The sequence below is a fragment of the Embleya sp. NPDC050154 genome (assembly GCF_044460165.1).
Lineage (GTDB): Bacteria > Actinomycetota > Actinomycetes > Streptomycetales > Streptomycetaceae > Embleya.
This window is the reverse complement of record NZ_JBITJP010000017.1, coordinates 171,683-227,563: the sequence shown is the minus strand read 5'-3', so window position 1 is coordinate 227,563 and position 55,881 is coordinate 171,683. Positions and strand designations below refer to the sequence as shown.

At 72.6% G+C, this 55,881-nt stretch carries 53 protein-coding genes and 1 pseudogene (1 of these 54 running past the window's edge); 31 read left to right on the top strand and 23 right to left on the bottom strand.

Going from position 1 to position 55,881, the window contains the following annotated elements:
- Positions 1-97: 97 nt before the first annotated feature.
- A complete protein-coding gene (locus ACIBSV_RS32040; RefSeq protein ID WP_395869233.1) occupies positions 98-385 on the top strand; it encodes a hypothetical protein in 288 nt (95 codons plus the stop codon).
- Between the two features lie 43 nt (positions 386-428).
- Here ACIBSV_RS32040 and ACIBSV_RS32035 read toward each other — a convergent pair whose 3' ends face one another.
- A complete protein-coding gene (locus ACIBSV_RS32035; RefSeq protein WP_395869231.1) occupies positions 429-827 on the bottom strand; it encodes a hypothetical protein in 399 nt (132 codons plus the stop codon).
- A gap of 273 nt (positions 828-1,100) precedes the next feature.
- On the opposite strand from ACIBSV_RS32035, the gene ACIBSV_RS32030 reads away from it, so the two are divergent.
- Together ACIBSV_RS32030 and ACIBSV_RS32025 are read left to right on the top strand one after the other, a co-directional pair.
- Positions 1,101-1,424, top strand: coding sequence for a chorismate mutase (locus ACIBSV_RS32030; protein ID WP_395869229.1), 324 nt, complete (start codon positions 1,101-1,103; stop codon positions 1,422-1,424).
- A 201-nt stretch (positions 1,425-1,625) separates the two neighbouring features.
- Positions 1,626-2,060, top strand: coding sequence for a chaplin (locus ACIBSV_RS32025; RefSeq protein ID WP_395869227.1), 435 nt, complete (start codon positions 1,626-1,628; stop codon positions 2,058-2,060).
- A 102-nt stretch (positions 2,061-2,162) separates the two neighbouring features.
- On the opposite strand, the gene ACIBSV_RS32020 is transcribed toward ACIBSV_RS32025, so the two are convergent.
- Positions 2,163-2,744: a hypothetical protein gene (locus ACIBSV_RS32020; RefSeq protein ID WP_395869225.1), complete on the bottom strand. Its 582-nt coding sequence runs from the start codon at positions 2,742-2,744 to the stop codon at positions 2,163-2,165.
- A 221-nt stretch (positions 2,745-2,965) separates the two neighbouring features.
- Here ACIBSV_RS32020 and idi point away from each other — a divergent pair, with 221 nt between their 5' ends.
- Positions 2,966-3,517 carry an isopentenyl-diphosphate Delta-isomerase gene (gene idi, locus ACIBSV_RS32015; RefSeq protein WP_395869223.1) on the top strand — a complete coding sequence of 184 codons (552 nt, stop codon included), beginning with the start codon at positions 2,966-2,968 and terminating at the stop codon, positions 3,515-3,517.
- An 84-nt stretch (positions 3,518-3,601) separates the two neighbouring features.
- On the opposite strand, the gene ACIBSV_RS32010 is transcribed toward idi, so the two are convergent.
- Complete coding sequence (locus ACIBSV_RS32010) at positions 3,602-5,977, bottom strand: transketolase-like TK C-terminal-containing protein (protein WP_395869221.1); 2,376 nt, start codon at positions 5,975-5,977, stop codon at positions 3,602-3,604.
- A gap of 188 nt (positions 5,978-6,165) precedes the next feature.
- Here ACIBSV_RS32010 and ACIBSV_RS32005 point away from each other — a divergent pair, with 188 nt between their 5' ends.
- Positions 6,166-7,083: a hypothetical protein gene (locus ACIBSV_RS32005; RefSeq protein WP_395869219.1), complete on the top strand. Its 918-nt coding sequence runs from the start codon at positions 6,166-6,168 to the stop codon at positions 7,081-7,083.
- A 141-nt stretch (positions 7,084-7,224) separates the two neighbouring features.
- On the opposite strand, the gene ACIBSV_RS32000 is transcribed toward ACIBSV_RS32005, so the two are convergent.
- A complete protein-coding gene (locus ACIBSV_RS32000) occupies positions 7,225-7,653 on the bottom strand; it encodes an SRPBCC family protein (RefSeq protein ID WP_395869217.1) in 429 nt (142 codons plus the stop codon).
- Between the two features lie 247 nt (positions 7,654-7,900).
- On the opposite strand from ACIBSV_RS32000, the gene ACIBSV_RS31995 reads away from it, so the two are divergent.
- The 5 genes from ACIBSV_RS31995 (at position 7,901) to lysA (ending at position 13,674) form a co-directional block, all read left to right on the top strand.
- Positions 7,901-8,860 carry a hypothetical protein gene (locus ACIBSV_RS31995; protein ID WP_395869215.1) on the top strand — a complete coding sequence of 320 codons (960 nt, stop codon included), beginning with the start codon at positions 7,901-7,903 and terminating at the stop codon, positions 8,858-8,860.
- A gap of 204 nt (positions 8,861-9,064) precedes the next feature.
- Positions 9,065-10,606: a class I adenylate-forming enzyme family protein gene (locus tag ACIBSV_RS31990; protein WP_395869213.1), complete on the top strand. Its 1,542-nt coding sequence runs from the start codon at positions 9,065-9,067 to the stop codon at positions 10,604-10,606.
- A 10-nt stretch (positions 10,607-10,616) separates the two neighbouring features.
- Positions 10,617-11,426 (top strand): aldose 1-epimerase, encoded by an 810-nt coding sequence (locus tag ACIBSV_RS31985; protein WP_395869211.1) that lies wholly within the window; start codon positions 10,617-10,619, stop codon positions 11,424-11,426.
- A gap of 219 nt (positions 11,427-11,645) precedes the next feature.
- The gene (locus ACIBSV_RS31980) at positions 11,646-12,311 is read left to right on the top strand and encodes an SAV_915 family protein (RefSeq protein ID WP_395869209.1); all 666 of its coding nucleotides are present in this window, start codon (positions 11,646-11,648) and stop codon (positions 12,309-12,311) included.
- Positions 12,312-12,348: 37 nt separating this feature from the next.
- On the top strand, positions 12,349-13,674 hold the full coding sequence (gene lysA, locus ACIBSV_RS31975; protein WP_395869207.1) for a diaminopimelate decarboxylase: 1,326 nt from the start codon (positions 12,349-12,351) through the stop codon (positions 13,672-13,674).
- 136 nt (positions 13,675-13,810) lie between these two features.
- On the opposite strand, the gene ACIBSV_RS31970 is transcribed toward lysA, so the two are convergent.
- A complete protein-coding gene (locus ACIBSV_RS31970; RefSeq protein ID WP_395869205.1) occupies positions 13,811-14,518 on the bottom strand; it encodes a Type 1 glutamine amidotransferase-like domain-containing protein in 708 nt (235 codons plus the stop codon).
- Positions 14,519-14,603: 85 nt separating this feature from the next.
- Positions 14,604-15,320, bottom strand: a complete 717-nt coding sequence (locus ACIBSV_RS31965; protein ID WP_395869203.1) for a DNA alkylation repair protein — start codon at positions 15,318-15,320, stop codon at positions 14,604-14,606.
- 200 nt (positions 15,321-15,520) lie between these two features.
- On the opposite strand from ACIBSV_RS31965, the gene ACIBSV_RS31960 reads away from it, so the two are divergent.
- On the top strand, positions 15,521-16,501 hold the full coding sequence (locus tag ACIBSV_RS31960) for a zinc-binding dehydrogenase (RefSeq protein ID WP_395869201.1): 981 nt from the start codon (positions 15,521-15,523) through the stop codon (positions 16,499-16,501).
- Positions 16,502-16,645: 144 nt separating this feature from the next.
- Here the strand turns inward: ACIBSV_RS31960 and ACIBSV_RS31955 are convergent, their stop codons facing one another.
- Positions 16,646-17,737, bottom strand: a complete 1,092-nt coding sequence (locus ACIBSV_RS31955) for an FAD-dependent monooxygenase (protein WP_395869199.1) — start codon at positions 17,735-17,737, stop codon at positions 16,646-16,648.
- Between the two features lie 154 nt (positions 17,738-17,891).
- Here ACIBSV_RS31955 and ACIBSV_RS31950 point away from each other — a divergent pair, with 154 nt between their 5' ends.
- A complete protein-coding gene (locus ACIBSV_RS31950) occupies positions 17,892-18,884 on the top strand; it encodes a DUF5996 family protein (RefSeq protein WP_395869197.1) in 993 nt (330 codons plus the stop codon).
- Between the two features lie 27 nt (positions 18,885-18,911).
- Here the strand turns inward: ACIBSV_RS31950 and ACIBSV_RS31945 are convergent, their stop codons facing one another.
- On the bottom strand, positions 18,912-20,372 hold the full coding sequence (locus ACIBSV_RS31945; protein ID WP_395869195.1) for an amino acid permease: 1,461 nt from the start codon (positions 20,370-20,372) through the stop codon (positions 18,912-18,914).
- 177 nt (positions 20,373-20,549) lie between these two features.
- A complete protein-coding gene (locus ACIBSV_RS31940; RefSeq protein WP_395869193.1) occupies positions 20,550-21,332 on the bottom strand; it encodes an enoyl-CoA hydratase/isomerase family protein in 783 nt (260 codons plus the stop codon).
- 246 nt (positions 21,333-21,578) lie between these two features.
- On the opposite strand from ACIBSV_RS31940, the gene ACIBSV_RS31935 reads away from it, so the two are divergent.
- Positions 21,579-22,088 (top strand): inorganic diphosphatase, encoded by a 510-nt coding sequence (locus ACIBSV_RS31935; RefSeq protein WP_395869191.1) that lies wholly within the window; start codon positions 21,579-21,581, stop codon positions 22,086-22,088.
- Between the two features lie 54 nt (positions 22,089-22,142).
- Here ACIBSV_RS31935 and ACIBSV_RS31930 read toward each other — a convergent pair whose 3' ends face one another.
- Entirely contained in the window at positions 22,143-23,135 is a 993-nt protein-coding gene (locus tag ACIBSV_RS31930) for a helix-turn-helix transcriptional regulator (protein WP_395869189.1), read from the bottom strand.
- Between the two features lie 146 nt (positions 23,136-23,281).
- Between ACIBSV_RS31930 and ACIBSV_RS31925 the strand changes: the two genes are divergently transcribed.
- Together ACIBSV_RS31925 and ACIBSV_RS31920 are read left to right on the top strand one after the other, a co-directional pair.
- A complete protein-coding gene (locus ACIBSV_RS31925; protein WP_395869187.1) occupies positions 23,282-23,782 on the top strand; it encodes a VOC family protein in 501 nt (166 codons plus the stop codon).
- 74 nt (positions 23,783-23,856) lie between these two features.
- Positions 23,857-24,516 (top strand): HAD family hydrolase, encoded by a 660-nt coding sequence (locus tag ACIBSV_RS31920; RefSeq protein WP_395869185.1) that lies wholly within the window; start codon positions 23,857-23,859, stop codon positions 24,514-24,516.
- A gap of 299 nt (positions 24,517-24,815) precedes the next feature.
- Here the strand turns inward: ACIBSV_RS31920 and ACIBSV_RS31915 are convergent, their stop codons facing one another.
- Both ACIBSV_RS31915 and ACIBSV_RS31910 read right to left on the bottom strand, forming a co-directional pair.
- Entirely contained in the window at positions 24,816-26,408 is a 1,593-nt protein-coding gene (locus ACIBSV_RS31915) for an amidohydrolase (RefSeq protein WP_395869183.1), read from the bottom strand.
- Positions 26,405-27,907 carry an APC family permease gene (locus tag ACIBSV_RS31910; RefSeq protein WP_395869181.1) on the bottom strand — a complete coding sequence of 501 codons (1,503 nt, stop codon included), beginning with the start codon at positions 27,905-27,907 and terminating at the stop codon, positions 26,405-26,407. The genes ACIBSV_RS31915 and ACIBSV_RS31910 overlap by 4 nt, the downstream gene beginning before the upstream one ends.
- Before the next feature lie 215 nt (positions 27,908-28,122).
- On the opposite strand from ACIBSV_RS31910, the gene ACIBSV_RS31905 reads away from it, so the two are divergent.
- From ACIBSV_RS31905 to ACIBSV_RS31895, 3 genes and pseudogenes are all read left to right on the top strand, one after another.
- A complete protein-coding gene (locus ACIBSV_RS31905) occupies positions 28,123-28,740 on the top strand; it encodes a TetR/AcrR family transcriptional regulator C-terminal domain-containing protein (protein ID WP_395869179.1) in 618 nt (205 codons plus the stop codon).
- Positions 28,741-28,865: 125 nt separating this feature from the next.
- Positions 28,866-29,078, top strand: a pseudogene (locus tag ACIBSV_RS31900) (urease subunit gamma); the annotation flags it as partial.
- Positions 29,079-29,235: 157 nt separating this feature from the next.
- Positions 29,236-30,270, top strand: coding sequence for an agmatine/peptidylarginine deiminase (locus ACIBSV_RS31895; protein ID WP_395869177.1), 1,035 nt, complete (start codon positions 29,236-29,238; stop codon positions 30,268-30,270).
- Positions 30,271-30,345: 75 nt separating this feature from the next.
- Here ACIBSV_RS31895 and ACIBSV_RS31890 read toward each other — a convergent pair whose 3' ends face one another.
- Together ACIBSV_RS31890 and ACIBSV_RS31885 are read right to left on the bottom strand one after the other, a co-directional pair.
- Complete coding sequence (locus ACIBSV_RS31890) at positions 30,346-30,888, bottom strand: hypothetical protein (protein ID WP_395869176.1); 543 nt, start codon at positions 30,886-30,888, stop codon at positions 30,346-30,348.
- A gap of 148 nt (positions 30,889-31,036) precedes the next feature.
- Positions 31,037-31,348 carry a 4a-hydroxytetrahydrobiopterin dehydratase gene (locus ACIBSV_RS31885; RefSeq protein WP_395869174.1) on the bottom strand — a complete coding sequence of 104 codons (312 nt, stop codon included), beginning with the start codon at positions 31,346-31,348 and terminating at the stop codon, positions 31,037-31,039.
- A 135-nt stretch (positions 31,349-31,483) separates the two neighbouring features.
- Here ACIBSV_RS31885 and ACIBSV_RS31880 point away from each other — a divergent pair, with 135 nt between their 5' ends.
- Together ACIBSV_RS31880 and ACIBSV_RS31875 are read left to right on the top strand one after the other, a co-directional pair.
- Positions 31,484-32,086: a TetR/AcrR family transcriptional regulator gene (locus ACIBSV_RS31880; protein ID WP_395869172.1), complete on the top strand. Its 603-nt coding sequence runs from the start codon at positions 31,484-31,486 to the stop codon at positions 32,084-32,086.
- A gap of 51 nt (positions 32,087-32,137) precedes the next feature.
- The gene (locus tag ACIBSV_RS31875; protein WP_395869170.1) at positions 32,138-32,827 is read left to right on the top strand and encodes a hypothetical protein; all 690 of its coding nucleotides are present in this window, start codon (positions 32,138-32,140) and stop codon (positions 32,825-32,827) included.
- Between the two features lie 57 nt (positions 32,828-32,884).
- Here ACIBSV_RS31875 and ACIBSV_RS31870 read toward each other — a convergent pair whose 3' ends face one another.
- From ACIBSV_RS31870 to ACIBSV_RS31860, 3 genes are all read right to left on the bottom strand, one after another.
- A complete protein-coding gene (locus ACIBSV_RS31870) occupies positions 32,885-34,342 on the bottom strand; it encodes a TerD family protein (protein ID WP_395869169.1) in 1,458 nt (485 codons plus the stop codon).
- 261 nt (positions 34,343-34,603) lie between these two features.
- Entirely contained in the window at positions 34,604-34,924 is a 321-nt protein-coding gene (locus tag ACIBSV_RS31865; RefSeq protein WP_395869167.1) for a DMT family transporter, read from the bottom strand.
- Positions 34,924-35,583: an FMN-dependent NADH-azoreductase gene (locus tag ACIBSV_RS31860; protein ID WP_395869165.1), complete on the bottom strand. Its 660-nt coding sequence runs from the start codon at positions 35,581-35,583 to the stop codon at positions 34,924-34,926. The genes ACIBSV_RS31865 and ACIBSV_RS31860 overlap by 1 nt, the downstream gene beginning before the upstream one ends.
- A gap of 99 nt (positions 35,584-35,682) precedes the next feature.
- Between ACIBSV_RS31860 and ACIBSV_RS31855 the strand changes: the two genes are divergently transcribed.
- Together ACIBSV_RS31855 and ACIBSV_RS31850 are read left to right on the top strand one after the other, a co-directional pair.
- Entirely contained in the window at positions 35,683-36,372 is a 690-nt protein-coding gene (locus tag ACIBSV_RS31855) for a TetR/AcrR family transcriptional regulator (RefSeq protein WP_395869163.1), read from the top strand.
- A 75-nt stretch (positions 36,373-36,447) separates the two neighbouring features.
- Positions 36,448-39,453 (top strand): NACHT domain-containing protein, encoded by a 3,006-nt coding sequence (locus ACIBSV_RS31850; protein ID WP_395869161.1) that lies wholly within the window; start codon positions 36,448-36,450, stop codon positions 39,451-39,453.
- 23 nt (positions 39,454-39,476) lie between these two features.
- Here ACIBSV_RS31850 and ACIBSV_RS31845 read toward each other — a convergent pair whose 3' ends face one another.
- On the bottom strand, positions 39,477-39,812 hold the full coding sequence (locus tag ACIBSV_RS31845) for a glyoxalase superfamily protein (RefSeq protein ID WP_395869159.1): 336 nt from the start codon (positions 39,810-39,812) through the stop codon (positions 39,477-39,479).
- Positions 39,813-39,977: 165 nt separating this feature from the next.
- Between ACIBSV_RS31845 and ACIBSV_RS31840 the strand changes: the two genes are divergently transcribed.
- Both ACIBSV_RS31840 and ACIBSV_RS31835 read left to right on the top strand, forming a co-directional pair.
- On the top strand, positions 39,978-41,357 hold the full coding sequence (locus tag ACIBSV_RS31840) for an NADP-dependent succinic semialdehyde dehydrogenase (protein ID WP_395869157.1): 1,380 nt from the start codon (positions 39,978-39,980) through the stop codon (positions 41,355-41,357).
- Between the two features lie 17 nt (positions 41,358-41,374).
- Positions 41,375-41,719, top strand: coding sequence for a YkvA family protein (locus ACIBSV_RS31835; RefSeq protein WP_395869155.1), 345 nt, complete (start codon positions 41,375-41,377; stop codon positions 41,717-41,719).
- A gap of 13 nt (positions 41,720-41,732) precedes the next feature.
- On the opposite strand, the gene ACIBSV_RS31830 is transcribed toward ACIBSV_RS31835, so the two are convergent.
- The 3 genes from ACIBSV_RS31830 to ACIBSV_RS31820 form a co-directional block, all read right to left on the bottom strand.
- Positions 41,733-42,614 (bottom strand): acyl-CoA thioesterase, encoded by an 882-nt coding sequence (locus tag ACIBSV_RS31830; RefSeq protein ID WP_395869153.1) that lies wholly within the window; start codon positions 42,612-42,614, stop codon positions 41,733-41,735.
- 16 nt (positions 42,615-42,630) lie between these two features.
- Positions 42,631-44,367, bottom strand: a complete 1,737-nt coding sequence (locus tag ACIBSV_RS31825; RefSeq protein ID WP_395869151.1) for a penicillin-binding transpeptidase domain-containing protein — start codon at positions 44,365-44,367, stop codon at positions 42,631-42,633.
- 147 nt (positions 44,368-44,514) lie between these two features.
- Positions 44,515-45,057 carry a hypothetical protein gene (locus tag ACIBSV_RS31820; RefSeq protein ID WP_395869149.1) on the bottom strand — a complete coding sequence of 181 codons (543 nt, stop codon included), beginning with the start codon at positions 45,055-45,057 and terminating at the stop codon, positions 44,515-44,517.
- 134 nt (positions 45,058-45,191) lie between these two features.
- On the opposite strand from ACIBSV_RS31820, the gene ACIBSV_RS31815 reads away from it, so the two are divergent.
- The 7 genes from ACIBSV_RS31815 (at position 45,192) to ACIBSV_RS31785 (ending at position 54,466) form a co-directional block, all read left to right on the top strand.
- On the top strand, positions 45,192-46,496 hold the full coding sequence (locus ACIBSV_RS31815; RefSeq protein WP_395869147.1) for a DUF5685 family protein: 1,305 nt from the start codon (positions 45,192-45,194) through the stop codon (positions 46,494-46,496).
- A gap of 328 nt (positions 46,497-46,824) precedes the next feature.
- Complete coding sequence (locus tag ACIBSV_RS31810; RefSeq protein WP_395869145.1) at positions 46,825-47,634, top strand: glycosyltransferase family 2 protein; 810 nt, start codon at positions 46,825-46,827, stop codon at positions 47,632-47,634.
- On the top strand, positions 47,631-49,106 hold the full coding sequence (locus ACIBSV_RS31805; RefSeq protein WP_395869143.1) for a glycosyltransferase family 2 protein: 1,476 nt from the start codon (positions 47,631-47,633) through the stop codon (positions 49,104-49,106). Before ACIBSV_RS31810 ends, ACIBSV_RS31805 begins: the two co-directional genes overlap by 4 nt.
- Entirely contained in the window at positions 49,103-50,446 is a 1,344-nt protein-coding gene (locus tag ACIBSV_RS31800; RefSeq protein WP_395869141.1) for a hypothetical protein, read from the top strand. The genes ACIBSV_RS31805 and ACIBSV_RS31800 overlap by 4 nt, the downstream gene beginning before the upstream one ends.
- The gene (locus ACIBSV_RS31795) at positions 50,443-53,289 is read left to right on the top strand and encodes a glycosyltransferase family 2 protein (protein WP_395869139.1); all 2,847 of its coding nucleotides are present in this window, start codon (positions 50,443-50,445) and stop codon (positions 53,287-53,289) included. The genes ACIBSV_RS31800 and ACIBSV_RS31795 overlap by 4 nt, the downstream gene beginning before the upstream one ends.
- Positions 53,286-53,630 (top strand): hypothetical protein, encoded by a 345-nt coding sequence (locus tag ACIBSV_RS31790; protein WP_395869137.1) that lies wholly within the window; start codon positions 53,286-53,288, stop codon positions 53,628-53,630. The genes ACIBSV_RS31795 and ACIBSV_RS31790 overlap by 4 nt, the downstream gene beginning before the upstream one ends.
- Positions 53,627-54,466, top strand: coding sequence for a polysaccharide deacetylase family protein (locus tag ACIBSV_RS31785; RefSeq protein ID WP_395869135.1), 840 nt, complete (start codon positions 53,627-53,629; stop codon positions 54,464-54,466). Before ACIBSV_RS31790 ends, ACIBSV_RS31785 begins: the two co-directional genes overlap by 4 nt.
- Before the next feature lie 37 nt (positions 54,467-54,503).
- On the opposite strand, the gene ACIBSV_RS31780 is transcribed toward ACIBSV_RS31785, so the two are convergent.
- Entirely contained in the window at positions 54,504-55,292 is a 789-nt protein-coding gene (locus tag ACIBSV_RS31780) for a family 16 glycosylhydrolase (RefSeq protein ID WP_395869133.1), read from the bottom strand.
- Between the two features lie 33 nt (positions 55,293-55,325).
- A protein-coding gene (locus tag ACIBSV_RS31775) for an ATP-grasp domain-containing protein (protein WP_395869131.1) crosses the window boundary here: on the bottom strand, positions 55,326-55,881 show its final stretch. It continues 653 nt past the right edge of the window; only the last 556 of its 1,209 coding nucleotides appear in the window; its start codon lies off the right edge, out of view — the gene reads right to left on this strand; it ends in the stop codon at positions 55,326-55,328.

Here is a 55,881-nt window from a genome sequence, read left to right as displayed (position 1 = left end):
TCGATTCCGGTGGGGGTCGCGGCATCGACGCGATCACCTCGGGTAATCGTTGGGACAGGGCCCGTCGGGGTCGCAGGCAGCACGACGAGGAGGCGCGATGACCACCACCGCTATCGCCGCATTGGTCACGTTGTCCGTCGGCGCTCTCGGCTGCCTGTGGTTGCTCACCCGGGGGCGCCGTGCCGAGCGGATGACCGCGGCCGTGCTGATGTGCATGTTCGCGTCGCTCGCGCTGGTGTTCTACTCGATCGGCCAGGGCGGGATGGGCGCGTTGGACGCCGCGCTCCTGCTCGGCGTCGCGGCGCCCGCAGGCACGCTGATGGTCGCGGCGCGCGGGCGCGGCCCGGGTCGCGCGGCCGGCGGTCGCGACCACCGGGCACGCTGACCACCGGCCGCGGCGACCGCGGCCCGCGTCGATCGGGGCGCGATCAGGTCTTGTCGCCGCCGCGGCGCAACAGGAAGGTCACGCACAACCACACCAGCGTGGTGGTGCAGCCCATGATGATCAGCGCGAAGGCGATCACCACCAGGTAGACGCCGGACGTGGTGGCCAGTGCCGCGAACACCGCCGCGAACAGCACCACCAGCAGCAGCACGTGCCATGTGCCGGAGAGCGTCGGCCGACGCATCCTGCGGCGGGCCCGCTTCGAGGCCGGCATCGAGCCCGCGCCCGGAACGACACGGCCGCGCGCGCCGGTCCGCCTGCGGTTGCGGGAAGGACGCATGGTACGAAGCGCCAGGTCCAGCTCCTGGTCCTTGCGCAGTTCGTACTCGATCTCCTCCAGCATCCGCCGCTCGCTCGGCGTTAGACGCACTTCCTCCATCATGTCGTTCGCCCCCTACTGCAGCCCCGGCCGCATCCCTCGAGCACCGCCGAACGGCCCGGGCGTCGCGGCAGGGACAGCCGACGGCGCGAGCCGTACTCAGAGGGTCCCCCGCAGGTGGCGATGTGACACCTGGCAGAACGAGAGATGACAGGTGGTGATATTTCCTTTGAGTGCTGGACGGGGCAAGCACGACGGGTGTGCGGCGGGTCGCGCCCGGGGTGCTCGAACGCCGTCCGTCCGCTCGTGCGAGGTCGCCGGGTAGGGTCACCCGTTATGGCCAACGGAACCACTGACGAAACGTCGGGCGAGGCGCCCGGCAAGCCCGCCGAGCTGCTCGACCTGCGGGACAGCATCGACAACATCGACGCGGCCCTGATCCACTTGCTCGCCGAGCGATTCAAGTGCACCCAGCGGGTGGGCGTGCTCAAGGCCGAGCACAAGCTGCCGCCGGCCGACCCGGCCCGCGAGGCGGTACAGATCCGCCGTCTGCGCGCGCTGGCCGAGAGCGCCAAGCTGGACCCCGACTTCGCGGAGAAGTTCCTCAACTTCCTGGTCGCCGAAGTGATTCACCATCACGAGGCAATCGCCCGCGCGTGATCAACCTCCGACGGGCTCGTTGAGTCGATTGCCTGCACTGCCCGAAATCCCCCTTCGGTAGCGCCGTCTGACGTTTCGTCACGCGCGGGTTGCTACTAACGGGGGAAGTTCGCGCGCCCCCCGTCACCGGTACCCCGCCCACGCGTTGGACGTCCCGGAACTTCGGTTCCACCGTCTATCGATCGATGGGAATAACTACCAGTGAACAAGCTCACCAAGGGTGCGGTCGTCACCGCCGCCATTCTCGGCGGTTCGGTTGCGATGGGGGGCCAGGCGTTCGCGTCGGCCGATGCGGACGGCGCCGCCGTGGACTCGCCCGGCGTGCTCTCCGGGAACAACGTCCAGGTGCCGGTGCACGTTCCGGTCAACATCTGCGGCAACAGCGTCAACATCATCGCGGCGCTGAACCCCACGTTCGGCAACACCTGCCTGAACGGGGACGGCATGGACCACGCCACCCCGATGCCCCCCGGGCACCAGGGTCACCCCGCTCAGCCGCCGCACCACGCCCCGCCGACCGACGACTGTCCGCCGGAGCTCCCGCCGCCGCCGCACACCCCGCCGGGCGACGACTGCCAGGACCCGACCGCCCGGGTCGGCGGCGCCCCGAACCTGGCCGGCGCGATGCTGGGCTGAACCGCCCGCCACGGCACGTCGGCCCCGGAACACCTCCCACGTGTTCCGGGGCCGCGAGCTTCCCGCGGGCATGGGCCGGCGGTGCCGGCCTCCTCGGCAGCGTCAGGCGGACACCCGATCGCGCAGCCGGCGCGGCGCCGGCTTGGGCTTGGGCGGCTTGCCGACCGCCGAGACCGCGCCCACCACCGCGATCACCAGGGAGATCGCGGTGATCGCGCCGAGCATGCCGAAGGTGCCGACCAGCGCCTCGCTGCGATCCGCGTCGCCGGTGATCAGGATCAGCAGGCCGACCAGCGCGGCGGCGATCGCCATCGCGCCCACCATCCGGGCGAACTCGGTCACCTCGTAGCGGATCCGCTCCACGCCGTGCGTCGGCGGTCGCCACGGCAACGGCCCGCCGAGAAAGTGATAGCCCACCCGCTGGTCCACCCAGCGGATCGCCCGATGGCCGAACATCACGGTGCTGCCGATGTACAACGCGGCGATCCCGTGCCGCGCGCCGGCGGTGGCGCCGCCGCGCAGGTCCACCACGGCGACCACGAGCAGGATCAGCTCCAGGAGCGGTGTGCTGAACAGGAACACGTTGCTCAGCCGGCGGCGGCGCAGCGCGTAGCGGCTCAGCAGGCCCAGGGCGATCAGCACCCAGAAGCCCACCTCGCAGACCACGATCATGGCGACGACCACGGCGATCTCCTCCTCGGAGTGGGCCGAGCGCGCACCCCGAGGGGGTCGAGGCGCCGGCGAACGGACCCCACCAGCCTCTCTCGCGCGCGCCGCCCGGGGATCGTCGGCAGGGCGGATCCCGGCGTACAGACAACGATGTAGCGGGCGCCGGCGCGGTATCGACGATCCGTGACTCGCCCGCCGGATACTGTGCAGGCAAGGCCGAACAGCAGGGAGAGCACATGGCGCAGGAGCAGCCGGACGGTCGGGTCATGGTCGAGTTGGTGGACCCACAGGGGAACACGATCGGCCTCGCGGAGAAGCTGGAGGCTCATCAGCCGCCGGGTCTGCTGCACCGCGCGTTCTCGGTCTTCCTCCTCGACGACGAGGGCCGGGTGCTGATGCAGCGCCGGGCGCTGACGAAGTACCACTCGCCGGGCCGGTGGTCCAACACGTGTTGCAGCCACCCGTTCCCCGGTGAGGAGCCCCGGGACGCGGTGCTGCGCAGACTGACCGAGGAACTCGGCGTCAAGCCCACCGTGCTCGAACCGGCCGGCCTGGTGACCTACGACGTCACCGACGAGGTCTCGGGCCTGGTCGAGAAGGAGTACAACCACCTCTTCGTCGGCATGGTCGGCGGCGAACTCGGCCTCAACCCGGAGGAGGTCGACGACGTCGCGTTCGTGCCGCTCGCCGATCTGGACGGGTGGTTGGCCGGGCACGAGCACACCGCGTGGTTGAGCGCGGTGCTCGACCCGGTCCGGGAGCCGCTCGCGGCGCTCGCCGCACGCTGAGCACACGCCGAGGGGCGGGTCCGGACGCACCGGGCCCGCCCCTCGCGTGTCCCGTCCCGATGACGGGTCGGCGGGGGCTCGCGCTCAGGCCAGCGAGAGCGCCGCGAGCGCCGCGTTGACGATCGAACCGGGCAGCAGGTCGTGCAGTTCGTACAGGTCCTCGATCCGGCCGGTCTGGCCGAACTGGTCCACGCCCAGCGGCACGCTCGGCACGCCGAGCGCCGAGCCGAGCCAGGCGAGCGTGTGCGAGGACGAGTCGTGCACGGTGACCACGGGGGCCCGGTGCGGGAACGCGGTGCGCAGCGCGCCCGGCGCGGACGGCGTGGTCGCGGTGCGCACCCCCTGGCGCAGGGTGCGCTGCCACGCGCTGTAGAGCCGGTCGGCCGAGGTGATGTCCACGACGTGCGCGGCGATCCCCTCGTCGCGCAACTCGTGTGCGGCGGTCAGCACTTCGGGCAACACGGCGCCGGAGGCGGCCAGGTACACGGTCGGTGCGCCGGGCAGGTCGGGCGCGTCCAGGAGGCGATACGCGCCGGCGAGCACCTGGCGGCGCAGCAGCGCGTCGCCGAGCCGGGTTCGCGCGGCCTCGAACGGCGCCTGGTCGATCGGGCGGGTGGTCAGCCGGAAGTAGTAGGCGCCGTTGTCCGGTTCGACGCCGTGGTCCGGACCGCCGGCGATCCGGCCCACCGCGTCGCACAGCAGCCAGTCCAGCGCGGTGCCGTAGGCGGGTTCGATCAGCGTGGTGCCGGGCAGTTCGAGCCCGATCGACGCGGTGATCGTGGACTGGTGCGCGCCGCCCTCGGGAGCGAGCGTGACGCCCGAGGGGGTGCCGGCCACGATGAACCGCGAGCCGGAGTACACGGCGTGGATGAACGCGTCCAGGCCGCGGCACACGAACGGGTCGTAGACGGTGCCGATCGGGATCAGCGGCTGGCCGGACAGGTCGCCCGCCAGGCCGAGCTGTTCCAGCAGCAGGAACAGGTTCATCTCGGAGATGCCCAGCTCGATGTGCTGCCCGCCGGGGCCCTCGATCCACTTCAGCGCGCCCTCGCCGGACCACGCGCGGCGCTCGGTGGGCGCGAACACCCCGGTGCGGTTGATGAAACCGGCCAGGTTGGTCGAGGTGGCCACGTCGGGGGCGGTGGTCACCAGGTACGGCGCCAGCGCCGGGTCGCGGGAGAGGTCGACCAGGACCCGGCCGAAGGTCTCCTGGGTGGACACCGGCTTGCTCATTCGCTGATTCGTCGAGGCGGCGACCGGGACGCCGAGCGGGCCCGGCCGGGGTGCGCGGGACAGGTGCTCGCGGCGCTGCCCGGCCAGGATGCCCTCGGGCGTGGCGGCGTCGAAGCGGTCCCACTCGGTGCGCTCGCTCAGCCCGTGCTCGGCGCGCAGCGTGGCCACCTGCTCGGTGCTCAGCAGCGCGGAGTGGTTGCGCGGGTTGCCCGCCAGCGGCAGCCCCCAGCCCTTGACGGTGTACGCGAACACCACGCTGGGTCGGTCGGTGACCTCGTCGCAGCGCCGGTAGGCGTCCAGCAGCGCGGCGATGTCGTGCCCGCCCAGATCGGTGACCAGCGCGTGCAGCTCCGCGTCCGGCACGTCGGCGACGGTGTCCGCGACGTCGGCCGGCGCGCCGTCCAGGAAGTGCGCGCGCACGTCCGCGTCGGCGAGGCCGAACAGGGCCTGGTACTGCTCGTTGGGCATCGCGTCGATCCACGCCTTGAGCGGCGCGCCGCCGGGCCGGTCGAACGCGGCCTGGAGCCGGCGGCCGTACTTCACCTCGACCACATGCCAGCCGGCCGCCTCGAACTGGCCGCGCCACTGGTCGATCCGCACTCCGGGCACGACCCGGTCCAGCGACTGCCGGTTGAAGTCGACCAGCCACATCACGTTGCCCAGGCCCTGGGTGGCCGGGTCGGCGATGGCCTCCCAGATGTTGCCCTCGTCCAACTCGGCGTCGCCCAGCAGCGCGACGAAGCGGGACGCCGGGCGCGCTCCGAAGTGCGCGTCCACGTAGCGCCGGGCGGCGGCGCCGAACAACGGCGCGGCGGCGCCCAGCCCGACCGAACCGGTGGAGAAGTCCACCCATTCGCGGTCCGGGTCCTTCGTCCGGGAGGGGTACGACTGGAGCCCGCCCTTGGCGCGCAGCGTGGTCAGGTAGGACCGGTCCAGGTTGCCGAGCAGGTACTGGATCGCGTGGAAGACCGGGGACGCGTGCGGTTTGACGCTGATCCGGTCCGGGCCGTCGAGGTGGGCGAACCACAGCGCGGTCATCGCGGACACCAAGGACGCGGAGGACGCCTGGTGGCCGCCGACCTTGATGCCGTCCGCGTTCGGCCGGTCGTGGTTGGCGGAGTCGACGATGCGTGTCGCGAGCCACAGGATGCGGCGCTGGACGGCTTCGAGGACGGGCAGGTCGATACCGAGCGCGGCCGCGGCGTGGTCCGTGTCGCTGCGATGCATGGTCGTCACCTCAAGATCGATCGGGGTGGCCGAAGCATACGGCGATCGTCTCACCATGCGATACGCGTGGACGGTCCACGGTAGCTGCACGTATCCGTCCATTGACAGCGCGTCCCGGTGCTGTTGGTCTGTTCCGAGCGCCACCGCACTCACCCGATGGATCGTCCCGACGCCTCCGGAGGCATGCCATGGCCCAGTCGACCGCGATACCCGGCGGACCGCCGCCGACCGAGACGCTCCGGTCGTACGTCACCGACAACGGGTCCGACACGGTCACCGTCCTGGACGTGGTCACCGGCACGGCGGTGGCGACCATCGACGTTCCCGGTGCGCTCGGGCCGCCCGCGGTCGCCGGCGGATCCGTGTACGTCACCTCCCCGGAGCGGGGCGTGATCACCGTGATCGACACCGAGACGCCGGTGGTGCTGGGCCGGATCGCCGCGGCCTGGCCGCGCTCGCCGGTCGCGGCCCCCGACGGCGCCGCCGTGTACTTCGCCTCCTGTCCGCCCGCCGACCACGGCTTCGCGTCGAATACCGTCGAGGTGCTCAGCCCCACGCTGAACACGGTGGTGCGCAGCCTCCCGGTGCCGCACCCGGCCACGTCGGTGACGCCGGCTCCCGACGGTGACCGGCTCTACCTGGCCGGCTTCGCCGAGGACCTGGTCACCGTGCTCGACCCGGACACCGGCGCCACGGTCGTGGGCACGGCGAAGGCGCCCCGGGCGGTGGTGTGCTCGCCGGACGGCGCGAGCGTGTACGTGGCCGGCGCCGGCGGCGTGTACATCCTCGACGCGGCCACGCTGCGCTGCCTGGGCACGATCACGATCGAGGGCGGCGCCACCGACGTCGCGGTCTCCCCGGACGGCTCCCGGCTGTACGTGGTGCCCGACGGCGCACGGGACCTGCGGATCGTGGACCCGGCCACCCGCGAGCCGATCGGGAGCGTCGACACGCCGAACGCCGCGGCGGTCCAGGTCACTTCGGGCGGAACCCGCGCCGTGGTCCTCAACGCGGGATCGGGGGACGTCGTCGTCGCGTCGATCGTGGACACGGGCAGTGACACGATCGTGCACTCGGTGCCGATCGGACGGAGTCCGTCGCCGTGATCGCCGGCAACCGGGGCAGGGTCGGTCACGACGGTGCGCGGGCGCCCGGCCGGACCCGGGGGTGACGCCGCCCCGGGCGCTCCCGACGCCCGGTCGGGGCACCCGAGGCGGTTCGCGGCCGGAACCCGCCCCGGAGCGGCGCTACGCGAAGCGCTCCCGCAGGGCGGCCAGGCCGACGCCGTAGGTGCCCTCGGCGAAGACCGCGTCGACGGTCTCCACCACGTCCGCCTCGCCCTCGTAGGCGGCCGACCAGACCACCTCGCTGCCGTCCGGGTGCGGGTGCACCGCGAGCGTGCCCACGTAGTTCGACACCGCGAGCGGGACCTGGATCAGTCGGTAGGTCATCCGGTGCGCGTCCGCGTCGTGGCTGATCAGTTCCTCGCGCGAGAGCACTTCGCCGTCGATCGCGAACGCCCGCACCGCGCCCGGGGTGTTGGCGTCGCCGCCGCCCTCGATCGTGCTCGGCGGTACCACCGGGTGCCAGTCGCCGAGGGCGCCGAAGTCGCCGATGACCGCCCAGACCTTGTCCGGTGTGGCGGCGATCACAGCGGAACGCGAGAACTCGTGCATGAAGGCACTCCTGTCGGTTCGAAATTACGCGCGTGGAGATGGGACGATGCGATTCGATTCGGTTTTCCCGCCGATTCGACCCGGGTCCGCGCGGGTCCGCAATACCACCGGGTGGTTGGTGTCGGCCGAATAAATCACCCGCCCGATGTGGCCTGTCTCCTGGACGCGGAAACCACTTGGCGCCTAGAACCGTTGCAGGGCCGAACGGGTCACGGGAGCGACGAGGCGAGAAAGGGACGGCGAGGACGTGTTGTACGGACTTGTGCTGACGGCTTTCGCGGCGGCCATTCTGGTGACCGCGCCTCGCGTCCTGCGCCGGGCCGAACGCAGCGGCTTCGGTCCGCGCCACGTACAACGCGCGTGGCGGGCCGCGGCCGGTGGTGTCCTGGCGTCGTTCGCGCTGGCCGTGCCGGTCTACACGCCCGACCTGTGGCTGGCCCCGATGCGCGCGGCCGGCTTCGCCCCCCGGATCGGCATGCCGCACGTGCCGCTGGTCGTGCAGATCGTCGTCGCCTTGCTGGCGCTGCTGATCGTCGGGTTCGGCTGGCGCCGGGGCGCGGGCGCGACCCGCGACTACCGGCGCGCGTTGCGCGTACAACTGGACCGGCTGGAGAACTGCGCCCCACTGCTGGACGAGGAGGCAGGCGGCCGGCCGCGCCTGGTGATCGTCGAGGACGACGCGCCGCGCCTGGTGCTGCTGCCGTCCCGGCCGCCGCGCGTCGAGGCCACCACCCGCGCCCTGGACCTGCTCCGCCCGGAGGAACTGAACGCGGTGCTGACCCACATGGCCGGGCACCTGCGCCGGCGGGACGCGCAGTGGATGGTCTGCGCGGACACGCTCGCCGACGCCTACCCGATGGTGCGCTTCTTCGGCGAGTGGGCCGACCACGCGGCGGAACTGTCGGAGAAGGCGGCGGACGCGGACGTACGCGGCTCGATCGCGCGGGTCAACCTGCGCCGGGCGATCGTCAAGCTGTCCGGGCCGGGGCAGGCAGGCGGGCCGTTCTGCCCGTGCTTCGCGTGGCCGCAGCAGCGCCAGGAGGAACTGGCCGTGCACCAGGCCCAGGCGACCGCGCACCCCGAGGTGGCCGTCGCGGGCGTCCGCGTGGGCGCACCGGTCGCCTCCGCGGGACTGCGGCTGCTGACGGCGGCGGCGCTGCTGGTGCCCTCGGTGATCGTGGTGTCACCGCACTTCCTGTATCTGTGAGCCTCGCGCTCGCGCGTGCCGCGTCGGACTTTTCCGACCGGTGAGTCCTGTGCCGTGCGCGATCGGCACGGGGGTGGGCGCGCCCACCCCGTCGGGCCCGGTGTTGATCACCCTGTCGGGTCGCGACCGTTCCTGATAGGTATGCGGGACGGGCGCGGCGATGCCGGCCGGGCACGGGCCGGGCGGGGCGAGGAGGGCACGACGGTGACACACACGAGCCTCTGGGCGGCCATCGAGGCGCGGGCGGCCCGAACGCCCGACGGCGAACTGCTGGTCGACGAGCACGGTCGGCGGCTGACCCACCGGGAATTCCGCGACGCGGCCGAGGCCTTCGCGGCGTTCCTGCACACCCAGGGACTGGGCCCGGGCGACACGGTCACCTGGCAGTTGCCCACCCGGCTCGAATCCGTGGTCCTGGTCGGCGCGCTGTCCCGGCTCGGCGTCGTGCAGAACCCGATGATGCCGATCCACCGCGAACGCGAACTCGCCTTCGTCACCCGACAGACCGGCGCCTCGATGCTGATCGTGCCGCCGGCGTGGCGCGGGTACGACTATCCGGAACTGGCCCGTCGGGTGCGCGACCGGGTGCCCGGTCTGGAACTGCTGATCCTGGACGGCCCGTTGCCCACCGGCGATCCGGCCCACCTGCCGCCCGCGCCGCCGGTGCCCGGCACGCCCGAGGACGCCCCGGTGCGCTGGTACTTCTACACCTCCGGGACCACCGCCGACCCCAAGGGCGCCCGGCACACCGACGCGAGCATCATGGCCGCGGGTGTCGGCATGGCGGACCGGATCGGCGCGCGCGAGGGGGACAGGGTCGCGCTGGTCTTCCCGTTCGCGCACATCGGCGGCTGTACGACCTGGCTGACCGCGGCCCTCACGCACGGCGTCACGATGATCCTGACCGAAGCCTTCCACCCCGAGGAGACGCCCGACCTGCTGCGCCGCGAGCGGGTCACGCTGGCCGGCGCGGGCACCGTCTTCCATCAGGCGTGGCTGGCCGCGCAGCGCCGCCGGCCCGCCGGCGACCCGCTCTTCCCGCAGCTGCGCAGTTGTCCCGGCGGCGGTGCGCCCAAGCCACCCGGGCTGCACGAGGCGATCAAGCGCGAACTGGGAGGCGCGGGCGTGCTGGCCGGTTGGGGGATGACCGAGGCGCCGATCCTGACCATGGCGGGCCCGGACGACCCGGACGACGCGTTGGCCCGGGCCGAGGGCCGGCCCACCCGCGGAGTCGAGGTCACCGTGGTCGGGCCGGACGGGCTGCCGGTGCCGGTCGGCGCGGAGGGCGAACTGCGGGTGCGCGGGCCGCAGGTGATGCGCGGGTACGTGGACGCGCGCCTGGACGCCGAGGCGTTCGACGAGGCCGGGCGGGTGCGTACCGGTGACCTGGGCCGAGTGGACGAGCACGGCAACGTGTACGTCACCGGGCGTCTCAAGGACGTCATCCTGCGCAAGGGCGAGACGATCAGCGCCAAGGAGGTCGAGGACCTGCTGGACGCGCATCCGGCCGTCGCCGAGGTCACCGTGATCGGTCTGCCGGATTCCGAACGCGGCGAAATGGTGTGCGCGGTGATCGTGCCGAGCGATCCGTCGATTCCACCTGATCTGCGTACTCTGCGGGATTTCCTGGGCACTCGGGAAGTGATGCGGCAGAAGTTCCCGGAGCGTATCGAGATCGTCTCGGCACTGCCGCGGAATCCGTCCGGAAAGGTGCTCAAGAAGCAGCTTCGGGAGCGCTACGCGTAATCTGCCGACCATGATCGACGGCGAAGTGTGGTTGCGTTCCGAAGGCGCCGAGGCGCTGATTCTGCCGGACGCCGGGTGCCGGCTCGGCTCGTTGCGGGTGCGCGGGCTCGAACTGCTGCGGACCGAGGGCGAGCGGCCCGCGGAGTGGGGCAGCTATCCGATGGTGCCGTGGGTCGGCCGGATGGGCGGGGCCCGGTTCGAATTCGACGGCGCGATACACGAGTTCCCGGCGGACGCGGCGCCGCACGCGCTGCACGGACTCGGCTATCGCGGCGCGTGGAAGCAGATCGCGGGGGATGCCGCGTCGGCGGTCTTCGAGTTCGCGCTGACCGACCCGTGGCCGTTCGCGGGCCGGGTCGAGCAGACCTTCACGCTGACGCCCGACGGGCTGGTCACGGTGCTGCGGATCGAGTCCGAGACCGCGACGTTTCCGGCGCAGGCCGGGTGGCACCCGTGGTTTCGGCGGCGACTGGGCGTCGGCGGGCCGCTGGAGTTGTCCTTCACCCCCGAGTGGCAGGAGGAGCGCGGCGCCGACTACTTGCCCACCGGGCGCCGGATACCCCCGCTGCCGGGGCCTCGGGACGACTGCTACGGGACGCCCGGTGGGGTGGACGCGACGCTGGAGTGGCCCGGCGCGCTGCGGCTGCGGATGACCTCGGACTGCGACTACACGGTGGTGTACGACCTGCCGCAGGCCCACGTGTGCGTCGAGCCCCAGACGGGGCCGCCGAACGGCCTGGCGGGCCCTGCGGCCCGCCTGGTGCGGCCGGGGGACCCGCTGGTGGCGACGACGAGGTGGGCCTGGTCGGGGGCGGAGTAGGGCCGGGAGCGGGGACCTGCGGGCTCGGGGGAAACGGGGCTCTCGGTCGGGCGAGGTCGGGCTGATTCCGGGGATTGCGTCCGCGCGCGTCAGGAGGGCGTCAACAACGGCCCGCGGATGATCAAGGGCGCGGTAGGGGCGGGGTTGCCCGGTATGCGCGGTCGTAGCGTCGGAGTCGGGACCCGCGGTCGGCTGCGGGGCCGGACTTCGGAGGCTGTCGTGTCGGATGTGTTGATCACCGATGAGGAACCCGCTTCCGCGACCACCGCTCGGCGTGTGTTGATCGTGCCGGTGCGGTCGGTGGACGGGGCCAGGGTGGTCCGGCTGTGCCGGGATCCGCTGGGCGCCCGGGTGGTGGTCGCGTTCACGTCGGTGGCGCGGTTGCGGGCGGTGCTGGGCGCCGATCAGGAGTGGATCCGACTCGGGGCGGGCGCGGTGCGCTCGCTCGCCGACGAGGTCGGGGGCGAGCGCATGCTGGTCGATCCGGGACTCTCGGCGCCGCCGGTGCGGCACCAGGAGCCGGTGGGCGGGGCGGTTGCTCGGGACTCGGCGGCGGACGGCGCTGTCGGTGCGACCGGTGCGACCGGTATGAGCGGTGTGGTCGGTACGCCCGGGGTGGTCGGTGCGGCCGTCGTGCCCGTCGCGATCGACCGGGCCTCGGCCGCCGGGGCGGCACGCCCGCCGGCCGCCGCCGGGCTCGCTCCCGCGCGGGCGGTCTCGCCCACTCGGCCGTCCCTCGGCCGGAGCGCCGGCGGACTCGCGCCGGGCGTCGGGCCCTCCCGGGTATCAGGGGCGTCCCGATCCGTCCGGGATCCGCAACCGCTCGGTGGGCTGCGCACCGCCGTCGTCGCGGTGCTCCTCGTGGTGCTGTCCCTGCTCGGCTGATCTGCCGTCACCAATGCTCGTGTACAAGGGAGTTGCCATGTCCGTCACGCTTGCGGAGCCGGTATCGGACGCGGCCGTGTGGCCGCGTTCGACGCGGGAGCACGCCGGGGACCTCACGATCGGTGGCCTGACCTCGGCCGAACTCGCGGAGCGGTTCGGGACACCGCTGTACGTACTGGACGAACAACACGTGCGGGACACCTGCCGGGCCTACCGCCGCGCGCTGCCCGGGGTCGAGATCGCCTACGCCGCAAAGGCGTTCCTGTGCCGCGGCCTGGTCGGCTGGCTGCGCGAGGAGGGCTTCGGGCTCGATGTGTGCTCGGCGGGCGAGTTGGCCCTCGCCACCCTGGCCGGGATGCCCGGCGAGTGGATCATCCTGCACGGCAACGCCAAGTCGGCGGACGAACTGCGTGCGGCGCTGCGCCTGGGCGTGGGCCGGATCGTGCTGGACAACCCGGCCGAGATCGCCGGGTTGGCCGCGCTGGTGGCACCTCGACAGCGGCAACGGGTGATGGTGCGCGTGGTGCCGGGGATCGAGGCCGGCGCGCACCACGCGATCCGGACCGGCGGCGAGGACCAGAAGTTCGGCCTGTCCATCGCGCGGGGCGACGCGGAGGACGCGGTGCTGCGCGCGATGGCCCAGCCGCACCTGGAACCGACCGGACTGCACTGCCATTTGGGCTCGCAGATCGGTTCGGTGCGGCCCTGGCTGGCCGCCGTCGCCACACTCGTCGAGTTCCTGGCCGGGCTGCGCGACCGGCACGGGATAGTGCTGCCCGAACTGAACCTGGGCGGCGGCCACGGCATCGCCTACCGCGGCGGTGAACATCCGTTGGACATCGAGGCGTTCGCGGACGACGTGCGCCGGCAACTGAACCGCCGATGCGCGCTGTACGACCTGCCGGTACCGCGACTGATCGTCGAGCCCGGCCGGGCGATCACCGGTCCGGCGGGCGTGGCCCTGTATCGGGTGCTTGTGGTCAAGCGCACCGCGCACCGGGTGTTCGTCGCGGTGGACGGCGGCATGGCGGACAACCCGAGACCGGCCCTGTACGGCGCCCGCACCACCGTGCGCCTGGTCGGCCGTCCCGGCGCGGCGGGCACCCGGCGGGTCACCGTCGTGGGCCGCTACTGCGAGTCGGGCGACGTGTTGGCGGCCGACGTCGAACTGCCCGAGGACGTACACCCCGGCGACCTGCTCGCGATGCCGGCCGCCGGCGCGTACCAGCAGTCGATGGCCTCGACCTACAACCTGGTCGGCCGGCCGCCGGTGGTCGCGGTCCGCGACGGCCGAAGCCGCGTGCTGCTCCGCCGCGAGGGGATCGAGGACCTCCTGGCCAGAGACACGGGCAGCGAGTCCTGACCCGCGCCCCCTGATCGGCGACCCCCGCGCGCGGCGGGGGCGCCCCGCGTACGAACGCACTCCCGAGAGGCGTTCACCGCCCCGCCGCACCCGCTACACCCGTCCGTCACACCCGCCACGCCCGCCGCCGTGCCGGTCATGCGCGGAGCCTGGTCATCGGCAGTGCCGACTCGTGGACACCGTCGGGACCGGGCTCGACCCGATACGCGTGCGCGTCCGGCCGCTCGGCGACGAAGGTGTGCACCCGGCCGTCCACGAGGTGGATCGCGGCGCCGTCGTCCAGTGCGTGGCCCGCCGCGAGCAGACCCGCCGCGATGGCCGCGTGGTACGCCGGGCGGCGCTCGGCCTCGCCGTCGTAGTGCGGACAGACGCTGCCCCGTGCCCAGCCCAGGCCGTCCGCGAGCGGGCGCAGCGTCGGTCCGTACGAGTCGGTGATGCCACCCTCGAACCAGCACAGCGCGCCCGCGCTGAGACCGCACACCACCAGGTCGCCCGCGGCGGCCCGGGCCGCGAGCGCGGTGTCGAGGCCGTGCAGACGCCACAGGGCGAGCAGGTTCGCGGTGGAGCCGCCGCCGACGTAGATCACGTCCTGGTCGGCGAGTTCGTCCGCGAGGTCGGCGCCGGTGCGCCGGAACAGGCTCAGGTGCCCGGCTCTACAGTCGAGCCGCTCGAACGCGTGCCGAAAGCGGTCGACGTAGCCGTCCGCGTCGCCGGAGGCGGTCGGTACGAAGCACACGTTCGGACGGGCCCGACCCGCCAGTTCGAGCACGTATCGGTCGAGCGCGGAGGCCCCGTCGTTCATCGAGAAACCGCCGCCGCCCATGGCCACCAGATGAGTCGTCATCGAGACATCCTGCCGTGCCGGACGGCGGCCGGGTCGGCGCCGGTCTGCGCCGACCCGCGGTGCCGCGCGTGCGCGGGCCGAACGCTCAGCCGGCGCGCAACCGGGCCGCGTCGGCGGCGGGCAGCCGGCGGATCGCCTCGCGCAGCGTCACCCCGGACATCCGGGCCCGATGTGCGGTGGTCCAGGCGATCACGTACGCCGGATCCCGCTTGGCGATCTCCCGGAGCAGCCAGCCGATCGCCTTGCGGATGAAGAACTCCCGCTCGTCCAGCATCGCGTCCGCGTAGCGATCGAACCGGACCAGGTCGGGAGCGCCCGCGCGGATGCCCGGGAGCAGGCTCAGCAGCGCCGCCCGGCGGACCCAGAAGTCCCCGTCGGCGGCCCACGCGTCGGCGGTGGCGAAGTCCGCGGGATCTCGCCCCATCAGTACGCCGGCCACCTTCTCCGCGAGGGTGTCCACGTACACCCAGCCCGCCGATTCGCGGATCAGTCGCTCGACGAGCGGCAGATCGGCGCGGGTGAGCACGTGCAGGTGGAGCCGCAGCAGCTCGATCGCGGCGAACCGGCTCTCGTGTACCGGCCGAAGCCACAACGCGGCGACCCAGGCGAGGAGTTCGGTCCGGGTCGGTTCCGGGCGGGCGCGGGCCGTCGCGGTGACCGTCTTGCGCAGCACCGGCACGGTGACGCCGAGGAAGTCGAGATCGCTCTTCAGATACGCCTTCTCCGCCCCGGCCCGCTCCGGTGTGCCCAGCGCGGCGAGCGTGGCGACGAGTGCGGCGGCGGCTTCCTCGGCATCGAACACGCACCCACCGTACGGCTCGACGGTCGATCGGGCGATGATCGTTCGGTGCATTCGCGGACGTGTCGCTTGACATGAAGTCGACTTGAGGTTCGAGACTGTTCGCACCCGATTCGGCGCGGCAACCACGCCGGATCGGCCGGCCCGTCGGGTCGTCGTCCCGTCGTCGTTGTCCGTCGTCCCAGCAAACCCCGGAGTGTCCGATGCGCGCGATTCGCCTGAACGAGTTCGGTCCGGCCGAGAACCTGCGGTACGAGGAGGTCGCGACTCCGCAACCGGGGCCGGGGGAGGTGCGGATCGCGGTGGCCGCCGCGGGAGTCCACCTGGTCGACGTGATGCTGCGCTCGGGACGTACCCAAGGCCCTTTCCCGCAGCCGGAGTTGCCCGTCATCCTCGGCCGCGAGGTGGCCGGCACGGTGGACGTGGTGGGTGCCGGGGTGGATCCGGCCCTGGTCGGCCGGCGGGTGGTGGCCCATCTGGGCAACCGGAACGGCGGCTACGCGGAGTTCGCGATCATCGACGACCAGGCGCTGCTGCCGCTGCCGGACGGGGTACCGGCCGAGATCGCGGTGGCGATGGTGGGAACCGGGCGCACCGCGCTGGGCATCCTGGACGTTGCCGCGATCACCGCCGAGGACGTGGTGCTGGTCACCGCCGCGGCGGGCGGTCTGGGCACGCTGCTGGTCCAGGCCGCGCACGGGCTCGGCGCGCTCGTGGTGGGGGCGGCCGGCGGGGCCGCCAAGGTCGAGGCCGCGCGTGCGTCCGGCGCCGACATCGCGGTGGACTACACCGCCGCCGACTGGGCCGCGAGCGTACGCGAGGAACTCGCCGGACGGCCGGTGACGGTGGTCCTGGAGAGCGTCGGCGGCGAGATCGGCGGGGACGCGCTCGACCTGCTCGCGAAGGGCGGCCGACTCGTGACGTTCGGCTGGTCCTCGGGCGATGCCATCGCCGATCTGGACACGCGCGCCGCGGCCGCCGGGGTGGCCGTGGAGAACCCGTTGGGTCCGCGAATGGCCAACCGTCCGGGTGGCTTCAAGGCCCTGGCCGAGTCCGCGCTCGCGGCCGCCGCCGCCGGTGAACTGCGGCCCGCGGTCACCACGTTCGCGCTGGCGGAGGCGGCCGCCGCGCACACCGCGCTGGCCGGTCGGCAGACGGTCGGCAAGGTCGTCCTGCTGTCGTGACCCGACGCGCGCCGGGCGGGGGTCGAGCGGCGATCGGCTCGACCCCGGCCGGCGCCCGGTCGACGACCGCCGGCCCGCTCGACGCCGGTCGACCTCCGGCGGGCGAAGGCCCGCCCGGACTCCTTTCGATGAGCGACGGCCCGCTCAACTCCCACCCGGCACCGGGACATCGGTACCGGTCGCCCGGCGGCACCGCTCCTCGTAGCCGGCGAGTGCGTCGACCGGATCGGTGTGCGCGGCCAGTTCGCGGGCCAGCACGCGCGCGTCCACGATCGCCCGGGAGGCCCCGTCGCCGCCGACGCCGTCGATCGGGAAGCCGGCGTGCGCGGCGTCGCCGAGCAGCGTGACCCGCCCGTCGGACCAACTCGGCAGCGGCACCCGGTCGATCATCGGGTACTCGTACGCGACGTCCGCGTCCGCGATCACCGCGGGCACGTCCAGCCAGGGGAAGTCCCAGTCCGTGAAGTGGGCCGGGATGGTGTCGAGTTCGGCCGCCCGACTCCAGTCGCCGGGCCCCGCCTGCGGGCCCGCCGAGGGGTGGCCGGCGATCCAGTTCAGCAGCGCGGGGCGATCACCCTCGGCCGCCCGCAGCGGATACGCGACGAACGTGCGCCCGCCGTCCTCCACGGTGACCATCGTGTGACCGGTGTGCAGGGTCGCCGCGGGCGTCACACCGCGCCACAGCACCCGGCCGCCGGGTGCCGGCGGCGCCTCGCTCGGGTACATCAGCGAGCGGCCCGCCGAGTCGATCCCGTCCGCGGCGATCAGCACGTCGGCCACATCGGTGACGGTCTCGCCCGCACCGTCGGTGAACTCGACGGTGACCCCGTCCGCGGTCTGCGCGTAGCCGCTCAGCCGCAGGCCGGTGCGCAGCGACTCGGCGCCCAGCCAGGCGAGTTGGGCGCGCAGCAGGAGCATCTGCAACTCGCCGCGGTGGACCGACAGCCGCGGCCACGCGCGCCCGGCGGCCGACCCGAGCGGCTCGGAGCGGACCCGCTCGCCGAGCCGGTCGTGGTGGACCGACTCGTCGATCGGCACCGAGATCTCGGCGACGTCGTCGTACAGGCCGAGTTCGGCCAGTTCTCGCACCGCGTCGGGGAGTAGTTGGATCCCGACGCCGAGCGGGCGGATCTCCTCGACCGCCTCGTACACACTCACGTCGGCGATCCCCGCCGCGTGCAGACTCAGGGCGGTGGCCAGCCCACCGATGCCGGCTCCGGCGACGACAACGCGCACGAGTACCCCTGTACAGGTGGTTGGGATGTTGTCGCACGCAGGGTACGCTCCGGCCGTGCTCACCCGCTCGGGGGGTGGCGCACAATTGCCCCGGCCGGCCCGGACGGCGGAGCAAAACGGGACGGAGTGGGCCCGCAGGGGCGAGAATCGGCTCATGGGCACCCCTTCGAGCAATCCCGCGCAGGCCACCGGGCCGGCCGACCCGCCCCGGCTTCCCGAACTCCCGTACGACGCGTGGGTGCACACCCTCGACACGCTGCATCTGTTCGCGCAGATCGTCGGCAAGGTCAAGCTCGCCGCGAGCCACCCGCAGAACCACTGGTGGAACATCACCTTCACGGTGGACGCGCGCGGCTTCACCACCCGCCGGCTGACCGTGGCCGGCGTCGCCTTCGACATCGCGTTCGACTTCATCGACCACCGCGTGGTCTTTCGGACCGATCGCGGCGACGTGCGCGAGATCGCGCTCGTGGACGGGTTGAGCGTGACCGAGTTCGACGTCGCGGTGCATGGGGTGCTGGCCGAGTTGGGCATCGACGTGCCGCTGCTGGAGCGACCGTTCGGCGTCCCGCACCTGACCGTGCCGTTCCGCGAGGACACCGAGCACGCGACCTACCAGGCGGAGTACGCGTGGCGGTTTTGGCGGATCCTGACCTGGTCGGCGGACGTGTTCGAGGAGTTCATGGGCTGGTTCGACGGGAAGACCTCGCCCGTACAGCTCTTCTGGCACTCGTTCGACCTCGCGCTGACCCGGTTCTCCGGCAAGCGGGTCGAGCCGCCGATGCGCGGCGTGGACCCGGTCACCGCGGAGGCGTACTCGCACGAGGTGATCTCGTTCGGTTTCTGGGCCGGCGACCCGAACGTGCCGCACCCGGCCTACTACTCGTACGCCGCGCCCAAGCCGGACGGCGTCGAGAAGCAACCGCTCTCGCCGCGCGAGGCGCTCTGGCTGCCGGACGGCTCGCGATCGACCCTCGACTACGACGTGGTCCGGGTGGCCGAGGACCCGCGGCGCACGCTGTTGGGCTACCTCCAGTCCAACTTCGCCGCGAGCGCGAGCCTGGCGGGATGGCCGACCGACGAGATGCGATCCAACTGGTGCCCGACGAGCGAACAACTCCGGGCGCTGGCCCGCGCCGGGCTCTAGGGTGGGGCTTCGCCCGCCCGGGTCGGGTCAGAACCGCGTGTTCGCGCGCCTGCGCAGGTCGCGGCGGCGGGCCTCGCGGACCAGGGCGAAGGCCAGGACGACGGCCACCACGACGACCGAGGAGAGCAACTGCGGGCGGGCGGTGTGGTCGAAGAGCATCAGGATCGACACCGCCGCGAGGGCCAGCATCACGAACCAGGTCAGGTACGGGAAACCCCACATCCGGACCAGCAGCCGATCCGGGTCCTCGCGCTCGATCCGGCGGCGCAGCACCAGTTGCGACGCGGCGATGGCGAACCAGACGAAGAGCAACATCGCGCCGACCGAGTTCAGCAGGTGCTTGAACACCTGCTCGGGCCACCACACGTTGAGCAGCGCCGCCACGAACCCGAACGCCGAGGAGGCCAGCACGGCCGTCCTGGGCACCCCGTTGCCCGCCACCCGGGACAACCGCCGGGGCCCCTCGCCGCGCCGGGACAGCGAGAACGCCATCCGGGAGGCGCCGTACAACATCGAGTTGAGCGCGGACAGCAGCGCGGTGAAGACCACCACGTCCATCACATGCGCGGCACCGGGGACACCGATGTCCTCCAGGACGGAGACGTACGGGCTGCCGAGCCGGTCGGAATCCCACGGCAGCAGCGTCGCGATGATCGCCACCGAGCCGATGTAGAAGAGCAGGATCCGCCACACCGCGGTGCGCACCGCGCGGGCCACGTTGCGTGCCGGGTCGTCCGACTCGGCGGCGGCGATCGTGACGATCTCCAGACCGCCGAACGAGAACGCGACCGCGAGCAGGCCGGTGATCACCCCGTCCCAGCCGTTGGGCAGGAAGCCGCCGTTGCCGGTGAGGTTGGCCAGGCCCGGCGCGTCGGTGTCCGGCAGCCACCCCAGGATCGCCAGCACGCCGAGCACCAGGAAGCCGACGATGGCCAGGATCTTGACCGTCGCGAACCAGAACTCGGACTCGCCGAACGAGCGCACCGTGAGCAGGTTCGCGCCGGTGAACACGAGCATGATCACCAGCGAGAACACCCAGATCGGAACGCCCGGCAGCCAGCCGTGCGCGATGGCGGCGGCGCCGGAGGCCTCGACGGCCAGCACGATGGTGACCATCCACCAGTACAGCCACCCGACGGTGAAGCCGGCCCACCGCCCGAACGCGGCTCCCGCGTACTCGGAGAACGACCCGCTGCGCGGCACCGCCGCCGCCATCTCGCCGAGCATCCGCATCACCAGCAACACCAGCACCGAGGCGAGCGCGTAGGAGATCAGGATGCCCGGGCCGGCGGTGTGGATGCCCGCACCGGTGCTGACGAACAGCCCCGCCCCGATCGCGCCGCCGAGCGCGAGCATGGTCATGTGCCGGGGCTTGAGGGTGTGACCGAGGTGGTGGGTGCCCTCGCCGCCGGGGTCGGTGCCGGAGCCGGTCTCGGACCCGCCGGGGGCGGTGTCGGCGGCGCTGCCTGGGGTGTGTGGGCTGCTCATGGGTGGCGCTGATCCTGGGGACTGGAGGTCGTGCGGAGCAGACAGTATTCCGCAGTTCCGGAGGCGTCCGGCAAACCGGGACAACCCAGGGATGTTCGAGCCCGGGTGGACGGCGGGTGACCCGGCTTCACCCGGGCTCTCCCGGCCCGGGCCCGAGCCGGGCACCGCGTCGCGTGCTCAGCCCTCGCGCGCGTCGATCGCCGCGAAGTCGGGTTCGCGCCGCTCGGCGAAGGCGGTCAGCGCCTCGATGTTGGCGGGCTTGCCGAGCAGCCGCCCGAACGCCGCGTCCTCGCGTCGGCGGGCATCGACGATCCGGTCGCCGAGCCCCGCGAGCACCACCCGCTTGCACTCGATCAGCGAGGAAATCGACTTGGCGGCCAGGATCCGCGCGTGCCGCATTGTCACGTCGAGCAGCTCGTCGGCCGGGCAGACCTTGAACACCAGGCCCATCTCCAGACACTCCGCGGCGCTCAGCCACTCGCTGCTCAGCAGTGCCCACATTGCGTTCTGCCGACCGAGCAGCTCCGGGAAGGTCACACTGCTCGCCGCCTCGGGAGCCACCGCGAGCGAGGTGAACGGGCACTTCAACCGCGCGGTGTCGGCCATGAACGCGAGGTCGGCGAAGCCCAGGACGGTCGCCCCGATGCCCAGCCCGAGGCCGTTGACGGCGATCAGCAACGGCTTGGGGAACGCCTGGAGCCGATCGACCATGCCGCCGAATCCGTGCTTGCCCCTGACCTTGGTGCCGCTGTTGTGCTGCGCCATCTCGATCAGGTCGGTGCCCGCCGAGAAGGCCCGCCCGGCACCGGTCAGCACCACCACGGCGACGGTGGGATCGGCCGCCGCGTCGATCAGCGCCTCGGCGGTCGCGTCGTACAGCGCCTCGTTGAACGCGTTGAGCGCTTCGGGGCGGTCGAGGGTGATGGTCCTGACGCGGTCGGCGTCCTCGATCCGGATCACGGCTGCTCCTGATGGGGTGTGCGGAGGCGGGGCGGGAATGCGGTGGGTCGATGGACAGGAAACCTTACTTAGTTGACCGAGTCAAGGGTCGGGGCGATCGGGTGGTCGAGGGATGCCGATGGCCCGGTTGTCCCGTGCTTCACGTGCGTAACGGCCCGGTGACGTGGGAAAGTCCTCGACGGTACGTCAGGAATACGGAATGCCGCGCATATCGGGTCTTGATCCATAGGCCGTTAAGGAGCCGTCGTGGAGTTCGACGTCGTCGTGGAGATTCCCGCGGGCAGTCGGAACAAGTACGAGATGGACCGCCGCACGGGACGCATCAGGCTCGACCGCATGTTGTTCACGTCCACCGCCTATCCCGCCGACTACGGATTCGTGCATCGCACGCTGGGCGGCGACGGCGGCCCGCTCGATGTGCTCGTGTTGCTGGACGAGCCGACCTTTCCCGGTTGCCTGATCCGCTGTCGCGCGATCGGCATGTTCGTGATGACCGACGAGAAGGGCCCGGACGAGAAGGTGCTGTGCGTGCCCGCTCGGGACCCGCGCAGACACCCGATACAGGACATCGGCGACGTTCCACCGTTCCAGCTCAACGAGATCGCCCACTTCTTCGAGGTCTACAAGGACCTGGAACGCGGCAAATCGGTGGAGGGCTCGCACTGGGAGGGGCGGGACGCGGCCGAGAAGGAGATCGTGGCGGCCTACCAGCGCCGCGAACTGGACAGCGGGGATTGGCCGTTCGAGGGTCGGTGAGCATCCGGGCGGATGGTTTCGGGTGGGTTCACCCGGGAGGGTCGTCGGGTGGGTTCACTCGGGAGGGTCGCCCGCCGCGCGGGTGACCCTCCCGCCCAACGCGCGCAGGTGCTCGCGCAACTCGGGCGGGTCGTGCACCTCGAACTCACAGCCGAGCATGGAGAGTCGGAACGCGAGCCAGTCGAGCGTGTCGACGTAGCCGGTCAATCGGCACCTGTCGGCGTCGAGCGGACGCAGGCGTGGGGTGCCGTCCTCGGTGGTGCCGGTCAGGGTGTCGCCGAGTCGCACGGTGACCTGATCGACCGGCGCGTACAGCGTGACGTCGGCTCGGTGGACCGGCTCCGAGGTGTGCAGGGTGCGTGCCACGTAGGCGGCGGCGTCCGGATCGGGCAGGGCGCGCTCCGGACACCGGGCACCGGTGGGACGCGGCTCACGCACCCGGTCCACCCGGAACGTGCGCCAGTCGGCGCGGTCGGCGTCGTAACCGACGAGGTACCAGCGGCGCCCGGCCGGCACCAGCGCGTTCGGCTCGATCAGCCGCGCGCTCTCCCGGCCGTCGGCCGCGCGGTAGCGAAAGCGCACCTTCTCGTGCCGCGCGATGGTGCCCGCGAGCACGGCGAGCGTCTCGGGGTCCACCGTCGGCCCCGGCATCGCCAGCGGCACGGTGGCGCCGGACACCGCCCGCACCCGCCCGCGCAGCCGGGACGGCAACACCTGTTCGAGCTTGGCCAGCGCCCGAACGCACGCCTCCTCGATCCCGGCCACCGCGCTCCCGGCCGCCGTGCGCAGGCCGACCGCGATCGCCACCGCCTCCTCGTCGTCGAGCAGCAGCGGCGGCATCGCGGTGCCCGCGACCAGCCGATAGCCGCCGTCCGTGCCCCGGGTGGCCTCGACGGGATAGCCCAGCTCGCGCAGGCGCTCGATATCGCGCCGGATGGTGCGCGGACTCACCCCGAGGCGGGTGGACAGTTCGCTCCCGGGCCACTCGCGCGGCGTCTGGAGCAGGGACAGCAGCCCGAGCAGGCGGGCCGGGGTGGCGGCGGTCATGGTTCGAGAATGCCGGCCCTTCAGGACAGGATCCGACCTATATGCCGAATAGCGTCGAAGACAGCAGGACGGCGCGCACCACACGGCGCCGCCCGGCTCCCCGCCCCGGGGTCCCCCGCACCCGCTCGTCTTTCGGAGGCATCGCGATGACCGTCAAGACCGTTCCCGACGGCTACACCACCGTCACCCCGTGGATCCTGTCGCACGACACGGCCGCGTTGATCGACTACCTGAGTGTCGCGTTCGGTGCCGAGGAAGTGCCGGGCTCCCGGTTCGTCGGCGCGGACGGCCGGATCGGCCACGTTGAGATCAAGATCGGCGACGCGATCGTGATGATGTTCGACATCGATCCCGCGACTCCCGCGCCGCCCTCGTTCCTGCGACTCTACGTCGAGGACGCCGACGAGGTGCACCGTCGCGCGGTGGCGGCCGGCGGCACGTCGGTCACGGACGTGACGCACCTGTTCTTCGGCGACCGGGTCGGGCGGGTCCGCGACCCGTTCGGCAACCTGTGGTGGATTCAGGCCCGGATCGAGGACGTCACCCCCGAGGAGATCGAACGGCGGCTCGTGGACCCGGAGTTCGTCGCCGCGATGGCCTACGTCCAGGGCGCGGAATTCTTCCCCGAGGCGAAGCCGAGCGCGTAGTCACCGCGTAGTCGCCGAGTGATCCCGTCCGCCGCCGCCGCCCGCCCGCATCGGTCTTTCGTAGGCTGCCCGGTATGACACAGACCGGGTTCGATCTGGTGATCTTCGATTGTGACGGCGTGCTCGTGGACAGCGAACGCATCGCGGTTCGGGTGGACGCCCGGGTGCTGGGCGCGCTGGGCTGCGCGTTCACCGAGGAGGAGATCGTCGAGCACTTCGTGGGGTGCTCGCGCGAGCGGCACACGGAACTGGTCGAGGAGCGCCTCGGCCGGCGCCTCGACCCGAACTGGCACCAGGAGTTCCGGCACCTGTACCGGGCCGCCTTCGACGCCGAACTGACCGCCGTGGACGGCATCTTCACGGCACTGGAGCAGATACCGGAACCACGTTGCGTGGCCTCGAACGGCCCGCGCGGCGGCGTCGAGCGGAACCTGAAGCTGGTCGGGCTGCACGGCCACTTCGAGGGGCGGGTGTTCAGCGCGGACGACGTCGCCGAGGGCAAGCCCGCGCCCGACCTGTTCCTGCACGCGGCCCGGGAGATGGGTGCGGATCCGGCCCGGTGCGTGGTGATCGAGGACAGCGCCTACGGCGTACGGGCGGCCCGCGCGGCCGGGATGCGGGCATTCGGCTATGTCGGCGGGTTGACCCGGGCGGATCGACTGGCGGACTCGGGCGCGGTGCTCTTCGACGACATGCGCGCGCTCCCGGACATGTTGCGGGCGGTCGGGGACTGAGCACGGCGCACGCGGCGCCGAGCCGCCGCGACCCGGCCCGATGTCGGGCAGCCGGTCGCGGCGGCGATCGCCGTGGGCAATACGGCCGGCCCCTGTCCGCCGGAGGGGCCCAGGTCCTGTCCGGCGGATCCTGGTGGGTCCGCCGGACCCTGGCACCGGGCCTCGCCGCGCCGGAGAAGCAGCCGAATGGAACCCCTATGCGGCTGCTTCTCCGGCACGCCGATGCACGGCATCCGCCCTTCGGGCTCCTCGCTGCGCTCACGACGCGGCCCGATCCACCAAGATCCGCCGGGCAGGGCCTAGAGCCGATGCACGACCCGTCCCGCGACCACCGTCGCGGTCACCGGCAACTCCGGCAGATCGTCCGGGGCACAGGTGAGCGGGTCGCCGCCGAACATGGTCAGCTCGGCGTGGCAGCCCACCGCGATCCGACCGGCCACCGCTTCCTCGCCCGCCGCGTAGGCCGCCTCGGTCGTGTAGCCGGCCAGGGCCTGCCGGGCCGAGATGCCGACCGAGGCTCCGTACGCCGCGCGGTCGGGCTCGCCCGTCGGACGGCGCAATTGCGCGCCGCCCAGCGTGCGCCTGGGGTCGAACGCGGCGACCGGCCAGTCCGAGCCGAGCGCGACATGGCCACCGGCGGCCAGGATGTCGGCGTAGCGCCAAGCCCGTTCGGCCCGTTCCGGGCCCACCCGGCGCGACCAGTTGTCCGATCCGTCCGGCAGTGACCAGTCCATGTGCGTCGGCTGCATCGAGGCGACCACGTCGAGCGCGGCGAAGCGCGGCACGTCGGCGTCGCTCAGCACCTCGGCGTGCTCGATCCGGTGTCGGGTGCCGAACGGCGCGCCGTGCTCGGCGTACACGTCCAGCGCCCGGGACACCGCGCGGTCGCCGATCGCGTGCGTCCAGGCGGGCAGCCCGGCGCGGGCGGCGATCTCGACCGCGTCGGCGTACCGGTCGAAGTCCTTCCACTGCGATCTGTGCGACTGGCCGCAGCAGTCCGGCTCGTGCAGCCACGCGCCGCCGCCGTCGATCGCGCCGTCGGCGAAGAACTTGACCGCGGCGAGGCGCACCAGGCCGTCCAGGGAGCGCAGTTCGCCGATCCGGTCGGTGAGGTTGTCCACATCGCCGGGTGGGCACCACGGCGCCAATCGCACGCGCATGGTCAGCCGTTGTTCGTCGTTCAGCCCGGCCAGGGTGTCGGCGGTGCGTGGCCCGTCGTCCAGGACATGCACGCCGGTGACCCCGTGTCGGTTCTGCTCGGCGAACAACTTCTGTACCCGCGTCAGGAGTTCGGTGCGCGGCATGGGCGGTACCGCCTGGTAGCCCAGGAAGCACGCGGTCATCTCGTGCAACTCGCCGGTGGGGCCGCGCTCGTCGCAGACGATCTCGCTGCGGTCGGCGAACTCGCGGGGGCCGGTCAGTCCGGCGATCCGCAGCGCGGCCGTGCTCAGCAGCGCGGTGTGGCTGTCCGACATCCACACGAACGCCGGTCGACCGCCCACGGCGTCGTCGATCAGGTCGCGGTGGATGGCGCGGCCGGCGAACGCCGCGTACTCGCCGCCGAAACCGATCACCCAGTCGTCCGGTCCGCACAGCGCGGCCTGTTCGGTGAGTCGGCGCCGGGTCTCCTCCAGGGTGAGCGCGCCGACCAGGTTCGCGCCGCGGGTGGTGTCCGCACCCAGCACCGGGTGTTGATGACAGTCCGTCAGCCCGGGGGTGACGGTGTTCCCGGGCGCGTGGATCACGTCGGTGCGCGGTCCGATCAGCGCGCGCGCGTCGGCGCCCAGGGCGACGATCCGCCCGTCCCGCGCGGCGAGCGCGTCGGTGGTGGGTGCGGTGGGATCCATGGTCAGCACGCGTGCGTCCAGGATCACCAGGTCCGCGGCGGTCATACGGTGCTCCTCTGCGGAATCGGGGTCGGTTCGTCGGCGCCGCGGTCGGCGAAGCTCTCGCTCACCCGCACCTTGTCCTGCGGGCGGGCGACCAGCAGGTACACCACTCCGGTGCCGACCACGACGACGATGCCGAGCACGGCGGCCCAGACCTGGTAGGCCGGTGCGCCGGGCGGGGCGAGGATCTCGCGCGGCCACGCGATGTTGACGAACTCGAAGGCCAGCCAGGCGACCGCGAGCACGTTCAGCGGGGTGCCCCAGCGGCCGAACCGGACCAGGCCGCCGGGCGTCCAGGACCCGCGCAGCCGGGCGATCAGCGCGGCCAACGCGATCAACAGGAACTGGAGGTACATCGCTGCGCTGCCGAAGGTGATCAGGCTGCCGATCGCGGCGCTGTTCAGCGCCAGCAGCAGCGCCAGGCAACTGATCGCGGCGGTGATCACCAGCGCGCCGATGGGCGCCTGCCGCTTGCTCACCACGCGCAGCGCCCGGGATCCGGGCAACACACCGTCCCGGGAGACCGAGTAGACCGAGCGTGCGGCGGCGGCCTGGGAAGCGAGCGCGCACGCGATGAACGCGATGATCACCACGACCACGAACGGCTTGGCCGACCAGGAGCCGAACGAGTTCACCACGGCGGTGGTGACCGGGTCCAGGTCCTCTCCCGCGACCACCTTCGCGGGGTCGGGGTGGGCCAGTTCGGCGGCGACGGCGTTCAGCACGACCAGGCCGCCGACGCTGATCAGGGTCCACCAGATCGCCTTCGGCACGTGCCGGGCGGCGTCCTTGGTCTCCTCGGAGGAGGACACGCACGCGTCGAAGCCGAAGAACGCCCAGCCGCCGACCGCGAGCGCGGCGAGCATCGCGGAGAAGGTCGAGCCGCCCGAGAGCGCCTCGGCGCCCATCGTGTCGGTGAGGATGCCGAAGCCGTTCTCCCGGAAGAGCAGCAGCAGGGCCAGACCCACCCCGAGCGAGGCGAGCGCCTCCGCCGCGATGCCGGCCGCGAGCACCCAGCGCAGCACATCGATGCCGAAGGCGTTGATCGCGGTACAACACAGCAGGAAGATCGCGGCCACCACGACGATTCGGCCCGGCGTGGGATGGGCGTCGAAGAGCGCGAAGAACCACGGCGCGCCCAGATAGACGATCGTGGTGTTGGCGAACACGACCGCGCACATGCCCACCCAGCCCGCGAGCCACGCGTACGTGGGACCGACCAGGCGACGGGCCCACTGGTAGGCGCCGCCCGCGATCGGATACTGCGAGGCCAGCTCGGAGTACACACACATCAGCAGCGCCTGGCCGAGCAGGCAGATCGGCAGCACCCACACCCATGCGGGGCCCGCGATGGTGGTGCCCACCTGCGCGACGGCGTACAGGCCCACGACGGGGGAGACGGTGGCGAAGCCGATGGCGAGGTTGCCCAGCACGCCGAGACTGCGCTTGAGCTCCTGTTCGTAGCCCAATGCGCCGAGTTGTTCGGCGTCGTGGTCGACCACCGGGGTCGATGTGGGCGACACCGACACGGCGGGCGTCGGTGGGCGAGAAGTGCCGTGGTTCATCGGGACCTCGCAACGGGGACGTTAAAACTTACTTAGTTAGTTTGAGGACCCTAACCTTCGACCGGGTGTAGGGGAAGAGGTGACTTCGAGCTAGGTTGGCAACGCAGAGTGACCGACGGCGGTGCTCGCGAACGGCACGAGGTGAACGCACGATGGGTCGACCCAGCCGCCCCAAACTCGATCGCGAACTGATCGCCAGGGCCGCGGTCGACTTGGTGGACGAGAAGGGAATGGGCGCGCTGACCATGCGGGCCCTGGCCACCCGGCTGGACGTCCAGGGGCCCTCGCTGTACAACCACGTGGCGTCCAAGGAGGAGCTCCTCGACGCGATCACCGTGGTGATAACCCGGGAGATCGACCGCGCGCCGCTGGAGGATCCCGACTGGAGGGTCGGCATCACCGCGTTCGCCCGAGGCTACCGGGCGGCCTACCTGCGCCATCCCGAGGCGCTGCCGGTGATCGCCCGCCGGCCGGTGTCCACCGAGCAGGCGCTGGCCGCGTACGACGCCACCGCCCGCACCCTGGTCCGGATCGGTCTGGGCCCGGCCGAGGCGGCCGAGGTGTCCGCGGCGCTGGACTACCTCGTGGTCGGGTCGGTGATCGAGACCTACGTCGAGGGCTTCGTCCGGCCGGTCGAGGACTACCGGGCCGAGTATCCCTCGCTCGCCGATTCGCTGGCCGCGAGCGATCCGAAGACGCTCGACGAGCGCGGATTCGAGACCGGGCTGCGGCTGCTCCTGGACGGTCTGGCGGCGCGCCTGGCCCGCTGAGCGAGCCGCGCCGAGGGCTGCGGGCCCGGCGTGGGAACGGGTCGCCCGACACCCGCCGGGGCGTTGACAGTCGGTATTGAATGGCGTTCAATGCGATTTGAACGCCATTCAATACGGAGGAACGCATGCGGAGGACGCCCACCGAGCGGGACCGGTTGCCGATCTTCACGGCCGCCGGGCCGGCTCGGGCGCGGCGGGCCCGGGAGCTGCGGCCTAACGTGCCCGAGGCCGCCGCGCCGATCGCGGAGACCGTGTGCGAGGCGGCCCGGGATGGTGCCCGGTCGGCCGCCGCGATCGAGGCCGGGCACTCGGTCCTCGGCGTGACCGGCGTGTTGCCGGACCGGGCGGCGACCCGATGCCGACCCGGCGCCGCCGAGCGGCCGTGCGCGGCACGCGCGGTATCGGCCCGGCGACGATGATCCGTTGTTCCCGCGGCCCCGCCGCGGATCCGTTCGTGGATCCATGGTGGGACCCGATTTCCCGAAGGATTTCCCGATGACCAACACCCCGGCCGCAGACGGCTTCTCGATGCCCGCCGAATGGGTGCCGCACGAGCGCACCTGGATGGCCTGGCCCAGCCGTAACGAGACCTTCGGCGAGGAGGACCTGCACACGGCGCGGACCGCGTGGGGCCGGGTGGCCGAGACGATCTCCCGCTACGAGCCGGTGACGCTGATCACCGATCTGGGCGAGTCGGACACCGTCGCGCGGTACGTGCATCGGCCGTTGACCGTGCTGGAGCGGCCGCTGGACGACGCGTGGATGCGCGACATCGGCCCCACCTTCCTGACCGGGCCGCAGGGCGAACTTGCCGCCGCCGACTGGGTGTTCAACGGTTGGGGGGCGCAGGAGTGGGCCTCGTGGGAGCATGACCGGGACATCGCCGAGCACGTGATCGAGGCGTCCGGCGCCCGGCGCTACGCGTCGCGGATGGTCAACGAGGGGGGCGGCATCCATGTCGACGGCGAGGGCACGGTGTTGATCACCGAGACCGTGCAACTCGACGAGGGCCGCAACCCCGGGTGGACCAAGGAGCAGGTCGAGGACGAACTGAAGGCGTTCCTCGGCGTGCGCAAGGTGATCTGGCTGCCGCGCGGTCTGACCCGCGACTACGGGCTGTACGGCACCCGGGGGCACATCGACATCGTCGCGTCGTTCGCCCGCCCGGGCCTGGTCCTCGCGCATGTGCAGCCCGACCCGGCGCACCCGGACCACGAGGTCGGCAAGGAGAACGTGGCGCTGCTGCGCGCCTCCACCGACGCGCACGGCCGTCCGCTCGAAGTGGTCGAGATCCCGGCGCCGACCGTGCTCGAAGCGCACGACGACTGGGTCGACTTCAGCTACATCAACCACTACGTCGCCAACGGCGCGGTGGTCCTGTGCGCCTTCGACGACCCGCGCGACGAGGAGAACGCCGCGACCTTCGGCAAGCTCTTCCCCGGCCGCACCATCGAACCGGTCGACGCCCGCGACATCTTCGCCAATGGCGGCGGCATCCACTGCATCACGCAGCAGCAGCCGAAGGTGTGAGCGAAGGCGGCGGGGCGACGTCGTCGCCCCGCCGCCTTCGCCCCCGGGTGGTGGTGTCGTAAAGCCTGTGCGTGGTCAGCGGTGCTCGGTCGACGCGGTGCCGTGGGATCCGGGGCCGGGCGGCTCGGCGCCGGTGAGCGGCTCGGCCGACCCCGCCGGCCCGGCGGCGTTCGACGCGGGAGCCGGTGCCGTGCCCCGCTCGCCCGCGCCGAACGCGGCGAGGGCGAGCAGCAGGACGGCGAGGGCGGCGGCGGTCGCGGTCGGCACGTACCAACCGGCGTCGGACGTCGGTTCGACGAGCGCGGCCAGTACCGCGATCGTGCCCGCGAACACCAGGGAGCCGGCGAACGCGGGTATCCCGCGGCGTCCGGCCGTGGCCGCGACCGCGCCGGCTATCAGGACGAGCAGCAGCACCAGACCGGCCAGGCCGACCAGCGATGGGCCGAAGTCGTCACCCGTGCAGCCGCGTCGCCCGAAGTCGTCGCACGAACCCTGCGCGGCGGCGCGGATCGCGTACGTCCCGATCAGCCACCCGGCCGATCCGGCGCCGGCGAACGGGAGGAGCCAACCGCGAACGGTGGTCGAGACGGGATGGGACGCCGATGCGTCGGTGCTCATGCTCGGAGGCTAGGCGCCGCTCCGGTCGTCTTGATGAACGGCCGGAAAGCGCCGCGTGAAGCCTGCGTGGCCCACCGCCCGGTCGCGGCCCTCGGCCCCGCGCCAAGCCCGCCGTCCGCGGGCCCCGCTGCACGGCGCCCGCGCCCGCTCAGTCCTTGAGGGCGGCCCCGTGGGCGGCGGCGAAGGATGCCACGCGGGTGGCGAACTCGACGTCGAGGGCGGTGATCCGGTCGCCCGCGTCGTGGGTGGTCAAGGCGAAGGACAGGGTGCCGTACAGAATGGTGATCCGGGCGTGGTGGTTCGCCTGGTCCTCGGAGGCGGCGACGGTCGCGTAGAAGGCGGGCACGTCCGCGCGGGCGCACGTGTAGGTCGCGGTCAACTCGCCGTCCACGACCCGCCAGCCCGGGAGATCGGCGAGGGCCTTGGTCAGTTCGGCGTCGGTGAGCGGCTGGGGTGCCACGGTTGGGTCCTCTCGTCGGGGTGGGCGCTGCCTTCCGCCAGTATGGCGGCGCCGGTTCGCCGGACGCGGTATTGAACGACGTTCTAACATGGCGGCAGGCGAGGTCCGCCATCGAACGAACCAGGGGTGCTGAGCATGGCGGGGACACGGCGCAAGCGGCTGGAACAGCCCAGGGAGGTGGTGCTCCAGGCCGCGATGGACGCGATCGCCGAGCACGGCCTGGCCGCACTGACCATGGCGGGCCTGGGCAAGCGGATCGGAATCAGCGGCGGCCACGTCGCGTACTACTTCGGGTCCAAGGAACAACTGCTCGTGGAGACGCTGCGCTGGAGCGAGCTGGGCTTCGCGGAGCGCCGGCGGGCGCTGCTGACGGCGCCCGACCTCTCCGTCGCCGAACGGCTCGCCGGCTACATCGACCTCTACCTGCCCGACGAGCGCGCCGACTCGCGCTGGACGTTGTGGCTGGAGGTGTGGACGCGCTCGCTCGGCGACCCGGAGGTGCTGGCCGCGAGCACGGAGATCGAGGGGCCGTGGATGGCGGACCTGCGCGCGATGATCGGGCCGCACCCGGACCCGGACGGGTACGTGCTGCGCCTGCACGCGCTGCTGGACGGGCTGGCCACCCGGATCGTGATCGGCGCGCCCGGCCCCTCGCGGGCCGAGATAGTGCGTCAGGCGACCGAGTTCGCGGTCCGTGAGGCGTTTCCGGAATCGGGTGTAGACCACACGAACAGGTGATCGGCGGGCGAATCGCTCCCATTTCGCCGCGTTCGGCCGCATCGTGGGGGGATGACGTGGTGGCGCAACCCGAGGCAGCGGCTCGGGGTGATCTGTGCGGTCGTCGCGGTGCTGGTGATCGTCGGGCTGGTTCATCGGGACCGTGCGGAGCGCACCGGTTCGACGCCGGCCGAGGGCGCGCGTGTCGCGGCCACGGCGGCGGCGCCCGCCGAGTCGGCGCCGGCCCGGTCGACGACTCTGCCGGCGAAGCCGTCGTCGGTGCCCAAACATGTGCTGCCCGACCTGGTCGGCGCCGACTTCCAACAGGCGTGGGACGGCGCCCGGCGGGCCGGCTACCGGTTCGTCGCCTCGCACGACGCGGGCGGTCGCGGGCGCCGGCAGTTCGTCTTCAGCAACTGGAAGGTGTGCGACCAAAGTCCCGGGCCGGGGCCGCTGGCCACCGGACTCCGGGTCGACCTGGACGTGGTCCGACACGACGAGAAGTGCCCGGCCGCTACCGCGCCGACCGCCGAACCCGAGGTGGTCGACGGCCGGATGCCCGACCTGAACGGCCGCAGCCTCACCGTCGTGCGCCGGGCCCTGCGCGGTGACACGCACGTCAAGGCGCGGGACCTGGGCGGGAGTCGGCTGGTGCTGATCGAGACGCACTGGCTGGTGTGCACCCAGCGGCCGGCCCAGGGAGCACCCGTCTCGGACTCGGTGGACGTGGGCGTGGTCAAGTACGGCGAGCACTGCCCGTGATCCCGCGCGGGTGGGCGGCGGCCCGTCCGTCCGCGTTCGTGGACCACCGAGCCTCGATCAGTGCCCGAGCGCCTCGCGGGCCGGGTTCACCAGCTTGTTCACCGTGCGCCCGTCGGCGAAGCGCCCGAGCGCCGTCATCGACCACGCCGGGCCCTCGCGAACCAGCTTGCACATCAGTACGGCCGTGCGCGGCTCGGTGGCGGACAGCTCGAAGCGGACCAACTCGGCGTTGGTGGTGTCGTCGACCAGGCGACAGAAGGCGTGGGAGACCTCGGTGAACTTCTGCCCCAGGAACGAGTTCACGGTGAACACGAGCCCGGTGACCCGGGCCGGGAGCGCGTCGAGCCAAACCACGATCGACTCGTCGTCGCCCTCGCCCTCGCCGGTCAGGTTGTCGCCGGAGTGCGCGATCGCGCCGTCGAGGCCGGACAGCTTCATGAACCACACGGTCACGACCTTCTTGCCCTGCGCGTCGAACGCGATGCAGGACGCGTCGAGGTCGATGCTGCTTCCGGCCTTCGCCGGATCCCAGCCCAGGCCCATCCGGATCCGGGTCAACGGCGGCGCATCGGTCTTGACCAGCGAGACTGTCTGATCCTTGCGCAGGCTGACCCGGCCCTTGTCGAGGTTGATCGGGCCGCCCGTTCGGGTTCCGCCGACCGGGAGCGGGGCGGTGCTCGCCGCGGTCGGAGCAGGCGTCGGGGCCGGGGCTGGGGGCGGGGGCGGCGGCAGAGGCGGGGCGGGTGCCGGAGCCGGGGTGGGCTGCACGGTCACCGGGCGGCGGGGGATCGGCGGCGGGATCGGGGCGGGCCTGGGCGGCTCGTGCGGCAACAGCGGGGCGGTCGGCGTCGCCGTCGTCGGAGGGGCCTCGGACGTCGGGGCCGGGGGACGCGTCGTGGCCTGGGTCGGAGGCGGCGTGTCCGCCGGCGACGGGGCCTGCGGTTGGGGCCGCGGGTGCGGCCGGGTCGGTGCGCCGACCGGTCCGGGCGCAGGGGTCGGCTCGTCGTCGACGGCGACACCGAAGTCGGTGGCGATGCCGGCGAGTCCGTTGGCGTAGCCCTGGCCGACCGCGCGCACCTTCCACGCGCCGCCGCGCCGGTACAACTCCAGCAGCACCAGCGCGGTCTCCCGGCCCAACCCGTTCGGCGTGAAGGTGACCAGCGCCTCGCCGGCTGTGTCGCGCACGGTCACGGCGGGCGGCACCGTCCCGCCGAAGGTGGCCGGAGCGCCGGGACCGCCGTCCAGGCTCAGCGCCACCACGATGGTCTGCACGTCCGCGGGCACCGCCGCGGTGTCCACCTGCACCGCCGCGGGTCGCCCCGGCTCACCCGACCGGAGCCGGACGCCGGGCCCGGTCGGCTGGTTGTAGAAGACGAAGTCGGCGTCCGAGCGCACCTTTCCGGACCCGGCGAGCAGAAGTGCCGAGACGTCCACGGACGCCTGGGAGGAGACCTCCACCAGCACGGCGGCCACCGCCAACGGGCAGTTGCCACCCTTCGCGAGGGTCACCGACATGCGCACTCCTCCGGTTCGCGGATCCGACCCGGGCCGGACGCCTCCGAGGTTACCGAGCGCGCGGGCCCGCCGCAGCGAGCCCGCGCGACTGGTCGACCCACCGACCCGCGCCCGCGATCGGCCCGGTCAGCGGCGGATCAGGCCCGGCGTCCGCGATGTGGGCTCGCTCCCGCATCCGCGCGCACTCGAGGAGCAACGCGCGCTCGCGCTTTACCCGTTCGGCCCGGCCCCGCTTCGTCGGCCCGCCGGCGCGGTCGCGGCTCACCCGGTCGAGGTCAGCCGGGCCAGCACCAGGCCGCCCACGATCAGCGCGAGCGCCGCGATGCGTCCGGCGCTGAGCGCGTCGTGCTGAACGGTGATGCCCAGCGTGATCGCGCCGACGGTGCCGATCCCGGTGAACGCCGCGTACGCCGTACCCACCGGCAGGTCGCGCATCGCGACCGACAGCAGGTAGACGGCCGTCGCGCCGAGCACGAAGCAGATCACCGTCGGCACCGGCTTGGTGAATCCCTCGGTGGGCTTGATGCTCTGCGACCACACGACCTCGACGAGGCCGGCTCCGAGCAGGATCAACCAGGCCATCAGTACCCCTCCACGAGTGAGCGTCCGAGCTCGGTGGCGCGGGTGAGCGCGTCCGCGTGCGAGGACAGGTGCAGGTCCCGGCGTTCGGCGAGCGCCGGGTCCACGAGCGAGTTGGTCAGTTCGGTACCGAGCACGATCGCGTCCGAGATCGCGTAGTGCCCGGTGAAGAAGTCGACGAGGTAGCGCGTCTGGTGGTCGAACGGCGCCCGGGGGGTGCCCGGCAGGTACGAGCCGCCGCGGGCCGAGGCGACCACGAATCGACGCGGCGCGAGCGACATCTTGGGGAAGGTGACCTGATCGATCCAGCTCTTGAGCTGGGCGGGAACGCCGAAGTTGTACATCGGCGCGCCGATCAGCACGACGTCCGCCGCGACCAGTTCGGCCAGCAGCGGCTCGACCACGTCCCACGCCTTGCGCTGCTCGGGGGTGCGGACCGCTCGCGGGTAGTCGGCGATCTCGGTGATGCCCTCGCGCAACATCGTGTCGCAGATCTCGGTCCAGGCCTGGTCGATCGGCGGCACCGGGCGCGCGGTCAGGTCGCGGTGGGTGTACTCGGCGTCCGGCCGGGCGCTCCGCCACGCGTCGGCGAATGCCGCGCCCAGGGTCCGGGAGAAGGAGTCGGCACGGGCGCTGGAGTCGAGGTGGAGAAGGTGCGGCATGGTTGCTCCCGAGGGTTAAGTGGACGGGTCGTCCGCTTCAGTGAGGGGACCGTAACAGCTAAGTGGACATGCTGTCCACTTGCTATTAGGGTGGGGATCATGACGAAACGCACCGACTTGCTCACGGGCCTCCCGGTCGCCGCGGACGGTGCGGCTCGGCCCCGGGAGCGTGCGGACGCCGCCCGGAACCGGGCCCGGGTCCTGGCCGCGGCCGAGGAACTGTTCGCGGCCGGCGATCCGGCCGAGGTCACCATGGAGGACATCGCCAAGGCGGCGGGCATCGGCCGCGGCACGCTGTATCGCCGCTATCCCGACCGGGCCTCGATCGCGCGCGCCCTGCTGGACGAGCACGAACACGCGCTGCAACACCGAATCCTGCGCGGCGCACCGCCGTTGGGCCCGGACGAGAACGATCCGGCCGAGCGCCTGGCGGCCTTCTACGCGGCGATGGTGGACCTACTGGAGCGGCACGTGCACCTGCTCCTGGGCGCGGAGACGGGCAGCGCGCGCTACCGGACCGGCGCGTACGGCTTCTGGTACACGCACGTGCGGATCCTGGCGGCGGAGCGCGCGGACCCCGAGGCGCTCGCCGACATGCTGCTCGCGCCGCTGGCACCGGAGGTGTACCGGCGACAGCGCGAACTGGGCATCTCGGTGGAGCGGATCAAGCGCGGGCTGGCGGAACTGGCCAGGGGGGTCTTGGCGGGGGACCGGGACCGATCACGAGCGGAGCCGGACGTCGACCCCGGATCGTCCGAGCACGATCGGGCACCGTCTCGGCCGGTCTGATCGCATATCCCCACTCGATCATCGCCGATCGCGACATACTCGAGTATCCGGTCGGCTCGGGAGGCGGGACGAGTGGTGGATCCGGTACAGGGACGCCTGTTGGCGACGGCGATCACGAGCACACTGCGGCGACTGACCTCGGCGCCCCCGGGCGCGCGACTGGTCGAAGCACCGGTTCGGATGGGTGGGCGAGTCGCGCGCCGCCGGGTACGCCGCGAGGTCGGCGCCGGCGACGTGGAACGACTGACGCGCACCCTGACCCGGCGACTGACCGATGTGGAAAAGGACTTCGCCAGACTGGAACCGGCGGACGGCGAACTGATCGTCGCGGCGGTGGTGGCCACGCTCGGCGACGCGGTCACCATGGACGACGTCCAGGCCGCGGGCCTGGACTCGAGCGTGCTGCGGTCGCGGTTGGCCGCCCGCGCGCGGGGGTCGGCGCAGTCCGGGACGCCGCTGTACGACGCGCTTCTGGGCGAGTGTTGTACGCACATCGTGGACTTCTTCACCAAGCAGCCCGAGTTCCTGGCCCGTACCGTGCTGGAACAGGCGGTCGGTCAGGCGGAGTTGCTGCGCCGGGTACCGGCGGAGGAGGACGTCGACGACACGTTCGACCGGCGCTACCGCGCGGGTCTGCGGGTCAGGCTGGATCAGGCCCGGCTGTTCGGGGTCACCGAACTCGACCCCCAGGACAGTACGTACGAGCTGACCACGGCCTACGTGAGCCTGGTCGTGCAGACCCGTCGCGAGCCCCGGCGGCGTTGGGACGACGACGGCGCGCAGGCGGACACCGCGCGCAGCCTGTTGGAGGACGCCCTCGCGCGCAGCGATCGCATGGTGATCGAGGGCCCGGCGGGATCCGGCAAGAGCACGCTGCTGCGCCGGCTCGCCGTGCACGTGGCCTCGGGGGATCTGCCCGCCCGACTGGCCTCCTGGACCGGCCGGGTGCCGTTCCTGCTGAAGCTGCGCGCCATGGTCGCGGACGATCGACTGGTGTTGCCCGCGCCGGCCGACTTCGTCGACGCCTCCGGGTCCACGCTCGGCGGCGAGCAGCCCACGGGCTGGGCGGCGCGCCGGATGCGCGACGGGCGGGCGGTGGTCTTCGTCGACGGCGTGGACGAACTGCCCGAGGGGCACCGGGCGGACGCGCTGGACTGGCTGGAACAGTTGTGCGTGGACTACCCCGACGCGGCCTACGTGGTGACCTCGCGACCGAGGGTGTTGTCCGAGCGGCGGCATCGGCGACTGCGCCGGGCGGGCTTTGTCGCGGGGGAGCTCCAAGCCATGTCGAGCGCGCAGGTCGCGCTGTTCGTGGACCGCTGGCATCGGGCCCAACTCGGTGAACCCGACGAACTGGCCGAGTGTGCCGAGCGGCTCAAGCACACCCTGGACAGCCGCCGGGACCTGGCCCGGCTCGGGACCAACCCCCTGCTGTGCGCGCTGATGTGCGCGCTGCATCGGTACGCGGACCAGGCCCTCCCGGAGGGCCGCACCGAGTTGTACCGCTCGGCCATGGCGATGCTGCTGGGTGGTCGCGAACGGGCCCGGCGGATCGGCACGAGTCGGGTCCGGCTCCAGCCGACCCAGGCGGAGAAGGTGCTGGCCGCCCTGGCGATGTGGATGACGCTCAACGGCCGCCGATCGATCACCCAACGGGTCGCGACGGCGTGCGTGGCCGACGTACTGGCCAGGTTTCGGCAGACCGTCGAACCGCCGTACACGGCCGAGGAGGTCCTGGCGAGTCTGGTCGCCCGGAGCGGGCTGCTCCAGGAACCCGAGCTCGGTGTCTTCGAGTTCGGCCACGCGAGCTTCCAGGACTACCTGGCGGCACTGGAGATCGTCCGGGCCGAACACCTGGACCACCTGATCAACCACGCGCACGATCCGCTCTACCACGACGTGTTGATCATGGCGGTCGGCCGAACCCAGGACGACCCGTCCCGGCAGCGGGAGTTGCTGGACGGCCTGATCGCGCGGGCGGAGGCGGACCCGGTGCACCGCGATCGGTTGTGGCTGCTGGGCGCGGCGTGTGTGTCGACGGCGGCGATGGTGGATCCCGAGCGGGCGGAGCGGTTCCGGGTCGAGACGTCCCGGCTGTTGCCCCCGCGAGACTGGGAGGGCGCGGAGAATCTGGCGGGTGTGGGGGAGTTCGTCCTGGACCTGCTCGCGGACCTGGTGCGGGGCCGGCGGGTCACGGACGAGGAGGCGCGCCACATCGTTCGTACGGTGACCAAGATCGCCGGGGACGCCACGATCCCCCTGCTGAGCTGCTTTCGTGATCGGGAGCCACCCGGGATCCGGCTGGCTCTGCTCGGGGCGTGGAGTGGGCTGACCGACCGGCAGGGCTACTACGAATCGGTGCTGAAGCACGTGGACTTCGGGGATTGCTGCGTTCGGGTTCCCGACCTGCGGGGCCTGGAGGCGATGGCGGGCAGGACCGATGTCAGAACCATCCTGCTGCCCGCCGAGACGACGGAGATTCCGTCCCGAGCCCTCGCCGCCTTGCCGCGGCTCGATTTCCTGGGCATCAACGGCACGCGCGTCACGGACCTGCGACCGTTGGCGGAACTGCCAGGGGTGCACCGGTTGTGGCTCGGCGTGGAGCACCTGTCCCAGCCGAGCGCGTGGGATCTGTGTCCGTGGCTCACGCATCTCGACTTCACCGACGAGCAACTGGAGGATCTTCGGTCCCTGCCCGGCCTTCCGCGGCTGCGCGGTCTCAACCTGGGCGGCACGCGGATCACCGACCTGTCCGCGCTGGTGAGGCACCCCGATCTCGACTGCCTCGACATCATGGGCGCTCCGGTCACCGAACTGGGCCCGCTGAGCGGGTTGCCCGCTCTGAGGCAGGTGTTCGCCGACGGATCCGGTGTGTCGGATCTGACCCCGCTGGCCGGCCTGCCACACCTCGCCTACGTGGGCGTCTCCAGGGCCCCCGTGACCGACCTGACCCCCCTGATCGACCTTCCGGCCCTGACCTGGCTGCGCATCGACGAATCCCAGCGTCGGCATCTCGGCACCCTCGCCGGGCATGTCGACAGCGGCCGGATCAAGCTACTCGTCGGTAGATCGGCCGACTGACCCGCTCGGCTTCCGGGTCGGCCTCACTCCTCCTTCGGCGTGCCCAACCGCAGCCGATTGCCGTCCGGGTCGCTCAGGTGAACCTCCCGGGCCCACGGCGCCTCCTCGACCGGGACGCCGAATTCCCGGGCCACCTCGTCGATGTCGGCGACCCGGAGGTAGACCAGCGTGTCCGGCGTCGCGTCGCCGGTGTGCTCGCTGAGGAAGAGGTGCACATCGCCCCTGGCGATGTCGACGAAGGCGGGGAGATCGGGTTCGAAGCGGTGTTCCCATTCCCGGACGAAGCCCAGCCGGGCGTACCAGGTGACGGACTCGGCCGCGTCGGCCACGCGCAGGATCGGGATGGCTTGTTCCTTCATGGCGGGCATGCTGCCAGGCCGCGGTGACAAGCGGCGGGCGCACCGGGCCGAACGGGGTGTTGTGTCAGCCGGTGCGCTGTGGGTAACGGGTCGAGCGGGGGCGCGCCGATCGGGTTCGGCGTGCGCCGCCCTCGCCTTTCGCATCCGCCGTATCTGGAGGCTCTCATGGCCATCGCGTCCGTCAATCCGGCGACCGGGGAGACGCTCGAGGAGTTCGCCGAGCTGGGTGAACGCGAGATCGAGGCGCGCGTGGCGCGGTCCGACGAGGTGTTCCGGGCGCATCGGCGGGATTCGTACGACGTGCGCGCCGCGGCCATGCGTCGGGCCGCGGACCTGCTCGACGCGGAGAAGTCCGACGTCGCGGCGGTGATGACCGCGGAGATGGGCAAGACGCTCGCCGCCGCCGAGGCGGAGGTGGTCAAGTGCGCCCGGCTGTGTCGGTTCTACGCCGAGCGGGCGGCGGGGTTCCTGGCCGACGAGCCGGCCGACGCCGGCGCGGTCGGGGCACGGCGGGCGTACGTACGCTACGAGCCGCTCGGTCCGGTGCTGGCCGTGATGCCGTGGAACTTCCCGCTCTGGCAGGCCATGCGCTTCGCCGCGCCCGCGCTGATGGCGGGCAACACCGGCCTGCTCAAGCACGCGTCGAACGTGCCGCGGACCGCGCTGTACATGGGCGAGCTGTTCACCCGGGCCGGCTTCCCCGAGGGTGCCTTCCAGACCCTGTTGATCGGGTCCAAGCTGGTCGAGCGGGTGTTGTCCGATCCGCGTGTGGTGGCCGCGACGCTGACCGGCAGCGAGGGTGCCGGTCGCTCGATCGCGGCGATCGCCGGCCGCGAGCTGAAGAAGACGGTGCTCGAACTGGGCGGCTCGGACCCGTTCCTGGTGCTGCCCTCCGCCGACATCGAGGCCGCCGCGAAGACCGCCACCAAGGCGCGCACCCAGAACAACGGGCAGAGCTGCATCGCGGCCAAACGGTTCATCGTGCACACCGACGTGTACGACGCGTTCGCCGAGGCCTTCACCGCGCACATGGCCGCGCTGCGGGTCGGCGACCCGACCGCCGAGGGCACCGACGTGGGCCCGCTCGCCCAGGAGCAGGGCGTACTCGATGTCAGCGCCCAGGTAGAGGACGCCAAGGCCAAGGGTGCGCGGGTGTTGTGCGGCGGCGAGCGGCCGGCCGGTCCCGGCTGGTATTACCCGCCGACCGTGGTCGCCGAGCTCACCCCGAACATGCGGATGTACCGCGAGGAGGTGTTCGGCCCGGTCGCCGGGCTGTACCGGGTCGCCGACCTGGACGAGGCGATCGACCTCGCCAACGCGACCCCGTTCGGCCTCGGGGCCAACGCCTGGACCGAGGACGAGGCCGAACAGGAGCGTTGCGCGGCCGAGTTGGAGGCCGGCGCGGTGTTCGTGAACGGCATGGTCACGTCCTACCCCGAGCTGCCCTTCGGCGGGATCAAGACCAGCGGGTACGGGCGCGAACTCGCCCGGGAGGGAATCCGCGAGTTCTGCAACGCGAAGACGGTCTGGGTGGGCGGCGCCTGACGGGGCAGACGACCCACGTGGACACCTGGGTGTGGATCGTGCTCGGCGTCGCGGCGGTCGTCTTCGTCGTGACGCTCGTGATCGTGGTCGTGTTGGTCCGCAGGCTGCTGCGGACCTGGCGGCTGGTGCGGGGGCCGGAGGCGACCACGCGCGACCGGGCGCTGTTCCTCGGTGCGCTGATCTACGCGATCAGCCCGGTGGACCTGCTGCCCGACCCGATCCTGATCGACGACATCGCGGTGCTGCTGTACGCGCTGCGCGAGCTCGGCCGGGTGGGCGGGGTCCGCGCGGGCGCGCGACTGGGCGTGGACGCGCTCACCCGGCCGAACCGCGGCCCGGCCGGAAAACCCACGCCGCCGTGACCGACCCGTGCCGCTACCGCTGGCGGATCACCGCTTCCTGGACGACCGAGGCCACCAGTACGCCGTCGTGGTTGTAGAACTCGCCCATGGCCAGCCCGCGCGCGTCCTGGGCGGACGGCGAGGCCTGGGCGAACAGCAGCCACTCGTCGGCGCGGAACGGGCGCAGGAACCACACCGCGTGGTCCAGCGAGGCCATCTGGAGCTTGGCCGGATTCGTGATGTACGGCCGGGCCGCGGTGCCGGCCAGGGTCAGGTCGGACATGTAGGTCAGTCCGCACACGTGCAGCAGCGGGTCGTCCGGCAACTGCTTGGCGGCGCGCATCCACACCCGCTGGTGCGGGATGCCGTCGACGATGTGGGTGCCCGGCGACTTGTCCTCCGGGACGAAGCGCAGGTCCATCAGCAGCCGGGTCTGCGACTCCTCGTAGTGCGCGCGCTCCTCGGCGGACAACTTCTCGTACGGGTCCGGCAGGTCCTCCGGGAGCGGCACGTCCGGCATCGCGCGGCGGTGCTCCGGGGTCTCCTCGGCCACCTTGAAGGACGCCGAAAGGGTGAAGATCGCCGCGCCGTGCTGTACACCGGTCACGCGCCGGGTCGCGAACGAGCGCCCGTCCCGGACCCGGTCGACCTGGTACACGATCGGCGCGGTGGTGCTGCCGGGCCGCAGGAAGTAGCTGTGCAACGAGTGCACGTGTCGGTCCGGGACCACCGTGCGGCCCGCCGCCACCAGGGCCTGTGCGGCGACCTGGCCGCCGAAGGCGCGCAGCGGCGCGCCGGCGTGGCACCAGCCCCGGAAGATGTTCTCCTCGATCTGCTCCAGGCGCAGCAGGTCGAGGAAGGTCTCGGCCCGGCCAGGGCCCTCGTCGGCAAGATCGTGTTCGGTCACGCTGCCCATGATGGACTACGGCCGCTCAGCCCGTCGCACCCAGGAACGACTTCACGATCGGCCCGGCCGACCGGCCGCCGGTGATGCCGCCCTCGACCCAGACCGCGACCGCGATGTCGCCCCGGTAGGCGACCATCCAGCCGTTGTTCGGCTTGCCGCCGCCGACCTCGGCGGTACCGGTCTTCGCGCCCACGTCGCCGCCGAGCCCGCCGAGCGAGTCGCGCGCGGTGCCCTCGGTGACCACCGAGCGCATCAGCGTGCGCAGTTGGCCGCTCACCGCGGGCGAGAGCTCGCGCGGCGCCCGCCACAGGCCCTCCTGGTCCGGCAGCAGATGCGGCTGGCGGAAGGCGCCGGACTTCGCGGTGGCGACCACCGAGGCCATCGTGAGCGGGTTCATCTGCACCTGGCCCTGGCCGATCATGTTCGCTGCCTTCATGGTGTCGTCCGACGCGGCGGGCACCCGGCCGTCGAACGAGACGATCCCGGTCTTCCAGTCGCCGCCGATGCCGAAGCAGTCGTGCGCGACGGTGGACAGGTCCGCGCCGCTGAGCTTGGCCGACAGGTTCGCCATCGTGGTGTTGCAGGACTGCGCGAACGCGACCTTGAAGGTGCCCTCGGGGAACGAACGACCCTCGGAGTTGGTGAACCGCATGCCGCCCGCGTTCGCCGACTCGGGACAACCGACCTTGTCGTCCGGGCCGACCACGCCCTTGCTCAGCAGCGTCGCCGCGGTGACGATCTTCAGCGTCGAGCCGGGCGGGGTGGTGCCCAGGAAGGCGTTGTTCGGCCCGCCCGCCGGGTTGTTCGCGACGGCGAGGATCTCGCCGGTGCCGATCCGCACCGCCGCGAGCGAGGTGGTCCGCGACTCGCCCTTGACCGCCCGCTCGGCCGCCGCCTGCAACTTCGCGTCCAGCGTGGTCCGCACGCCACCGTCCGAGGGCGGCGCGGTTTGCACCTCGCCGACCGTGCCGAGCTGCTTGAGCGAGGTCTTCGAGGTCGCGTCGACCAACAGCACCGTGCCGCCGGGCACGGCCTGCTCGGCGGGCCGGGCCTTGCTCGCCAGGCCGGTCCGGATCGCGGCGAGGGAGGGATTCTCCGCCGCCGACAACACCGAGCCGTCCTTCGCGCGCAGCACCTCGCCGCCGACACCGTCCTGGTTGGGCACGAACTCGAGCCGGGTGGTCGCGGTCAGCTCCGGATGCAGCGCGGTCGGCGCCCAGTCGACCAGGTGGCCCCCGCCCGGCGTCCTGGCCACGGTGAGGGTGCCGGTGTAGGTCCACTCGCCCGCGTGGTTCAGGGTCAGCCGTGCCTCGAACGGCACCGGCACACTTTTGTCGGGCCGTTCGGGTTGTGCCTCGCCCACGGTGAGCCGGCGAGCGCTCACCCGGAGCCCGTCGTTCAGACCCACCAGCGCCGCGCCCGCCGCCGTCGGGTCGGTGGTGAGGGCGCCGGCGCCGGTCCAGTTGCCGGCCTGCCACTCGCCGAGGAAGCGTCGTGCGGCGTTGCGTGGACTGCGCTCGACGGCGCCGGCCGACGCGGACGCCGATCCGGACGCCGAGGAGGCCGAGGACGGGTCGTCCTGCCGGAGGAACGAGTAGGCCCCGTAACCGGTGCCGATCACCAGTAACAGGGCCAGGACCAGGAACACCCAGCCGTGTTTGCGCCGGTCCCCGTCCTCGTGGTCGTGCCGGTCTTCGTAGTCGTCGTATCCGCCGTACTCGCCGTACTCGCGGTCATTCCGGTCGTGCTCCGCGTCGCGCATGTCCACCCCCACCCGGTGCCGCCGATCCCCTCGGCGGGACCGCGAGTGTACGAGGCAGCCAAAGAGTCGGTGTGCCCAGGGGGCCTTGTGGTGACGCGAGGAAAGATCATTTGTTCGAATGATCTTGGGGATCGCGCGGCGCGCGGATCACCGCACGAGCAGCTCGGCCAGCCGCCCGGTGAGGTCGTCCGCCCGGGCGCCCATCACCCGGAACGACTCGATCGGCTCGCCCATCGGGTCGTCGAGTTCGTCGGCGGGTCGGGCCATCCGGTTCGCCGGTCGCAGGTCGTCCACCCGGGCCACCCAGTCGGCGAGCGGCAGTTCGCCGCGTGGACCGAACTTCTCGCCCAACCGGACGAGTTCGCCGAGCAGGAAGGCGCGCGGCAGGGCGTCGGCGGCGAGCGCCTCGATGGCCCACTGGTGTTCGCGCGTCATACCGATCACCACGTCGGCGGTACGCAGCAGGTCGACGGTGAGCTTGCGGCTGCGGTGCGCACCCGGGTCGATCCCGTGCTCGACCAGCACCAATGTGCTGTTGTCCGCCATCGGCCGGGCATTCCAGTCGATGGTGCCCGCCGAGGACACCTCGGCCGACAGCGCCGAGCCGGTCAGTCGGTGCCGCAGCATCGCCTCGACCACGGGGGAGCGACAGATGTTCCCGCTACAGACGACCAGTATCGATGCAGTCACGCGGCGGATCCTAAGGGGCCGCGGGTTGCCCGGCCGGCCCCACCCCGGCCCGGAACCCGAACGGGGCTGACGGGTGATCAGTAGGCTGATTCGCCTGTGGGGACCGGAACGGCGCAGGGAAATGGGGCGAGGGGTTGTTCGGGATCATCCGGCCGTGCCGGCACCGACTGACGGAGAAGTTGCAGAGCGAGTGGATGGCGCACCTGTGCGGCATGTGTCTCGCGTTGCGGGACGACCACGGGCAGGCGGCGCGGATCGCCACCAACTACGACGGGTTGATCATCTCGGTCCTGGTCGAGGGGCAGTCCGCGCGACCCGCGGCGGAGGGCCGACGCAAGGCCGGTCCGTGCCCGCTGCGCGCGATGCGCCGGGCCGAGGTCGCGATGGGCGAGGGTGCCCGATTGGCCGGCGCGGTGTCGCTGGTGCTCGCGTCGGCGAAGATGCGCGACCACGTCGACGACGGCGACGGGGTGTACAAGCGGCGCGTGGTGGCGGGCGGCGCGCGCCGGGTCGCCGAGCGCTGGGCCCGCCAGGGTGCGGACGCCGCGTCGGACGTGGGCTTCGACACGGCCGTGATGGTCGAGGCGGTGGACCGGCAGGTCGAGGTCGAGGCGCTGGCCGGGCCGGGCGTGTCCGTGCTGACCGTGACCGAGCCCACCGAGACCGCGACCGCCGCCGCGTTCGCGCACACCGCGCTGCTGGCCGAACGGCCGGACAACGCCGAGTCGTTGGCCGAGGCGGGCCGGTTGTTCGGTCGGCTCGCGCACCTGCTCGACGCGGTGGAGGACATCCACGCCGACCGCGCGGCCGGGGCCTGGAACCCGCTGCTCGCCACCGGTACCGGGCCGGACGAGGCGCACCGGTTGTGTCGCGACGCGGCCACCGGGATCAGACTCGCCCTGGCCGAGGTCGACTTCGTCGACGGCGTGCTCGCCCACCGGCTGCTGGTACACGAGGTCGACGAGGCGATCGACCGGTCCTTCCGGCACGCGGGCTTCCCGGTCGAGTCGCCGTCGTGTTCGGTCGGCGGCAAGCACGGCAACGGCTGCGCCAAGCACTCCGAGCGGCCCGAACGACGCTTGGCCGCCCGACCCGAGGGCTCGTGGCCGAATCAGCAACCGCCCTACCCGCAACCGCCGCATCAGCAGCCGCCCGGCAGCCCGTACGACCCGAACAGCCCGTGGGGTCCGCCCGGTGGTCCGACCCCGCCGCCTCCGCCGCCCGGCGGCCACAACGTGTTCGTCGCGTGCGCGATCTGGGCCGGGCTGTGCTGCACGTGCCAGTGGTGCTGCCGCGAGACGTTCGAGGATCCGTGCACCGGCCGGGAGCGACAAGGGTGTTGCCACAAGTGCGACTGCGGGGACTGCTGCGACGGTTGTGATTGCTGTAGCAACTGCTGTGAATGCGGCGAATGTTGCTCGTGCGACTGCTCGTGTTGATCGGCTCTTGCCGTTCGGGTGTGTCGGACGCCCGCCATCGCGGGCGGCAACACCCCGACACGCGCGAAGAGTCGCCGAACGGCGAGGGGGACAAGGGTCGGAAAACCGCAAAAGGTCACCGAACTGGCATTCGACGGTAAAAACGCCCAACCGTAACGTCTTGGCAAAGCATCTTCGGTCCGATTGACCCTGCTTTCGCCGCCCAACCACGATCAGCGATGACCGGGTGTCGTGCCATCGGCACCCGGCGTCACCGATCTCGGGCCGGTTTCGCCGGCCCGATGCCGTGTGCCCCCGGGGGTGCGCGGCAGACGGGAGGGGGCCGGTCATGCACGATACGACGCACACGGCACACGCGACACGTCCGTTGCCCCGGATCGCCGAACTGCCCGGCGGCACCCCGCTGCGCGCCGGGCAGTCGGTACCGGACCCGGTGCCGCGCGACCGGGTCAGCCTGGTCGTGCCGGCCCGCAACGAAGCGCGCAACCTGCCCTGGGTGCTCCAGCAGATACCCGAAGGCGTCGACGAGGTCCTGCTGATCGACGGGGACTCCACCGACGCCACCTCGCTGATCACCCGCCGCTATCTGCCCGCGGCCCGGGTCATCCCACAGTCCGGCCCCGGCAAGGGCAGCGCGCTGCGGACCGGATTCCGACACGCCACCGGCGACATCATCGTCACCATCGACGCCGACGGCAGCATGTCGCCGCAGGAGATCCCGCACTACGTGCACTTCCTGACCAACGGCTACGACTTCGTCAAGGGCTCCCGGTTCGTCGGCGGCGGCGGATCGCTCGACCTGACCACGCTGCGCAGCCTGGGCAACCACGCGCTGATGGCGCTGGTGAGCCGGCTCTACGGCTACCGACTGACCGATCTGTGCTACGGATTCTGCGCGTTCCGGCGGTGCTTTCTGGAGCACCTCGACCTGCGCTCGACCGGCTTCGAGATCGAGGCCGAGATGATCGTCCGCGCGCTTCGTGCCGGGCTGCGCATCGCCGAGGTGCCCAGCCTCGAACTCCCGCGCCGTAGCGGCCGATCCAACCTCAACGCACTGCGCGACGGACAGCGCGTGCTGCGCACCGTGCTGCGTGAGCACGGCGGCGCGCGTCCGGTCCGCCCGAGGGAGGACGCTTGACCCCGCGACCCGAACCGGAGCCCGGCCGGCCCGGCCCCAATCCGCTGCCGCTGATCCCGAGGCAGCGCCCGGCCGAGCGGAACGATCCGACGTCCGATCCGGAGCCGGCCGCCGAGCCGACCCCCGTGTTCATCCCGCGCCCGGCCGCACCGCGCCGCTCGGCCGCCGACCCCGGACAACGGCCCGCCGACCCGAGGCATCTCGTACACGTGCGGGTGCTCGACCTGACCGCCGGCGCCGTGCCGCGTCTGAGCACTCCCGACGGCCGGCCGGCCGACTGCCCCGCCGGCGCGGTGCTCGCGCTGGTCCGGCACCACGGCACACCCGTGGGCCTGCTGGAACTCGACCTGCCCGGGGGCGTTCCGGGCGGGGCCGACCCCTTGGGTGTCGACGTGCCCGGCGCGGCCCTGGATCGCCTGATCGCCGCGGCCGGCGCCCGATTCGGTGCTCCCGCCGCGCCCGACCACGCCGCCGAACCGCCCGGACGCCGCGAGACACCGCGCGTCAGTGTGATCGTGGCGACCCGGGAGCGGCCCGAACTGCTCGCCGCGTGCCTGCGCACCCTGCTGTGGCAGACCTATCCCGACCTCGAACTGATCGTGGTGGACAACGCGCCCACCACCGACCGCACCGCGCGCGTGGTCCGCGGCGGTTGCGCGGGCCTGGTGCGCTACGTCCGCGAACCCCGTGTCGGCCTGGCGCTCGCGCACAACCGCGGCATCGCCGCCGCCACCGGCGAACTGCTCGCGTTCACCGACGACGACGTCCTGGCCGACCCCGGCTGGGTGGCCGGCCTGGTCGCCGGCTTCACCCGAGCGGGCCGGCCCGCGTGCGTGACCGGGCTGATCCTGCCCGCCGAACTGCGCACTCCCGCACAGCTGATGCTGCACCACCACGCGGGCTACGCCAAGGGATTCGACCCGGTGCTGTACGACGCCCAGGCGCCGCCGGCGGACCCGCTCTTCCCGTTCACCGCCGGACGCTTCGGCTCCGGCGCCAACATGGCCTTTCGGGCCGACACGCTGCGCGCGATGGGCGGCTTCGATCCGGCGACCGGGGTCGGCACACCCGCGCGCGGCGGCGACGACCTGCTCGCGTTCTTCCGCACCATCGTGCGCGGCCACCGGATCGGCTACGAACCCGGCGCGCTGATCTGGCACCGGCACCGGACCGATCCTGCCGCGGTGGTGCACCAGGTGCGCGGGTACGGCACCGGCCTGGGCGCCTACCTGACCGCCGCCGTACTGCGCGAACCCCGCGCCCTCGGCGCGCTCGTCCGCCGGGTGCCGGGCGGCCTGCGGTACGCACTGAGCCGCACCCGCGCGCCCGGCCGTCCCGAAGTCCCCTGGCCCGCCCGCCTGGCCGGGCTGGAGCGCCGCGCGCTGGCCGCCGGCCCGCTCGCCTACCTGCACGCGCGCGTTCGCGTGCATGGCGTGCGCCCGCCGTGGGAACACCCGGAGCGGGCCCGGTGACGCAGGCCCAACTCCGTCGGCCGATCCGCCCGAGGGTGGACCCGCTGCTGCGCAACGGCCATGTGCTGACCGTCGGTTCGCTGGTCACCTCGGCGTTCGGAGCGGGTTACTGGGCGCTGGCCACCCGGTGGTACGGCGACGCGACGGTGGGCCGCAGCTATGCCGCCGTGTCCGCGCTCATGTTGCTGTCGGGGCTCGGCCAACTCGGGCTGGGCAACGTACTCGTGCGCTTCCTGCCGCAGGCGGGCCGGGACCGGCGCGCGCTGATCCGGGCCGCCTACGCCGCCGCGTTCGGCGCCACGCTGGTGGCGGGGCTGGGCTTCCTCGCGCTGATCCCGGTGTGTGCGCCCGGCCTGGGCTTCCTGCGCGAACCGGCGGCGGGCTGCTGCTTCGTGGCGACCACCGTGGCGTACGCGCTGTTCGCGCTCCAGGACGGCGCGCTCACCGGACTGCGCCGGCCGGGCCTGGTGGTGGGCAAGAACAGCGGCTTCGCCATCGCCAAGATCGCATTCGTCGCCGCGTTGGCCGGCCTGCTGCCCACCCTCGGGATCCTGATCTCCTGGACGCTCGCACTGGTGACCACCCTGGTCGTGGTGGACGGTTGGCTGTTCGCGCGATTGTTGCCGGCCCGGCGACGCGAGCCGGCGGAGCCGGGAGCCGGGTTCGGCGAAGCGGGCGCGGACCCGGCTTCGGACCCGGGTGCGGGCGGCAGGGTGCCGTCCGGGCGTTCGATCGTGCGCTACGCCGGGTCCGACTACCTCGGTACGTTGTGCTGGTCGGCCGCCACCACGTTGCCGCCGATCATCGTGTTGGAGCATGCCGGCGCTCGGGAGAGTGCCTACTTCTCGCTCGCGTGGGTGGTCACCAACACGCTCTACCTGATCAGTCTCAACATGGGCGCGTCCCTGTTGGTCGAAGCGGCCGGCGACAGTGCCGGCCCGGCCGCCGGGTGTCGGCGGGTGCTTCGGCATACCGGAGCGCTGCTCGCGCTTGCGATCACCGCTCTCGTTGTCGGAGCACCGCTCGTGCTGCGTGTGTTCGGCCCGGGCTACGCCCGGAACGGGTCCACGCTCCTGCAACTGCTGGCCCTGTCCGCGCTCCCGTACCTGGTGGTGTCCACCGCGATCAGCGCATGCCGCGTGCTCGGCCGGATGCGTGTCGTGGTCGCCATCCAGGCCGGCCTCGCGACGGCCGTACTGACCCTGACCGTGGTCCTGTTGCCCGTCCTGGGCGTACTCGGCGCCGGCGTCGCATGGCTGGCCGCGCAGACCGCGACCGCGCTCGCCCTGCTGACCGCCCGCCGGGTCTGGCTGCCCACCACTCCCGGGAGGCCCGCATGACGGAGACCCCACCGCGGACCAGGCGCCTGGCCTGGGTCGCCATCCGGGCCGAGGAGGCGGCCGTACGCCGGGCCCGGGCGGCGAGCGCCCGCCACGCCGTCCCGCCGGCGGACCGCACACCCCCAAGGCCCACCCTGACGGTGATCGTCTGCGCCTACACGATGGACCGCTGGGACGATCTGACCGCGGCGCTCGCCTCGATCCGGGCCCAGGACGAGCCACCCGCCGAGACCATCCTGGTCGCCGACCACTGCCACGAACTCGCCGGCCGCGCGGCCCGCGAGTTCCCCGACGTCACCGTGCTGCGCAACCGGGGCCGGCGCGGCCTCTCCGGGGCCCGCAACACCGGCGTCGAGGGCGCGCACGGCGACATCGTGGCCTTCCTCGACGACGACGCGACGGCCGAACCCGACTGGACGATGCGCCTGCTCGACGGCTACGCCGACCCGAACGTGCTCGGCGTCGGGGGCCGGATCCAGCCGAGCTGGGACACCGGACGCCCGGCCTGGTTCCCCGCCGAGTTCGACTGGGTGGTCGGCTGCACCTATCGCGGCATGCCCGAACACGCCGCGCCGGTGCGCAACCTGATCGGCGCCAACATGTCCTTCCGGCGCAGCGTCCTGCTCGGCGTCGGCGGCTTCCGCACCGACCTGGGCCGGGTCGGTACCCGCCCGCTGGGCTGCGAGGAGACCGAGCTGTGCATCCGCGCCGCGGCCCGGCACCGCGGTGGCAGGATCGGCTACGAACCGGCCGCCGTGGTCCGCCACCGTGTTCCCGCCGCGCGCACCACCTGGCGCTACTTCCGGGCGCGTTGCTGGGCCGAAGGGCTGTCCAAGGCGGCGGTCAGCCGACACGCCGGCACCGGCACCGCGCTCGCGTCCGAGCGTTCCTACCTGGCCTCGACCATCCCGCGCGCCCTGGTCCGTCCGTTCGCGCCGGACGCCGCACCGCCCAAGGCCACCATCCCGGCCCTGGTCCTGGGTGTGCTCACCACCGCGCTCGGCTACGCGACCGGGCGGCTGCGCGGACTGGGCCAAGACCCGCCACCCACCGCGCCGGCGCTCGCCTTCCGCGCGTTCGGCCTGCTCGCGCTGCCGATCGCGGCACTGCTGTGGGTGCTCGCGGTGCGGATGCCCGTCGCGGTGGAGCGGATGGGCGGTCTCGGCCTGCTGGACGTGCTGCCCACCCTGTACTGGTGCGCGCTTGCCCTGCTCACGGCCGGCTTCGCGGCGACGCTGCTCGATCGGGCCGCCCGGGCACCGCGGTACGCGCTGTACACCTGCGCCCTGGTGACCATGCTGCACGCGACGCCCGCCGTGCTCTACGAGCACCTGCGCTACGCGTGGGCCTGGAAGCACGTCGAGGTGGTCGACCAGTTCCTGCGCACCGGTGAAACCCTGCCGAACGCGGGCGAGTTGGCGCCCTACCACCAGTGGCCGGGCTTCTTCGCCGAGGCCGCCGCGGCGGTCGAGGCGATCGGCGCGCCGGACGCGCTGACCATGGCCGCGTGGTCGCCGCTCGCCTTCGACCTGCTGCTGATCGGCCCGTTGGTCCTGCTGTACCGCACGTTCACCCGCAATCGGCGGATCCTGTGGGCGGCGGTGTGGATCTACTTCGGCACCGCGTGGGTCGGTCAGGACTATTTCGCGCCGCAGACCTTCGCGTTCGTGCTCTACGTGACGATTCTGGCGCTGGTCCTGGACCGTGATCGGCGCCCGCCGGTCACCCTCGGACTGTGTGCGCCGCTCGTACTCGCGGTGGTGACGGCGCATCAACTCACCCCGCCGATGCTCGCGGTCGCGGCCGGCGCGCTGGCCTGCTCCCGCGCGCACCGCCCGGTCGCGTTGCCGCTGCTCGGCTTCACCGCGGTCGCCGTGCTCGGCTGGGACCTGACCGTCGCCCGGCCCTTCCTGTTCGAGCAATTCGGCACCTCCTGGTCCCAGTTCGGCGACTTCCAGGCCAACACGCACGCCGGGATGGTGAATCTGGGCACCGCCGAACCGGGACAGGTGCTGGTCGCCAGGGTGGACCGCGCGCTGACCGCCGGGGTCGTGCTGCTCGCCGCCGCCGCGCTGATCCGCTGCCCGCGGCTGCGCCGTTCGCCCGCCACGCTGCTGGCGATCGCGCCGCTACCGCTGCTGGCGGCCGGAGCGTACGGCGGCGAGATCATCTTCCGGGTCTACCTGTTCGCGCTGCCGGCGGTCGCGTTTTTGATCGCCTCGTGGTTGGCGCCGCTGTTCGGCGACCGGGGCCGGCCGCGTCCGCGCGCGGTCCTGCTGCCGGTGGTGTTCGCGCTGCTGCTCACCGGATTCGTCTTCGGCTACTACGGCAAGGAGCGGCAGAACCACTTCGTCGACGGCGAGATCGCGGCCCGGCGGTGGCTGGCGTCGGTGTCCGCGCCCGGCGACCTGATCGTCGCGGCGACCAACAACTTCCCCGGCGCCTACGCCGACTACGAGAGGCAGCAGCACCGTTGGTTCGCGATGGAGACCCCGGCCCTGCGCGAGGGCGTCGTCCGCGATCCGGTCGCCGGGTTGACCGCGCTGGCCGACGAGTACCCGGGCAGCACCGCGTACCTGTTCCTGACCGCGGGGCAGCGGGCCGAGTGCGACCAGACCGGACTGCTGCCGGCCGGCGCGCTGGACCGGATGGACCACACGCTCTCCACCGCGCCGCGCTTCACGGTGCTCCTGCGCGACCGGGACGCGGTGATCTACCGGATCGACCCGGGCACGACGCCGCAGCGGGCCGTGGCACCGCAGGCCGCGCCGCCGCCGCAGGTTGCGCCGCCGTCCTCCGCGCCGGTCCGAAGCGCCCCGGTCCGAAGCGGCCCCGCCCGGTGACCCGCCCGATCCACGCGGTGTTGCCCGCCGCGGCCGGCTGGCTCGCGTTCGGGGCGCTGGAACTGCCCGCCGAACACCCGCTGCGGGTGCTCGTGGTGGTCGCGTTCCTCGCACTCGGACCCGGCTACGCGGTGGCCGGCGACGGTTCGACCACGCTCGCCACGGCGGTGACCTCGGTCGCCGGCAGCGCCGCGCTGGGGGCGTTGACCGCCGAGGCGTACCTGCTCGCCGGTGCCTTCTCCGCTCCCCGCGTGCTCGGCACGCTCGCGGGCCTGACCACCACCGCGGCGCTGATCCGCGCCGTCGCGTACACCCACGCGTCCCGAAGGGAATTCCGATGAGATCCGAGACCGCGGTTCCGGTGCTGCTCTACCACTGCGTGCGCGACGATCCGCCGCCGTGGATCGCGCCGTTCACGATCGGCCCGGGCGAGTTCGGCCGGCAACTCGACCGGGTGCTGGCCAGCGGCCGGGTCCCGGTGGGCCTGGACCGCTTCACCGAGGCCCTGCACGGCGGACGCGACCTGCCCCGACACAGCGTGCTGATCACTTTCGACGACGGATACGCCGACTTCGCCCGGTACGCGCTGCCGCAACTGGTCGAGCGGAACCTGCCCGCGACGCTGTACGTGACCACCGACGCGCTGTGGCCCACCCTGCGGCCACCGCTGCCGCCCGCCGCGATGCTCACCTGGGACGGCCTGCGCCGGATCGTCGACGCGCCGGGCCTGACCATCGGCGCGCACGGCTGCACACACCGCGAGCTCGACACCCTGCCGATCGAGCAGATGCACCGCGAGATCACCGATTCGCGGGAGCGACTCGAAACCGAACTCGAGCGCCCGATCACCTCGTTCGCCTACCCGTTCGGTTACAACAACGCCGCCGTGCGCGAGGCGGTCCGGCACGCGGGCTTTCGCACCGCGATGGCCGTGCGCGACGCGCACAGCTCGCGTGCGGACGACCCCTGGCGGATCTCCCGACTGCTGGTGCGCGCGGACACCGACGCGGCCCGCCTGGACGCCTGGCTGGCCGGCTCCGGCACCCGGGTCGCGCCGTTCCGGGACGGACTGCCCACGCTGGGCTGGCGGGCCTGGCGGCAGACCCGGGCGCGCTGGCGCGGACACCCCGACCCCTGGCAGGCACACCGCGACCCGGTGGTCGGCCGGACCCGGTGACCCGGTGACCGGCCCGCCGCCGCGGTGCGGCTCACGCTCAGCGCGCCCACACCCGTACCGATCGGATCCGCAACTCGGCGGTGCGCACGTGATCGGGCACCGGGTCCGGGTAGCCCATCGCGAGCGTGAACAGCACCTCCATCGGCTCGTCGGGCACCCGTGCCGGATCGGTCACCGTGAACACCTGTTCACCGTCGATCCACCAGGTCAGCCGATCCGGCGTCCAGTCGAGCGCGAAGTGGTGGAAGCGGTCGGACCAGTCGCGTGCGGGCGACTCGTGCACCCACGCGTCGGGACGACCGTCCGCACCCCGCCAGTGCACCGTGGACCGGGCCCGGCCGTCGAGCCCGATCAGTTCGACCACGTCCAGCTCGGGCGGCGTGTACCGGGAGGCGGGCATCAGCCAGAACGCCGGGAACGAGTTCGGCTCGCGCGGCATCAGCAGCTCGGCCTCGACCCGGCCGTAGGTGAAGGTGAAGCGCGGGCGACCGTTCCAACTCGGCCGCCCGGTGGACAACATGCCCGAGGCCCACGGGTACACGGTGCCGTCCGCGCCGCGCGTGGGCCGGCGCACCGCGCTCAGCACCGCCTGCCCGCCGCCGACGCGCACCTGTTCGGGCCGGTACCACTGTTGTTCGTGGTTGCCCGCGTTCGTGCAGCCGTCCACGTTCCAGTCGTAGCAGGTCACCCAGCGCCCGGCGGCCGGCGCGGAGCCGGTGAAGTCCTCGGCGAACAACAGCCGACGCCCGGCGGGCGGACCGGGCCCGCAGGCCGCGAGCAGCACGGCCGCGAGCGCCGGCGCGAGCGCGCGCCGGGCCCGCCGCATCCATCGCGACCGCGTCGTCGGCACCCGACGCCCTCAGTGCCCGCACCGGCGTACGGCGGCGGCCAGCGCGCGGACCGCCGTCGCGGCGGCGGGCAGCGGGTCGTCCCAGGCCAGCCACGCGGGTTCCAGACCTCCCCGGACCGGCGGGTACCCGGGCGGCCGGGCCACCCCGACCCGACCCCGGTAGGCCACCCACGCCGCGGCGTCGAGATGCTCCGCGACGTAGCGCCGGCCCTCGCGCTGGACGCCCGTCGGGATCGCCCGTCCGGTCAGGTCCAGATGCAGCGCGCGCACCACGTCCAGCCCGCGATCGGTCTCGAACATGCGGAACTGGGCGCCCACGCGCGGATTGAAGTCGACCAGCTTGTACCGCCCGTCGCGCAGATCCAGCCGCCAGTCCAGGTCGGCCGGCCCGCGATAGCCGATTGCCCGACACAGCCGGGCGGAACGGCGCGCCAGCCCCGGGTTGGCCAACGCCCGCGCGTACGTGGTCACGCCTGCGTGCGGCGGCCAGGAACGCAGCTTGAGGCCGGTGAACACCGGCGCGCACCGGCCGTCGGGCGCGGCGTACAGGTGCACGATCCAGTCC

Excerpts from the sequence above, each read along its gene's own strand:
- ACIBSV_RS32010 (WP_395869221.1), bottom strand. The coding sequence starts at position 5,977 with ATGCATCGCAGCGACACGGACCACGCCGCGGCCGCGCTCGGTATCGAC.
- ACIBSV_RS31870 (WP_395869169.1), bottom strand. The coding sequence starts at position 34,342 with ATGTCGGTGACCCTCGCGAAGGGTGGCAACTGCCCGTTGGCGGTGGCC.
- ACIBSV_RS31825 (WP_395869151.1), bottom strand. The coding sequence starts at position 44,367 with ATGCGCGACGCGGAGCACGACCGGAATGACCGCGAGTACGGCGAGTAC.
- ACIBSV_RS32030 (WP_395869229.1), top strand. The coding sequence starts at position 1,101 with ATGGCCAACGGAACCACTGACGAAACGTCGGGCGAGGCGCCCGGCAAG.
- ACIBSV_RS31895 (WP_395869177.1), top strand. The coding sequence starts at position 29,236 with ATGACCAACACCCCGGCCGCAGACGGCTTCTCGATGCCCGCCGAATGG.
- ACIBSV_RS31915 (WP_395869183.1), bottom strand. The coding sequence starts at position 26,408 with ATGACCGCCGCGGACCTGGTGATCCTGGACGCACGCGTGCTGACCATG.
- ACIBSV_RS31960 (WP_395869201.1), top strand. The coding sequence starts at position 15,521 with ATGCGCGCGATTCGCCTGAACGAGTTCGGTCCGGCCGAGAACCTGCGG.
- ACIBSV_RS32000 (WP_395869217.1), bottom strand. The coding sequence starts at position 7,653 with ATGCACGAGTTCTCGCGTTCCGCTGTGATCGCCGCCACACCGGACAAG.
- ACIBSV_RS31880 (WP_395869172.1), top strand. The coding sequence starts at position 31,484 with ATGGCGGGGACACGGCGCAAGCGGCTGGAACAGCCCAGGGAGGTGGTG.
- ACIBSV_RS31830 (WP_395869153.1), bottom strand. The coding sequence starts at position 42,614 with ATGGGCAGCGTGACCGAACACGATCTTGCCGACGAGGGCCCTGGCCGG.
- ACIBSV_RS31785 (WP_395869135.1), top strand. The coding sequence starts at position 53,627 with ATGAGATCCGAGACCGCGGTTCCGGTGCTGCTCTACCACTGCGTGCGC.
- ACIBSV_RS32035 (WP_395869231.1), bottom strand. The coding sequence starts at position 827 with ATGATGGAGGAAGTGCGTCTAACGCCGAGCGAGCGGCGGATGCTGGAG.
- ACIBSV_RS31810 (WP_395869145.1), top strand. The coding sequence starts at position 46,825 with ATGCACGATACGACGCACACGGCACACGCGACACGTCCGTTGCCCCGG.
- lysA (WP_395869207.1), top strand. The coding sequence starts at position 12,349 with ATGTCCGTCACGCTTGCGGAGCCGGTATCGGACGCGGCCGTGTGGCCG.
- ACIBSV_RS31840 (WP_395869157.1), top strand. The coding sequence starts at position 39,978 with ATGGCCATCGCGTCCGTCAATCCGGCGACCGGGGAGACGCTCGAGGAG.
- ACIBSV_RS31930 (WP_395869189.1), bottom strand. The coding sequence starts at position 23,135 with ATGACCGCCGCCACCCCGGCCCGCCTGCTCGGGCTGCTGTCCCTGCTC.
- ACIBSV_RS32040 (WP_395869233.1), top strand. The coding sequence starts at position 98 with ATGACCACCACCGCTATCGCCGCATTGGTCACGTTGTCCGTCGGCGCT.
- ACIBSV_RS31855 (WP_395869163.1), top strand. The coding sequence starts at position 35,683 with ATGACGAAACGCACCGACTTGCTCACGGGCCTCCCGGTCGCCGCGGAC.
- ACIBSV_RS31845 (WP_395869159.1), bottom strand. The coding sequence starts at position 39,812 with ATGAAGGAACAAGCCATCCCGATCCTGCGCGTGGCCGACGCGGCCGAG.
- ACIBSV_RS32005 (WP_395869219.1), top strand. The coding sequence starts at position 6,166 with ATGGCCCAGTCGACCGCGATACCCGGCGGACCGCCGCCGACCGAGACG.
- ACIBSV_RS31865 (WP_395869167.1), bottom strand. The coding sequence starts at position 34,924 with ATGGCCTGGTTGATCCTGCTCGGAGCCGGCCTCGTCGAGGTCGTGTGG.
- ACIBSV_RS31950 (WP_395869197.1), top strand. The coding sequence starts at position 17,892 with ATGGGCACCCCTTCGAGCAATCCCGCGCAGGCCACCGGGCCGGCCGAC.
- ACIBSV_RS31780 (WP_395869133.1), bottom strand. The coding sequence starts at position 55,292 with ATGCGGCGGGCCCGGCGCGCGCTCGCGCCGGCGCTCGCGGCCGTGCTG.
- ACIBSV_RS31860 (WP_395869165.1), bottom strand. The coding sequence starts at position 35,583 with ATGCCGCACCTTCTCCACCTCGACTCCAGCGCCCGTGCCGACTCCTTC.
- ACIBSV_RS31945 (WP_395869195.1), bottom strand. The coding sequence starts at position 20,372 with ATGAGCAGCCCACACACCCCAGGCAGCGCCGCCGACACCGCCCCCGGC.
- ACIBSV_RS31925 (WP_395869187.1), top strand. The coding sequence starts at position 23,282 with ATGACCGTCAAGACCGTTCCCGACGGCTACACCACCGTCACCCCGTGG.
- ACIBSV_RS31985 (WP_395869211.1), top strand. The coding sequence starts at position 10,617 with ATGATCGACGGCGAAGTGTGGTTGCGTTCCGAAGGCGCCGAGGCGCTG.
- ACIBSV_RS31890 (WP_395869176.1), bottom strand. The coding sequence starts at position 30,888 with ATGAGCACCGACGCATCGGCGTCCCATCCCGTCTCGACCACCGTTCGC.
- ACIBSV_RS31795 (WP_395869139.1), top strand. The coding sequence starts at position 50,443 with ATGACGGAGACCCCACCGCGGACCAGGCGCCTGGCCTGGGTCGCCATC.
- idi (WP_395869223.1), top strand. The coding sequence starts at position 2,966 with ATGGCGCAGGAGCAGCCGGACGGTCGGGTCATGGTCGAGTTGGTGGAC.
- ACIBSV_RS31875 (WP_395869170.1), top strand. The coding sequence starts at position 32,138 with ATGACGTGGTGGCGCAACCCGAGGCAGCGGCTCGGGGTGATCTGTGCG.
- ACIBSV_RS31920 (WP_395869185.1), top strand. The coding sequence starts at position 23,857 with ATGACACAGACCGGGTTCGATCTGGTGATCTTCGATTGTGACGGCGTG.
- ACIBSV_RS31970 (WP_395869205.1), bottom strand. The coding sequence starts at position 14,518 with ATGACGACTCATCTGGTGGCCATGGGCGGCGGCGGTTTCTCGATGAAC.
- ACIBSV_RS31905 (WP_395869179.1), top strand. The coding sequence starts at position 28,123 with ATGGGTCGACCCAGCCGCCCCAAACTCGATCGCGAACTGATCGCCAGG.